Genomic DNA, 54,405 nt, shown 5'->3' with positions numbered 1-54,405 from the left:
AATATTCATTGAGGGATGTGATAAATGAGCGCGCCACTGACTATAGCCAGAACCACCGAGAAAACCCTGTGCCTGCTGCCCGGCATGGCTAACCGCCATGGGCTGATTACCGGCGCGACCGGTACCGGTAAGACCGTTACCCTGCAAAAACTGGCCGAATCCTTTTCGGAAATCGGCGTACCGGTCTTTATGGCCGATGTGAAGGGCGATCTGACCGGTATCGCCATGCCGGGCGAAGCGTCGGAAAAATTGCAGACGCGCCTGAACAGCATTGGCGTGACCGACTGGCAGCCTCACGGAAACCCCACGGTGCTGTGGGATATCTTTGGCGAGAAAGGACACCCGGTGCGGGCCACCGTCTCCGACCTGGGGCCGCTGCTGCTGGCCCGCCTGCTCAACCTGAACGAGGTGCAGAGCGGGGTACTGCAGATTATCTTCCGGGTGGCGGACGATCAGGGGCTGCTGCTGCTCGACTTTAAAGATCTGCGCGCCATTACCCAGTACATCGGCGATAACGCCAAATCATTCCAGAACCAGTATGGCAATATTAGCAGCGCCTCGGTCGGGGCAATTCAGCGCGGGCTGCTGGCGCTTGAGCAGGAAGGCGCCCCCTTCTTCTTCGGCGAACCCATGCTCGATATCCAGGACTGGATGCGTACCGATGAAAACGGCAAAGGGATCATCAATATTCTGGCGGCGGATAAGCTGTACCAGATGCCGAAGCTCTATGCCGCCAGCCTGCTGTGGATGCTCTCTGAACTTTATGAGCGTCTGCCGGAAGCGGGCGATCTGGAAAAACCCAAGCTGGTGTTCTTCTTCGATGAAGCGCACCTGCTGTTCGACGACGCTCCCCAGGTGCTGCTGGATAAGATCGAGCAGGTGGTACGCCTGATCCGCTCCAAAGGGGTGGGGATCTTCTTCGTGTCCCAGAATCCTTCCGATATTCCGGACAGCGTACTGGGCCAGCTCGGTAACCGCATTCAGCACGCGCTGCGCGCCTTTACCCCGAAAGATCAGAAGGCGGTAAAAACCGCGGCCCAGACCATGCGCGCCAACCCGGATTTTAATACCGAAGAGGCGATCCAGGCGCTGGGCACCGGCGAAGCGCTGATCTCATTCCTGGATGAGAAAGGCAGCCCGACGGTGGTGGAGCGCGCCATGGTCATCGCCCCTGCTTCACGAATGGGGCCGGTCAACGCAGGCGAGCGTAACGCTCTGATTAACAACTCCCCGCTGTACGGTAAGTACGACGAAGCCCAGGATCGCGAATCGGCGTACGAGATGCTGCAAAAAGGCGTGCAGGCCGCCACCGATAAAGAGCAGGCGCCGCCCGCCAAAGGCAAACAGGCCGATGTAGACGATGGGATCCTCGGCGGACTAAAGGAAATTCTGTTTGGCAGCACCGGCCCGCGCGGCGGCAAGAAAGATGGCATGGTGCAGACCGCGGCGAAAAGCGCGGCGCGCCAGATTACCCGCCAGATAGTGCGCGGCGTACTGGGCAGCCTGCTCGGCGGTCGTAAGCGCTAACCGCCATCCACGGCCCTCCGGCAGGGGGGCTAATCGCCCGCCTGTCAGAGCATCTGACCGACCCTCTCCTCCAGCTTGCACTGGTCGAGCGCAAACAGCCGGATGCCTTCCGCCAGCTTTTCCACCGCCATCGGGTCCTGATGATGCCGCCACAGGAATCCGGCCTGGGTCATGGGCGAAGGGCGGAGTTCGCTGGTGCCCCCCACCGTCAGCCGCTGCGCCAGCGGCGCATCGCACTCTGCCAGCGCCGCCAGCAGCGGCGGGGCAATGGTCAGGCGATCGCACCCCGCCAGCGCCTGAATCTGTTCAATGCGGCGGAAGCTCGCCCCCATTACCACGGTGGGGTAACCGTGCGCTTTGTAATAGCGGTAAATTTCGCGCACCGACTGCACGCCGGGATCGTTTTCCGCATCGTAGGGGGCATCAGGGTGATGGCTCTGATACCAGTCGAAGATGCGCCCGACAAAGGGCGAAATCAGAAATACCCCCGCCTCGGCACAGGCCCGCGCCTGCGCGAAGGAGAAAATCAGCGTCAGATTACAGTGGATCCCGCTGCGCTCCAGCTCTTCGGCGGCCCGTATTCCTTCCCATGTCGCCGCCAGCTTAATCAGGATACGCGAGGCGTCGATACCGTTTTGCTCATACAGGCGAATCAGCTTGCGAGCCCGGGAAACGCACATCCCGCGATCCCACGCAAAGCGGGCGTCCACTTCGGTCGAGATACGCCCGGGAACGTAGCGCAACACCTCGGTGCCGATATCCACCGCCACCTGATCACAGGCGTTGATCAACCGGGTTTCTTCATTGCCGCCCTGGCGTCGCGCTTTGTCCAGCGCACCGGCAATCAGGGCCTGGTATTGCGGGTGCTGCGCCGCCTTCAATATCAGCGACGGATTAGTGGTGGCATCCTGAGGGGCGAATTTTTTTATCGACTCGATATCACCAGTATCCGCCACCACTACCGTCATCGTTTTTAATGCTTCCAGCTGGTTCATCATTCTCTCCTTAAGCTCCACTCTTACCGTCATCTAACAGGTTTCACGTTTAGCGCAATGCCTGCCCTGTCGCCTCTCTCAAATTAGCGGGAATAAATATCAATCCCCTGACGCCGGATCATTTCTTAACGTCGGCCGACGGCGCCATTTGCGTAACCGGCGCTCTGGCCTTAAGCCGCTTATCGAACCAGGCGATCAGCACCGGCGCCGTCAGCATCGTGATAATACTGGCGGTGGCCAACTGGGCCGTGGCGGCATCCACGTATATGGCCAGCGAAGGATCCGCCTGGGCGACCATCGCCGGTGTCAGCGCAGAGCTGGCCGCGGTGGTGCCCAACGCAGCGCCGAGGGCGGTTTTGTTTCTTAAGAACAGGTTATAAAGAAAGTAAAAAATGATGCCGGTGACGGCAGAGATAACCCCCAGCAGGATGCCCGACAGACCGGCGCTGAATACGGTGCCGATACTGGAGTTCGCGCCGATAGCAAATGACATGATGATAATAATCAGCGGCTGCGCCGACGTGCACAACTGTTTGAAGCGTTCGTCGCAGTTGCCCCACAGCATGCCGATCAGTAGCGGGATCAGCATCGACAGCAGAGCGGCAAAAGGAATATTCGCCAGGCCGCTCACCCCCAGCACCACCATGGTGACGAAGGGGCCGTCTTTGATACAGAACACCGAGATGGCCCCGGCGTCGCTGGCATCGCCATAGGTGCTACATAAGGCGATATACAGCGAGCTGTTGGAGCTGGTCAGGCAGGCGACCAGAGCCAGCATCGAAATGCCCAGGAACCCCGGCGGGCCAAACAGCGAACCGGCCACCCATACCGCCAGCGCCCCGGCAATGCACTTCAACAGCAACAGCACCGCTCCTTTATATAAGGGCAACCCGGCCTGGCGAATATTAATTGAGGTACCGCAAACCAGCAGAAATATCCCCATCATAGCGCTGGACCCCACTTTAAATAATGCGGTAGTCGGGCCGCCAATAGTTAAAATCTGGGGAGCAAAAGTATTAATCAGAATAGCAGCAAGCAGCGGAATAATAATCAGCCCGCCGGGCACCTTATTCATCTTATCGAAGATTTTTATATTCATAGGGCAACTCACATATCAAATAATATGAATGATTCACGACGTACCGCGCGAAACCTGTTTCTCGTCGCCTGTATTTAGTGATGATTAACCTGCTGGGAAATACGCCCGATAATGGTGCTGATAATCTCTTCCGGCCCGGTCAGCCCTCCTTTGCCAACGCAGATTAGCCCGGCATATTCGCCGCCGACGATGCGCACCATATCGGTCTGGGGGATCACGTAGTCGATCATTTCAATACCGCTGGCGCCCAGCGCTTTTAAGATGCTGACCATGGTATCGCCGCCGGTCATATACAGGCCTTGTATCCCGCTGCCCGCGCAGTCCAGCATCTGTTTGACGATGCGCCCCATCCCCTGATTGATATTTCCGGCCGCCTGTCCCGGCGCCAGGTGCAAACGCTGCTCCTGCTCACACAGGTCCAGCAGCCTGCCTGTCAGCGCCGACTCAAAAACCAACAGCGCATCCTGGCGTTGGGCCACACAGTGCCGGGCCTGTTCAACCACCCGGTCGATTTCACTTTGCGCCGCATCCTGACCTTCGACCAGCAGCCCGGCATCCACCGGAATATGGCAAACCCGGCTGTCGTGCGCGATCAGATGCTGGAGCTGTTTTTGAGTCACTGGCGTGGCGCTTCCGGCCACCACCATTACCGATCCGCGCTGAGTATCGCGGGGCAGCGGCTGGGGCTGATGATATGGGGTTTCATCCATCAGATGCCGACAGGCCGCCAGACGTTCGGTAAACGGCCCGGGATCGACCGCCAGCACATTCCAGTTCAGCGCCACCACGGCGTGGGCGATGGCATCCACGTCATCCAGGGTGATGGCATCGACCACAATCACCCGCAAACCGGCCTGATAACAGTCCAGCAGCGCCTGCCGGAGCCATGCGCCGCGCTTCATCACCTGGGTCAGCGCGACGTGGCCGACCTGATGCCGGGTCTGCTCTGCCAGCAGGCCCGGAACCCAGGATTCGGTCACCGGCGTACGCACATCGCGGGCAACATCGGTACAGGAAAGCGCCACCGAGTCGATTATCGAATACCCCCCCACCACGATGCGCCGCGACTGCGGCATCGCCGGTACCACCACCGCCACCGCGTCGTGCGCTAACAATTCCAGCATCGCATCGATTTCATAGCCAATGCCGCCGCGCAGCGTGGTATCGATGCGCTTGGTGAAGTAGCGGGCGCCCCGCTGCTGGAGCTGTCGGACCGCGGTAGCAACGCGCTGCTGCGCCTGCGCTTTTGGTAACGCCCGGCTTTCGCTACTGACCACCATCGCCGGATAATCGACGGTATTGCGGGCAAAGCAGTCTGTGTCAAAAAAGGCGGCAGTTTTCATCCCGCTGTGCGCCAGCAGGACACCCACAGTGGTCGCCCCGGTCAGATCGTCGGCCACGATCCCCAATTTTTCTCCCCTGCCGAAAGGGGACGCGGTATGAATGGCGAAAATATCACTCTCTTCCTTGCTACCTTTACCCATTAACGAATGCTTTTCCATTGCGAATTCCCTTAGCCTGCCAACGGGCTTATTGATGTTTCATCTTCCAGTAGCGTGCGGCGACCATGGTGGACTCGCGCATGCTGACGGTGCCCGCCTTACCGGTTCCGGCAATATCAAACGCTGTTCCGTGGTCGACCGAGCTGCGTATAAACGGCAGGCCAAAGGTGATGGTGATTGAGCGTTCAAAATCGAGGGTCTTACAGGCGATATGGCCCTGGTCGTGGTAGAGCGACAAAATTGCGTCGTAATGCCCCAGCTTGCCCAGGTGGAACACCGAATCTGCCGGAACCGGCCCGATGGCGTTGATGCCAAGATCCCGGGCGGCCATGACCGCCGGAATCAGGTTATCGGCCTCCTCGTGCCCGAACAGGCCGTTATCAGAGCCGTGGGGATTCAGCGCCGCGACGGCGATACGCGGGTTCGGAATGTTCAGGGCGCCGAATTCATGATGAATTTGCTGTACGCAGGCCAGCACCCGCTCTTTGGTGGCATAGTCGCAGGCCGCTTTCAGCGCCATATGGCGGCTGACGAAGAACACCCGCAAATTGTGGACGTGGAACATGGTCAGGCCGTAATCGGAATGTGTTTCGGCCTGATAGATTTCGGTATGCCCCGGTAGCTTACAGCCCGCCAGTTTGATGGCCTCTTTATGGATCGGGGCGGTAGAGGCCACGTCGATAAGCCCGGCCATTCCCAGTTCAATAGACTTCATGACGTAGTCCAGCGACATCTGTCCGGCCAGCTTCTGCACCCTTCCCCATTCGATGCTGTCGCAGTCGTAATCCCCGGTTTCCAGTACGTCCAGGGTTCCCCAGCGAAATGCCGCCTGCTGCGGGTGGGTAATTTTATTAATGGGAAAATCGCAGCCCTGAATATTCATGGCCCGCTGAATAATCGGCAGCGAGCCAATCAGAAACGGACGACATTCTGCGTAGACGTCTTTGTCCATCAGGGTGGCAACGGTAATCTCCGGGCCAACGCCGGCAGGATCGCCAGCGGTGACGGCGACGACAGGCTTTTTCTCTATAGTCATCCTGGACCTCTTAATGGTTAATCTCAGACCCGCTCATAGATCAAAATGATCAGATGAACACATTCAAATCATATGAGCGAAAAAATAATGGATTCATATTCGATAATTAGTGATTAAACTCACATAAAAAGGCAGGTATTTTTATTTAATCGCGAAATGTGACATGAGCATAAGTTCATATTAATTTTAAATGTTCATTTAAGGGATTGCGATAACCTTCAGCGCAACAATATTTTTTATTTTATTTATCAGCCTGTTAATCAATATTTTCTTATCCACCGGCGGTTATCCCAACCTCATTCGATACACGTTCAGAAAATTTGAATTTTTTTGACAGTTTTCCTTGCTAACAATCGGGAATAGCCCGGCGTATTATCCTGTTCATCGAGGGGGGTTACCGATAACAATCGGAATTAACCCAAAAGAATCAACAAATTATCAAAATCATTTTTTTGTATTTCTCAGGTGAACAAAATGAAAAAATTCGAAGATGTTGCCGTTCTGATCGCACGTATTCTGATGCCGATTCTGTTTATCGTGGCCGGTTGGGGCAAAATCACTGCTTATTCCGGCACTCAGCAGTATATGGAGGCGATGGGCGTTCCCGGATTCCTGCTGCCGCTCACCATCCTGCTTGAATTTGGCGGCGGCCTGGCGATTCTGTTCGGCTTCCTGACTCGCACCACGGCGTTGATTACCGCTCTGTTTACGCTGATGACCGCTTTCCTGTTTCACAGCAACTTTGCCGATGGCGTTAACTCGCTCATGTTTATGAAGAACTTTACTATCGCGGGCGGCTATCTGTTGCTGGCGACCTTCGGCCCTGGCGCAATCAGCCTGGACCGGGCACTGAATAAAAACTGGTAAGTTTTCTATACTGAATGACGTCCGGCGGCAGTTTATTGCGCCGGACGTTTCGCGCTTTAGGAGGAATAATGGGACTGCTCGTTGACGGCGTCTGGCAGGACGCATGGTATGACACAAAATCCACCGGCGGACGCTTTCAGCGCTCCGCCGCCGCATTTCGCAACTGGGTCACGCCAGACGGCGCGCCCGGCCCTTCCGGCAGAGGCGGTTTCGCAGCCGAAAAAGAGCGCTACCATCTCTATGTTTCGCTGGCCTGCCCCTGGGCGCACCGCGCTCTGGTTATGCGTAAACTGAAAGGGCTGGAGCCGTTTATCAAGGTGTCGGTGGTGCATCCGCTAATGCTGGAAAACGGCTGGACCTTCGGGAATGACTTCCCCGACGCTACCGGCGATACGCTTAACGGCCACGATTTCCTGTATCAGCTCTATCTGCAGGCCGACCCTCATTACAGCGGACGGGTCACGGTACCGGTGCTGTGGGATAAAAAGCAGCAGACTATCGTCAGCAATGAGTCATCGGAAATTATCCGCATGTTCAATAGCGCCTTCGACGCTCTGGGCGCCCGGGCCGGTGACTATTACCCCGAAGCGCTACACGGCCAGATCGATGAACTGAACGACTGGATCTATAACAGCGTGAACAACGGCGTGTATAAAGCGGGCTTCGCCACTTCTCAACAGGCTTATGACGAAGCGGTCGGCCAGCTGTTTACCTCACTGGCGCGGCTGGAGCAGATTCTTGGCCAGCACCGCTATCTGACCGGCAATCAGCTTACCGAAGCCGATATCCGCCTGTGGACTACCCTGGTGCGATTTGATCCGGTGTATGTCACCCACTTTAAGTGCGATCGCCAGCGGATTAGCGACTACCTGAATCTGTACGGCTTCCTGCGCGATATCTATCAGTTGCCCGGCGTCGCAGAAACGGTCAATCTGGACCATATCCGCCACCACTACTTCTGCAGCCATAAAACCATTAACCCCACCGGTATTATTTCCATCGGGCCACAGCAGGATCTGAATGAACCTCACGGGCGCGACCAGCGCTTTCGTTGATACTTCCCCCGGCGGCACTGTGCCGCCGTATTATTATCAGCACCCGTTCCGTTGCTATAATCATTTCTCTATTTTTCCCTGATAAGGAATAAAAACATGGAATGGTATCTGAAAGTATTAAGGAATTACGTCGGATTTAAAGGCAGGGCGCGGCGCAAGGAATACTGGATGTTCGTGCTGATTAATATCGTTATTGCCATCGCACTCAGTATTCTGGACAGAATGCTGGGATGGGAGTTTGGTGAAAATAAAGAGAGCGGGGTACTGGCTTCCCTCTACTCGCTGTTCGTTCTGTTACCGAGCCTGGCGGTACTGTGCCGCCGCCTGCACGATACCGACCGCTCCGGCTGGTGGATTCTTCTGGGCCTGATTCCGATTATCGGCACGCTGGTGCTGCTGGTCTTCTGCTGCCTGCGCGGTACGCCGGGCGCTAATCGCTTCGGTCCCGATCCGCTGGAAGGCGAAGGGTCGGAACCGCCCTCTTCCATCGTTTCACGCTAGTCTTGCATCAAAAACGGCGGCACAGTGCCGCCGTTGTTATTTCGCGCTGAACAGCTTGGGAATTTCCCGCAGACACCAGGACTTGGCTTCCCCCATGCTGTCGCGCCGCCAGGCCATAATAATATCGACCTCAGCGGTGGATTCCGGGCTAACCACCCGCAGTCGCCCTTCGGCAATGTCCTGCGCCACCAGCGGCCAGGGCATGGTCGCCACCCCTAACCCGGCCAGCAGCGCCTGGCGTTTATTTTCCATAGAGCTGATGGTCAGACGCGGCTGTTTATCCAATAGCTGTACGGTTAATACCGGACGTTCACGGGCGGTATCCGCCACCGCCACGCCGCGATATTTCACCCGGGTCACTTCAGAGAGCGGCTCCGGCTCCTGATGGATGGGATGATCCGGCGCCGCCACATAGACGCTTTTCAGGGAATAGAGCTTGCGCGAATTGATCTCGGACGACGAACGGAAGTGCATATCCGGCGCAACCACAATATCGGCGCGCCCCTGCTCCAGCCGCTCCCAGGCGCCAGCCAGGACTTCGGTCAGGATCGACAGTTGGGTATCGGCCTTTGCCGCCAGCCGCTCCACCAGCGGGAAAAAGGTGGCGGTGGGCACCAGGGCCTCGGTCACAATGGTCAGGTGAGTTTCCCAGCCCCGGGCCAGCGCTTCGGCATCGGTGGTGAGCTTGTCCGCCGCTTCCAGCAACATGCGCCCGCGCTCCAGCAGCATGCGTCCCACATTGGTGAATTTAGTCCGGTGGCCGGAACGATCGAACAGCACCACATCCAGCTCTTCTTCCAGTTTCTGCATGGTGTAACTCAGGGCTGAAGGAACCCGCCCCAGTTCATCCGCCGCCGCGGCAAAGCTGCCGCGCCTGTCGATCGCGTCCATTACCCGCAACGCTTCCAGCGTAAGCGCCCTATCTTTGGCCATTTCCGGTCTCATTCAGGAAATTTGAACATACCGAGCAGATTAACTGGCTAACAATGAAGCGTCCAGATCCTTACCATGGGTTTAGTGTAAAAAGAGGTCAAGAAGTCTATGATTACCCCAAGAACAGCCGGACAGTGCGGTAAAGCTGACTATGGATGGTTACAGGCCCGCTACACGTTTTCGTTCGGTCACTATTTCGATCCCGAGCTGCTGGGCTATGCATCACTGCGGGTGCTAAACCAGGAAGTGCTTGCCCCCGATGCCGCTTTTCAGCCGCGTACCTATCCCAGGGTGGATATCCTGAATCTGGTGCTCGACGGCGAGGCGGAGTATCGCGACAGCGAGGGCAATCACGTTCAGGTGAGCGCGGGCGAAGCCCTGCTTATCTCTACCCAGCAGGGTATCAGCTACAGCGAACACAACCTGAGTAAAAACCACTCCCTGACCCGCATGCAGCTATGGCTGGACGCCTGCCCCGAGCGGGAAAATCCCCTGTGGCAGAAGGTGTCGCTCAACGGTCAGCGCAGCCAGCTGCTGGCATCGCCAGACGGCCAGAACGGTAGCCTGATGCTGCGCCAGCAGGTGTGGTTGCACCATGTGGAACTGGAGCAGGGCGAAAGCCAGGCCTTTCAGCTACACGGTCCGCGGGCTTATCTGCAATCGATTCACGGCACGCTGCATGCCGTCACGCCCCAGGAAGAAAAAAAGGCGCTCACCTGCGGCGATGGCGCCTTTATTCGCGATGAATCTCAGCTTACTCTGGTCGCCGATACCCGGCTGCGCGGTCTGCTGATCGACCTGCCAGTGTAAGGCGATTACTTGCTGTCCGGCTCGTTCTTGATGGTCACGGCCGGCAGCTCGCCAAAGTCGACCTTCGCCGTTTTCAACGACTCAACCACCTGTTTGGTGACATCGCTGGCGGGGTCGGCGGCCAGTACCGCGCCACCGTCAACGATCACGGTGTAGTTGTTCTTTTTGCGCACCTCTTCAACCGCCGTACGTACTTCCTTCAGCAGCGCCACGCGCGCCGCACGCTGCTCCAGGTTCCACTGCCGGTTAATGGTGACGGCATCCGAGCTTCTGGCCTGATCGGCTTTGGCTTTATCCATCCCTTCGTAGCTTTTATTCGCCTCCTGCTCCGCCTTCAGCAGCAGATTTTTCACGGTCTCAAGGCGCGTTTTCTCCTGCTCCGCCAGCGGCGAGTCGCTAATCGCCTGAGAGACATCGACCCAGGCCGCGCCTTTGCTCTGTTTGCTGGCGTTATCGCAACCCGCAGCGGCGATAACCAGTGAAGCCACGAGCGCCCCTTTCAGAAAAACATTCCATTTCATTCAACGATCCTCAATATGTTAGCGGAGTCGCGGCCAGTCCGGCCCCGTACTGCTTCATGTTAGTCGATTTCAGGGAGATGCAGAATAAAGTAACTTCTGAAAGACAGGGGAAGGGATACATGCGGCGCAAAGCAAAAACCCCGCTGCAGGCAGCGGGGTTTAATAATGAGTGAAGCTAACCGATAAGCCGGGTTCTGTCGTGGACAATCATTCCTCTAGGCCAGCAATCGCTCACTGGCTCAAGCAGCCTACCCGGGTTCAGTACGGGCCGTACCATGCGAACCCCTATTTGGCCTTGCTCCGGGTGGAGTTTACCGTGCCACGAACTGTTGCCAGCCGCGCGGTGCGCTCTTACCGCACCCTTTCACCCTTACCTGATCCCGCTTGCGCGGGCCATCGGCGGTTTGCTCTCTGTTGCACTGGTCGTAGGCTTGCGCCCCCCAGGCGTTACCTGGCACCCTGCCCTATGGAGCCCGGACTTTCCTCCCCTCCGCCCGTCTCCCCGAAAGGACGACGACGAAGCGGCGATTGTCTGGTTAGCTTCGGCGCGCAGTATAGAGGTTTTCCCGGGCGCTGTCACGCCGCGCCGGACATTCCGGCCCGAACCGTAGCCGCCACGTTACGCGCAGTACGGTAAATATTGTCGAAGGCGTTATCCAGCGCCTCTTCCAGCGTCACAATGCCATTCAGTACGCTAAAGACCGCATCGATACCGTGCCGATGCACTACCGCAACATCCGACGCCAGGCTACCGGCAATGCCGATTACCGGCTTATGGTACTTCGCGGCCACGTTGGCCACACCGACCGGCACCTTGCCCTGGACGCTCTGGCTGTCCATGCGCCCTTCGCCGGTCACCACCAGGGTGCAGTTATGGATGTGCTCTTCAAGATTCAGCGCGTCGGTGACAATCTCCACCCCGCTTTTCAGCTCCGCACCCAGGAATGCCAGCAGCGCCGCGCCCATACCGCCAGCGGCGCCCGCGCCTGGCGCCCGGGTCACATCAATATTCAGGGTCTGCTCAATCACCATCGCGTAGTGCGCCAGGTTTTCGTCGAGCAGGCGAATCATCTGCGCATCGGCGCCCTTCTGGGGCCCAAAGATACAGGATGCGCCATTCTCGCCGGTCAGCGGATTGGTAACGTCGCAGGCCACCAGGATCTCGCAGCGCTTCAGCCGCGAGTCCAGGCGCGTCAGATCGATGCGATTCAACGACGCCAGCGCGCCGCCGCCCGAACCAATCTCGCGGCCGTTGCCATCCAGCAGCCGGGCTCCCAGCGCCTGAACCATACCGGCCCCGCCGTCGTTAGTGGCGCTGCCGCCGATGCCGATAATAATCCGCCGGGCGCCGCTTTCCAGCGCCGCCAGAATCAGCTCGCCGGTACCGCGTGAAGTCGTCAGCCGCGGATCGCGCGCCGCCTGCGGCACCAGCGCCAGACCGCTGGCCTCCGCCATCTCAATAAAGGCGGTATGGCCGTCACCGGAAAGTCCCCAGCTAGCGGTCACCGGCTCGCTCAGCGGTCCGGTCACCCGTTCCTGCATCCAGCGCCCTTGCGTCGCGGCAATCATGGCCTCCACCGTTCCCTCGCCGCCGTCGGCGACCGGCACGCAGACATACTCCGCCTCGGGAAAGATCTCCCGAAATCCCTTTTCAATGGCCTGCGCCACCTGGGCTGCGGGAAGGCTCTCTTTATACGAGTCGGGTGCGATTACGATTTTCATAAACAGTCCATGACAGCGCCACGCGGGCGAGAAAAGCAGGGCGCCGGGCGCGCCCTTCTCATTCAGCCATTACTTACTGACTTCAACCTTTGCCAGGTTCTCATAGTAGCGAGCCAGCGCGCTGTGATCGGAGGTACCATGACCATCGGCACGCAGCGCCTGCATCATCTCCATTACCGCCGCAGTCAGCGGCAACTGAGCCCCCACGCCGTGGGAAGTATCCAGTGCGTTCGCCAGATCTTTGATATGCAGATCGATACGGAAACCCGGCTTGAAGTTACGCTCCAGCACCATCGGCGCTTTAGCATCCAGTACCGTACTGCCCGCCAGCCCGCCGCGAATCGCCTGATAGACCAGTTCGGGATTGACCCCGGCCTTGGTAGCCAATACCAGCGCTTCGGACATGGCGGCGATATTCAGCGCCACAATCACCTGATTAGCCAGTTTGGTCACGTTACCGGCGCCAATCTCCCCGGTATGCACCACCGAACCGGCCATCGCTTTCATCAGATCGTAATATTGATCGAATACCGCTTTATCGCCGCCCACCATCACTGAGAGGGTGCCATCAATCGCTTTCGGCTCGCCGCCGCTTACCGGCGCATCCAGCATGCTAACGCCTTTGGCCTGCAGCGCCGCGCTGATATCGCGGCTCGCCAGCGGCGCAATAGAGCTCATATCAATAAGAGTCAGCCCCGGATGCGCCCCTTCGATCAGACCGTTTTCCCCTAATGCCACTTCGGTGACCTGAGGCGAGTTCGGCAGCATGGTAATCACCACGTCACACTGAGCCGCCACCTCTTTAGGGGTCGCCGCGCTGCCTGCACCGATTTCAACCAGTTCCGCCGTAGACTCCCGGTTATGATCCAGCACCACCAGCGAATAACCCGCTTTGATCAGGTTTTTGCTCATCGGTTTGCCCATGATCCCCAGGCCAATGAAACCCACTTTTACTGTCATGACGTTGTTCTCCTGATAATTCGTTGTGTGATTACTTTTTAAAGCGGTCCGCCAGATTCTGGGTGGCGGCGCGGAAGACCCCAAGATCGCTGCCCACCGCCACAAAGGTGGCGCCCCACTCCAGGTAGCGTCGGGCGTCCGCCTCTACCGGCGCCAGAATGCCGGAAGGCTTGCCGTGCGCCCTGGCGCGCTCAAAGATATGGGTAATGACCCGCTGAACCTCCGGATGCCCCGGCTCGCCCAGATACCCCAGCGCAGCCGAAAGATCGCCGGGCCCCACGAAAATGCCGTCCACGCCGTCGGTGTCAGCAATGGCATCCAGGTTATCGACCCCCAACTGGCTTTCTATCTGCACCAGCACGCTGATGTTGTCGTTGATCTGGCGGAAGTAGTCCGGCGCCGTGCCGTAGCAGTTACTACGATGCGAAACCGACACGCCGCGAATCCCCTGAGGCGGATAGCGGGTGGACGCCACCGCCTGTCGCGCCTCTTCCGCGGTTTCGACAAAAGGGATCAGGAAGTTATAAAAACCGATGTCCAACAGCCGCTTGATAACCACCGGATCGTTGGTCGGCGCCCGTACAACCGGCGCGCTACCGCTACCCTGCAAGGCCATCAGTTGGGGAATAAAGGTGGTAATATCGTTTGGGGCATGTTCGCCGTCCAGCACGATCCAGTCGAAACCCGCCAGGCCCAGCACCTCGGTGCTGATGGGGTTCGCCAGCGCGCTCCAGCAGCCAATCTGAATCTGCTGTGCTGCCAGGGCAGCCTTAAAGGGGTTAGGAAAGATATTTTTATTCATTGGGTTAACCCTTGTCTGAGAGGTGAGTTCTGGCGCGCCGGGCGGCCCATTTACGGAGACTGAACTGTCATCCAGTATAAGCCGCTCTCCTCCGGGCGACATTGGGCGTATGCCCAGGAGATGATTTGGCGTTACGTTTTTTTATGGTCATCTGACTGACTCTGTGGGGGATTACCCACAGATTTAGATTTTGCAGCCCCTGTCTCCCGGGGCTTTGCCGCTCAGAGTGAGCTAAATCACATTTTCCCGTCTGGCATTACCGCATCCTTTTTAACCACATCCCCGGGGCAGCGCTGTGAAATTGGGCTGCCTGATATCTGTGAAATAACGAATAACACGCGTAAACAGAGCGCTGGAGACAGGTGAACAATGAGCAATCCGGAAATCGCACAACCCGTATCGCTGCCGTTTTACATCCGGGTTAACCCCCAGGATAACGTCGCCATCATCGTCAACGACGGCGGCCTGAAGGCCGGAACCCATTTTCCGGACGGTCTGACGCTAACCGAACACATTCCTCAGGGTCATAAGGTCGCCCTGACGGATATCGCCGACGGCGGCGCCATCGTGCGCTATGGCGAGATCATCGGCTATGCGCTGCGCGCCATTCCCCAGGGAAGCTGGATCGACGAATCGCTGGTCGCCCTGCCCGAAGCGCCGCCGCTGGAAAGCCTGCCCCTGGCAAACCGGGTACCGGAACCGCTGCCGCCCCTGGATGGCTACACTTTCGAAGGCTACCGCAATGCCGACGGCAGCGTAGGCACCAAAAATCTGCTGGGCATTACCACCAGCGTCCAGTGCGTTTCCGGCGTGGTGGACTATGTGGTGAAGATTATCGAGCGCGATCTGCTGCCTGAATATCCCAACGTCGATGGCGTGGTGGGGCTTAATCACCTCTACGGCTGCGGCGTGGCGATTAACGCGCCGGCTGCCGTCATCCCCATCCGTACCATCCATAATCTGGCCCTGAACCCGAACTTCGGCGGCGAAGTGATGGTGGTGGGGCTGGGTTGCGAAAAGCTCCAGCCGGAACGGCTGCTGCAGGGAACCGAAGATGTCACGCCCATTGCCGTAGACGCCGCAAGCGTGGTGCGGCTGCAGGATGAACATCACCAGGGTTTCCGCTCGATGGTGGACGATATCCTGGCGGTAGCCCGCCGCCATCTGGAAAAACTGAATCAGCGGACCCGCGAAACCTGCCCGGCATCTGAACTGGTGGTGGGAATGCAGTGCGGCGGCAGCGATGCGTTTTCTGGCGTCACCGCGAACCCGGCAGTGGGCTTTGCCTCGGACCTGCTGGTGCGCTGCGGCGCTACGGTGATGTTTTCCGAAGTCACCGAGGTACGCGACGCCATCCATCTGCTCACCCCGCGCGCCGCCGATGTGGAGGTAGGGAAAAGGCTGCTGGAAGAGATGGCCTGGTACGACGACTACCTGAATGCCGGACGCACCGACCGCAGCGCCAACCCGTCACCGGGCAACAAGAAAGGGGGGCTGGCGAACGTGGTGGAAAAGGCGCTGGGCTCCATCGCTAAATCGGGCCAGAGCGCCATCGCCGAAGTGCTGTCACCCGGCCAGCGCCCTACCCGCCGTGGCCTGATCTACGCCGCCACCCCGGCCAGCGACTTCGTCTGCGGCACCCAGCAGGTGGCATCCGGCATTACCTTACAGGTCTTCACCACCGGACGCGGCACTCCCTACGGTCTGGTGGCAGTACCGGTCATCAAGATGGCGACCCGCAGCGAGCTGGCCAGACGCTGGTATGACTTAATGGATATCAATGCCGGTACCATCGCCACCGGCGAGGAGAGCATCGAAGAGGTAGGCTGGCGCCTGTTTCACCTGATTCTTGACGTGGCGAGCGGCCGTAAAAAGACCTTTTCCGACCAGTGGGGGCTGCACAACCAGCTGGCGGTGTTCAACCCGGCGCCGGTGACCTGATATCGACGGCGGCAGCCCGTTTCTGCGGGCTGCCGTGGCTTACAGAATGCGCCAAAATCCGCCTTTTCTCGCACCTGCGCGCTGTAACTTCCCTTCGTGCTGCAGTTTTTGCAAATGACGCTCCACCGTTCTGGCACTGACCCCTAGCACTGCCGCCAGATTAGCAGCCGTTGAGCGCGGTTCCTGTTTCAACTGCTGGAGAATGCGGACTTCCATCGACGTCGGAAAATACGTTTTTTGTTCCGACATTTGTTCCGACATTTGTTCCGACACATTCGCCTTTTGCGCTATCCCTTCCTGCAGTGCCGAGCGGATATTCATCAGCATAAACTCAACAAATGCAGAGCAGTCACTGGCTTTATCACATTCTCTCAGTATCTGATAATAGCGCTGCTGTTGATGATGGATCAGGGTTTCCACTGGCAACCAGGATAGTTCAATACGCCATTGGCTCAGGATCAGCGTTTGCCACAGCCGCCCCATACGCCCATTACCATCCAGGAAAGGGTGAATAAATTCAAATTCATAATGAAATACAGAACTGGCAATCAGCGGATGCAGCTCCGTATTCCGAAGCCAGGAAAGAAGATCGTCCAGCAGACGCGAAAGCTGAGATGCAGGAGGAGCCATATGTACCAGTTGGCTGCCACGATATATACCTACATCGCCCTGCCTGACTTGCCCGGGGGAATCCACCAGGCCGGTCATCAGCAGGCGATGTGCGCTAAGAAGATCCTGAAGGCGCCAGGCCTTCCAGACGGGCATTTTGTCATAAGCCAGAATTGCATTCCGTACCTCCTGAATCTCTTTTTCAGGCGCCAGCACACGCTTCCCGTCCATAATCGCAGTCACCTGCCCGGTGGTTAACGAGTTATGCTCAATGGCCAGCGATGCCTGAATAGTACGGATTCGGTTCTCTTTACGCAGTAACGGCGACGCTCTTCCCGCCTGAGCCGCCCAAAAACCTAGCAGTTCACCTATCTCAACAACCAGATTGAGGACTGATGGCGTAATGGTTAAAGGCGGCTGATAGCGGCTCAATGGTTATTCTCCCTGCTGCTCCAGCGCGTATTTATACAGCGCGTTTTTCTTCACGCCGTGGATTTCGGCCGTTAGCTGGGCCGCCTTTTTCAGCGGTAGTTCGGCCTGCAACAGCGCCAGGGTGCGCAGGGCATCGGCGGGCAGCGCCTCTTCCTGCGCCTTATGGCCCTCGACGATCAGCACCATCTCGCCCTTGCGGCGATTTTCATCCTCTTTCACCCACGCCAGCAGCTCTGCCACCGGCGCGCCGTGAATGGTCTCCCAGGTTTTGGTCAGTTCGCGCGCCAGCACCACATAGCGCGTATCGCCCAATACGCTGCGGATATCTTCCAGGCTTTCCAGCAGTCGATGGGTGGATTCGTAGAAGATCAGAGTGCGCGGCTCGTTTTCCAGCGCCTGAAGCGCATCGCGGCGCCCTTTCGATTTCGCAGGCAGAAATCCCTCGTAACAGAAGCGATCGGAAGGCAGACCGGCGGCGCTCAGGGCGGTAATGGCCGCACAGGGGCCCGGCAGCGGCACCACTTTAATCCCCGCTTCCCGACAGGCACGCACCAGATGATAGCCGGGATCGTTAATCAGCGGCGTGCCGGCATCGGAAACCAGGGCAATGCTTTGCCCTTCCTGCAATCTGCTACGCAAAATTTCCGCTTTTTGCTGCTCATTGTGGTCATGTAGCGCGAACAGACGCGCATTAATCGCAAAATGCTGTAGCAACAGCCCGGTATGGCGGGTATCCTCCGCGGCAATGAGATCAACGGCCTGCAACACCTCCAGCGCACGCTGCGTGATGTCGCCCAGATTGCCGATGGGCGTAGGCACAATATAAAGCGTACCGCCAGAAATCGCCGTTGAATCGTGTTGTTTCATTGTTTCATCTCTATTGCCGAATTAATATTTGTGCACTGAGTAGAAAAGCACTGGATACAGTATGGTACCGTCTAAATTAGTTCGTTCGAAGGCCGGGCGCTGTCTGCCGGTCGTGCTGGCAGCCCTGTTTTTTGCCGGCTGCGGCACCCAGGCACCGGAAAAAAACACCGCCCTGCTTCAGGGCGACGCTAAGGCCAACTCTGCGTTCTACCTGCAACAAATGCAGCAGAATGCAGATAATAACAAGACGACATGGCAATTACTCGCCGTTCGTGCACTGCTGCAAGAAGGGAAAACCAGCCAGGCCACCGAGCTATGGAAGCAGGTACCCACTGAGCTGACCGACGCACAGCGTCAGGAATATACGTTGCTGAGCGCTCAGGTGAAGATTGCCGCTAAGGACTACAAGGGTGCGACCTCCGCGCTGGACCAGCTCGATGTTGAACAGCTTCCCGCTTCCCAGCAGGCGCGGTACTGGCAGGCCCGTATCGACGCAAGCCAGGGGCGGCCGTCCCTCGATCTGCTGCGCGCACTGGTAGCCCAGGAGCCCCTGCTGAAGGGCGACGCAAAGCAGAAGAACATCGACGCCACCTGGCAGGCCCTTTCCGCCATGACCCAGGAGCAGGCCAGAGCGCTGGTGATCAACGCCGATGAGAACACCTTACAGGGCTGGCTGGATCTGCAGCAGGTCTGGTTCACCAATCGCCGCGATCCGAAGATGATGCAGTCGGCTATCAAAGACTGGCAGACCCGTTACCCGCAGAACCCGGCTGCAACCCAGTTGCCGACGGCGCTGAGCAACGCCCAGAACTACAAACCGGCTTCCACCGATAAGATTGCGCTACTGCTGCCGTTAAACGGCCAGGCGGCGGTCTTTGGCCGCGCGATTCAGCAGGGCTTTGAGGCGGCGAAAAACGCGGGCGTCAGCCCGGCGCTGCCGCCCCAGTCCCAGCCAGCGCCTCAGGACGCTCCTGACGCCGCCCCCAATGCGGACCAGCCAGCGCAGGCTTCGGATGCCGACAACCAGCAGGAAGCAGCCAGTAACAACGACGTTGCCAGCCCCTCCTCGGCCCCGGTGGACGATCTGACCGGCGAACGCTCGCAAACCCCGCAGCCGCAGCTGGATTCCGCGCAGCAGACGGAGGAACAGGCCCCGCAGGCGCCGCAACAGCAGACCGACGCGGCCGCAGCTACGCCGCCGCAGGCAACCACCGCCCCGGCGCGCCCGCAGGCCAATATTCAGGTGTACGACACCTCCAGCCAGCCTATTGAGCAGATCCTGGCCCAGGCCCAGCGCGATGGCGCCTCGCTGGTGGTGGGACCGCTGCTGAAAAACAACGTCAATAAACTGGCGTCCAGCAACAGTCCGCTCAATATTCTGGCGCTGAACCAGCCGGAAAACGTCACCCCCACAGCGAACATCTGCTACTTTGCGCTGTCGCCAGAAGATGAAGCGCGCGATGCCGCCAATCACATCTGGCAGCAGGGCAAGCGCGCTCCTCTGCTGCTGGTGCCCTACAGCGCCCTGGGCGATCGGGTCTCTAAAGCCTTCGTCGATCAGTGGCAGAGCCTGGGCGGCGGTACCGTCCTGCAGCAGAAATTCGGCTCGGTCGGTGAGCTGCGCCAGAAAATCAACGGCGCCTCCGGCATTGCGCTGACCGGTACTCCGGTAAACGGTAGCCAACCGGCAGACAGCGTCACCAGCACGCCGTCGCCGGTAACGGATAGCGCAGCCGGTCAGAACAGCGGCGGCGTGGATTCCGCCTGGATTATGGCCAGCCGTAACGAGATTTCACTGATTAAGCCGCTTATCGCAATGCGTACCGGCAGCCACAGCGGCGTCCAGCTCTATGCCAGCTCGCGTAGCGCCCAGGCCGGTTCCGGGGCCGACTTCCGTCTGGAAATGGAAGGACTGCAGTTCAGCGAAATCCCCATGCTGGCTGGCGATAACCCCGGCCTGATGCAGCAGGCGTTAAGCGCTTCCAACGGCGACTACTCGCTGGCGCGCCTGTACGCTATGGGCGTGGACGCCTGGACCATCGCCAATAACTTCTCGCAGATGCGCCAGCAGCCCGGCTACCAGGTCAACGGGAATACCGGTACCCTGTCGGCCACGCCGGACTGCGTGATTGGCCGGAAAATGGTATGGCTCAGGTACCAGCAAGGCCGCATCGTTCCGGCGGGCTACTAAACCGCCAGCGGTTGGGCGCGAGCTATGAGGCCCGCGCCCGCCGCTGGCTGGAGCGCAAGGGACTGCGCTTCCTTGCCGCTAACGCGCATCTCCCCGGCGGTGAAATCGATCTGATCATGACTCAGGGCCACACCATCGTCTTTGTGGAAGTTCGCTACCGGCGCAATTCTCTTTACGGCGGCGCAGTCGCCAGCGTTACGCACGCCAAGCAGCAAAAACTGCTGCGTGCCGCCCGTTCGTGGCTTGCCCGCCACAATGGGAGTTTTGACACTGTGGATTGCCGTTTCGATGTGTTAGCCTTCACCGGCGATGAGGCTGAGTGGATCGTCGACGCTTTTACCCTTAACAGATAATTTGTATTTTATTTCAAAGGATTATCGTGCTAGAAAGAATCAAAGTCTGCTTTACGGAAAGCATTCAAACCCAGATAGCTGCGGCAGAAGCGCTTCCGGATGCCATTTCTCGTGCGGCGATGACGCTGGTTCAGTCTCTGCTTAACGGCAATAAGATCCTGTGCTGTGGTAATGGCGCCTCCGCCGCCAACGCCCAGCACTTTGCCGCCAGTATGATCAACCGTTTCGAAACCGAACGCCCCAGCCTGCCCGCCATTGCGCTCAATGCCGACAACGTGGTGCTAACGGCCATCAGCAACGATCGCCTGCAGGAAGAGATTTACGCCAAGCAGGTTCGGGCGCTGGGTCAGGCGGGAGACGTACTGCTGGCGATCTCGACGCGCGGCAACAGCCGGGATATTGTTAAAGCCGTCGAGGCGGCAGTGACGAGGGATATGACCATTGTCGCACTCACCGGATACGATGGCGGTGAACTGGCCGGTCTGCTGGGGCCTCAGGATGTGGAAATCCGCATTCCCTCCCAGCGCAGCGCACGCATTCAGGAGATGCATATGCTGACGGTTAACTGCCTGTGCGATCTGATAGATAACACCTTATTTCCCCTACCGGGATGATGAAAGGAGCACTCATGAAGGTATTAACGCCCCTGGCAGTTTTGATGGCTGCCCTGTTATTGCAAGGCTGTGTCGGCGCCGTTGTGGCCGGTAGCGCCGCCGTTGCCACCAAGACCGCCACCGACCCACGTACTATGGGTACCCAGGTGGATGACAGCACCCTGGAGCTGCGCGTGAATAATGCGCTCTCGAAAGATGAGCAGTTGAAGAAAGAGGCGCGCATCAGCGTCACCGCTTATCAGAGCCGCGTGCTGCTGACCGGCCAGGCCCCCAGCACCGAACTGGCCGCACAGGCTAAGCAGATTGCGCTGGGCGTTGATGGCGCCAGCGAAGTGTACAACGAAATCCGTCAGGGCCAGCCGGTTACCATGGGTACCGCCTCTTCGGATACCTGGATCACCACCAAAGTCCGTTCCCAGTTGCTGACCAGCGACCAGGTGAAATCTTCTAACGTTAAGGTCACCACCGAAAACGGCGAAGTCTTCCTGCTGGGCGTCGTCACCGAGGCTGAAGGTAAGGCCGCGGCAGATATCGCCAGCCGGGTCAGCGGCGTGAAGCACGTCACTACCGCTTTTAACTACATTAAATAGCGCCGGAACATAGCGCTAAAATAATGGCGGACAGCACTGGCTGGCCGCCATTATTTTTTTCACCGCCAATCAAATAACCAGGATAAAGACGCTATTTCCTGCCTGCTATCGTAAACTTATTTGTTTTTCCGGACGGCCTTTAAAAACCGCGACAAACGGTAAATCATTATTTTCGGATGCGGATGATGTAACAAAAAAGATATTACCCCGCCAGGCGGCGGGGTAATCATATTAGAAGGTCACGCCAGCAGATGCGTACAGACCGTCATACAGGGTGTGGCTCGGGCGGCCATGCTTGCCGTCGACGCCCGCGTAGCGGTAACCGGCCTTCAGAGTCACCAGAGAGATGGGGCTCCAGCTTACGCCTGCATTAGCTTCGGTGTAGTTTTTCACGCTGTTATTCAGCCCTTCCGGCGCCACGTAGCCTTCGCCGAACAGCGCGATGCTGTCGGTCAGGTTTACGCTAAGGCCGCCGCCGATCGGGAAGGCCACGCCGTTGTCGCCTTTCTTCGGCCCGATGTAGAGCGCTTTCGCCCCCACGTTCGCCATGACCGGACCCAGGCCCAGGTTATAGCCAATGCCCGCGCCGCCGACCTGGGTGCCGTCGTCAACGTTTTTCAGCCAGTTACCCTGCAGGTAGAGGCCGCTGGAACTTTTGCCCATTTCGGCTTCCAGGTTGGTCCAGTTTTTACCGCCTTCAAAGCTTACGCCCATTGCGAAGGTAGAGCCGGAAACTAACAGGGCAGACAGCGCCGCAATTTTAATTGCTTTCATAATAACCACTACTTAAAAAAGGTGAGACCACGATATCCTTAATTAATTATTAACTCCCGGCAGACATTAACATCCCGTTATCAATCTGAGTTCAGAACATCTTCATCCATAAAATGACATCCTGACGTAAACCCTTTGCCTCAGGATATACCGAAAGCGCCCGCCGATTATAAAGGTTGTGCCGGGCACCTCAATACATTCAGGCAGGATATTGAACTGCGGTTAAGAAACTAAAGATTATTCCGATTCGTACGTGCGAGAAATGGCCCGCAGCTTCCCGGAATGCAGAATCTGGACGCCCTGATAAGCGCTAAAGGCGGTGTCGCGCAGCGCCGTTGCCACATCACGCGCCTTAATAGCATGCCAGCGGCCAGGCAGCAGGCGAAAAAGCGGCGCGAACAGCGACTCATTCAGGCGCCGTTTTTCCCGATGACCCAGCAGCATAGAAGGACGAGCGATGGTCAACCGCGGCCAGTCCTGGGCAATCAATGCCTGCTCCATCTCCCCTTTCACCCGGTTATAGAAAAAAAGCGAGTGCGCGCTGGCGCCCATACTGCTGACGACCAGCATCTGAGTCGCTCCCAGCCTGCGCCCCACCAGCGCGCTGTCCACCACCAGGGTGTAATCCGCCAGCACAAAGGCGTTTTTACTGCCAGCTTCGCTACGGGTGGTTCCCAGGCAGCAGAAAACAGTGTCCACTGGATCGCTCAATGCAGCCATAGCATCACTAAGCTGAGGATCGCAGGGGTTAAACACCTTCGGCGATTCGGGCAGCGGACGGCGGGTCGGCGCCGCGATATGTTCCACCCGCTCATCCTCAATCAGTAATTGCAGCAGTTCCCGGCCCACCAGCCCGGTGGCTCCGACGATCATAACCCGGCTCATCTGTTGCCTCCTTAACCCGATCCCCGCCTGACGGATCAGTCGGGATGACGCAGCCAGCTCAGCTTTTTACCGAAGCCGAGCGTATTGTCGGTAAACTTTAGTTCATCCAGACGGATCTCCCAGACCGGCGCCGACATCGCCCGCGCCACCGGAAAGCGGCGGCAGTAGAGTGCGCGCCTTTCTTCCGCCTCATCGCCTTCCAGTAAACGCAGCTCGCCGCGATACTGCACGCCGCGAATCAGCGCCACGGTCTTCGGCTGGCCGTTAACCGTTCCCGCCACCCTGGCCAGCCCGTTGGCCATCTGCCCATGTCGGGTATCAGTATCGCTCAGCAGATAGAAGGCGACGCGCCCGGCATCGAACACATAAAAAGCATTAGCGCACCAGATATCTTCTTCCCGGGTGAGGCAATACGTCACGACATGCTGTTTTTTCAGCCAGCGGCTGATGGTTGTCAGGGCATCCATGGCAAACTCCAAATCTTTTTTTGAGGGTAGCTGATAACCGCGCCGTGTCGCCAGTACACAGACGTGCTAAGGTGCGTTAACCGCCCGAAATACGTAAAAATGATGTCTGACTGGTCACTCTATATCATCCGAACCGCCCATAATCACCTCTATACCGGTATTACTACCGATGTGACGCGCCGCCTGCACCAGCATCAGACAGGGAAGGGGGCAAAGGCGCTACGCGGCAAAGGGGAGCTGCGGCTGGTTTTCAGCCGTCAGTTGGGAGATCGTTCGCTGGCGCTGCGTATGGAATACCGCATCAAGCAACTTTCCCGGGCGCAGAAAGAGAAGCTTATCGGCAACAGCAGCGATTTCGAGTCGCTGCTGGCCGCGCTTAAAAGCGATTGAAGTGGTCGGAATACTCCACCTGGCCACCAACGCCTTCCAGCGCATCATCCGCCAGGCGATGCACCTGGAACGCCTTTTCGGTGTCCGGCCAGCGGCAGCGCAGACCATAATTCGCGGCGGTTTCAAAGCCCAGATGCCCGTAGAATGCCGGTTCGCCAAGCGCCACTACGGCGGCATAACCAAACTCATTGAGTGAATCCAGCCCCTCAAAGATCAGCTGGCGGGCGATCCCCTGGCCGCGCCAGTCTTCATCCACCGCCAGCGGCGCCAGACCGACCCACTGTAGCTCTTCGCCCTCGACGCTCACCGGACTGAAGGCCACATAGCCCACCACTTGTCCATCGTCATCCGTTGCCACCAGGCCCAAGGTCAGTTGCCCGTCCTCGCGCAGCGCGTGCACCAGACTTGCCTCGCCGCCGCCGTCAAAGTTACGGCGCAGCAGGGCATCAATACCCGGCGCATCAATAGGGATCTCGACTCGAATCAGCATGCTTCACCTACCGAAGTTTCTTTCGCAGGCGGCGCCGTTTTCAGCCCCGCCTCTACAAAGTCAGCCAGCTGTGTCAACAGAACGCGCAGCGTTTTCGGCATGGCGTCCAGCTCGATGGCATCCATCAGGTTTTTAACATACAGCCCCAGCTCCGTGTCCCCTTCGATCACCAGGCGACGCTGGAAAAAGAGCGTATCCGGATCCTGCTTACGGGCGGCGATCAGCAGAAGATCGTTAGCGTCGGCGCTAAAGCTGACGTCCGCCTGCCCCTGCTCGCGCACCACCAGCTTACCGTCCTGAACCGAAGTGAGCCAGCGCAGGCCGATATCGCGTACGTTGATACTCAACCAGCGCTCCTCGAGGAAATCAAGTTCGCCCTCTTCCAGCGCCTGACGGAACTGCCAGCCCAGCAGCTGTTCCAGCAGCTGGCGCTTGAGCGCAAAGGGGGTCAGCACAATCGGGGTCCTGACCAGAGACGGGCCAAGCTGTACCAGACGGGAACGCAGTTTCTCCAACACGGGCTTTACTCCTTGCGAAATAGTGAGCCGCTATTGTGCCACACTGGCGCACGCGGATAGCGGCCCAAATCAACAATTCTACGGCTGACGGCGCAGCGCGCTACCCCATCATTACGCGATTAGCTGCCTCAAATCAAAAAGTGATACAGACAGGTTAACTAAAATCGCTGTTCGTTAACCACGCCCGTCAGGCCACGGCGTGAGCTACCTACCCACTATTCAGGATACGCTATGGAATTGCTTTGCCCGGCCGGGAACCTTCCGGCGCTGAAGGCGGCTATCGAAAACGGCGCCGATGCGGTTTACATCGGCCTGAAAGACGACACCAATGCCCGCCACTTTGCCGGCCTCAACTTTACCGAAAAACGGTTGCAGGAAGCGGCCAATTTCGTCCATCAAAAAGGGCGTAAGCTGCATATCGCCATTAATACCTTCGCCCATCCGGATGGTTTTTCCCGCTGGGAGCGTGCCGTGGATATGGCGGCGCAGCTGGGGGCCGATGCCCTGATTCTGGCGGATCTTGCCATGCTGGAATATGCCGCAAAGCACTATCCCAACGTGGAACGCCACGTCTCGGTGCAGGCATCCGCCACCAATGAAGAGGCGATCCGCTTCTATAAAAACCATTTCGATGTCTCCCGCGTGGTACTACCTCGGGTGCTCTCCATCCACCAGGTGAAGCAGCTGGCGCGCGTAACGCCGGTGCCGCTGGAGGTCTTCGCCTTCGGCAGCCTGTGCATTATGGCCGAAGGACGCTGCTATCTCTCTTCTTACCTGACCGGCGAATCGCCCAATACCGTTGGCGCCTGCTCTCCCGCCCGTTTCGTGCGCTGGCAGCAGACCAGCCAGGGTCTGGAATCGCGCCTGAACGAGGTGCTGATCGACCGCTACCAGGATGGCGAGAATGCCGGGTATCCCACGCTGTGTAAGGGTCGCTACCTGGTGGACGGTCAGCGCTACCACGCGCTGGAAGAGCCCACCAGCCTCAATACGCTGGAACTGCTGCCGACGCTGCTTGCAGCCGGTATCGCCTCGGTGAAAATCGAGGGGCGCCAGCGTAGCCCGGCCTACGTCAGTCAGGTGGCGAAAGTATGGCGCCAGGCTATCGATCGCTGCATGGCGAACCCCGAAGGCTTCACGGCTCAGCCGGAATGGATGGAGGCGCTGGGCGCCATGGCCGAAGGCACCCAGACCACCCTTGGGGCTTACCACCGCAAGTGGCAGTAAGACAAGATTCGATACGCCACCGCAAGTGGCGACAGGAGATGAGATGAAATACTCCCTTGGACCGGTACTCTGGTACTGGCCAACTGCGCGGCTGGAAAGCTTTTATACCTCTGCCGCGAACAGCAGTGCCGATATTGTTTACCTGGGCGAGAGCGTTTGCAGCAAACGACGCGCCACTAAAGCCGGTGAATGGCTGGCGATGGCGAAAGGCCTGGCCGCCGCGGGTAAACAGGTGGTGCTCTCCACCATGGCGCTGGTGCAGGCGCCTTCCGAGCTCAACGAACTGAAGCGCTACGTGGAAAACGGCGACTTTATGATCGAAGCCAGCGATCTGGCCGCCGTGAACATGGCCGCCGAGCGCCGCCTGCCTTTCGTAGCCGGTCACGCCCTGAACTGCTATAACGCCGTGACCCTGCGCCTGCTACAGATGCAGGGCATGGTGCGCTGGTGCATGCCGGTCGAGCTTTCCCGGGACTGGCTGGAAAACCTGCTGAACCAGTGTGAAGACCTTGGGATCCGCAACCGCTTTGAAGTGGAAGTACTGAGCTACGGCCATCTGCCGCTGGCTTATTCCGCCCGCTGCTTTACCGCCCGTTCGGAAGACCGGCCCAAAGACGAATGCGAGACCTGCTGTATTAACTACCCGAACGGTCGCGATATGCTGTCTCAGGAGCAGCAGAAGGTCTTTACCCTGAACGGTATTCAGACCATGAGCGGCTATGTCTATAACCTTGGTAACGAGCTGGCGTCGATGAAGGGGATGGTGGATATCGTTCGCCTGTCGCCGGAAGACGAGTCCACGCTGGAGATGCTAAACCGCTTCCGGGATAACGAAGCGGGGAAAGCGCCGCTCAGGCTGGCGCCCAACGGCGACTGCAACGGCTACTGGCGCCGGGTATCCGGGCTGGAGCTGGTGCTGGATTAAGCTCCTCACCCTGGCTGAACGTCACTGGTTTACAGCCTCAATCTCAGGCGGTCTCTATGACCGCTTTATTATGCATTGGTCACAATAGCGTCAATCGCTGCCAGAATTTCGCTTCTGGAATCAGCCAGATTAACCACAAAATCGCGTTGCTCGATCTTTCTGGCCTCCAGAAAGGTCATGGCGGGCATAAAAACGTAATGCTCAGTGCCGTTCACCATGACCCCAGGCGTGACCCGCCGCTGTGTCAGGGTCAGCGCATCTGCCGCCACCAGCGGGACAATAACCCGGGTCGCCAGGGTATCGAAATAGTCATTTTGCAGGATCAGATAATAAGGCCAGAATTCGTTGGATCGCATTGACGGATTACGATAAACATCAAACTGTCTGGCCATGGTGTCGCTCCTTTACGCCATTAAATACCGCCAAAAAAGTCGTCGTCGCCAGGCGTTCCCGCTTTTGCCATAAAGGCATTCATCGCCTGGATATCCTGCTTCTCTTTGCCCATCTGCCGCTGTTTCTCTTCTATCGCCTGAGCCAGCAACTGGTCAAGGGTGGCAGACAAATTGATATCCAGACAGCGAGCCTTCTCGACAAGTGATGCCGTCAGATAAACGTTGGTGCTCCGCTTATGGCTACGACGAAGTGGAATAATCGAACTCATAACCGCCCTCCTCTGTGCATAGGTATGCGCAGAATTATGCGCCAAAAAGAACAAAAATCAACCAGAGCATTGCGAGCAAAAACGCAAACCGGCATCTTCAACCGCTCGCATTGCCAATCCCATGACAAACATTTTCATGGCACCATCACGGGTCAGATTCTGGTAAATCAGCCAGAATAAAATGAGACTCCGGACCTTCAATCTGATGTGAGCCACTATGTCTAAATTAAAATACGTCCCCCTGTCAGTACTCGATCTCGCCCCCATTCCCCAGGATGCCAACGCTCGCGAGGCATTCCAGCGCTCGCTGGAGCTGGCTCAGCTGACTGAAAAGCAGGGCTATCACCGCTACTGGCTGGCGGAGCACCACAATATGAGCGGTATCGCCAGCGCCGCGACGTCAGTGCTGATTGGCTGGCTGGCGGCGAATACCCAAACGCTGCACCTGGGATCCGGCGGCGTGATGCTGCCGAACCACGCACCGCTGGTGATTGCCGAGCAGTTCGGCACTCTGGAGGCGCTGTTCCCCGGTCGTATCGATCTGGGGCTGGGGCGCGCGCCGGGCAGCGATCAGCGCACCATGATGGCCCTGCGCCGTCATATGAGCCATCAGGACGTGGATAACTTCCCGCGCGATGTGGCGGAGCTGGTCGCCTGGTTCGATGCCGACGAAAGCGCGCCCGAACCGCCGGTACGCCCGGTTCCCGGCTACGGCGCGGGTATTCCAGTGTGGCTGCTGGGCTCCAGCCTGTACAGCGCCCAGCTGGCGGCGCAGATGGGCCTGCCCTTTGCGTTTGCCTCGCACTTCGCGCCAGCGATGATGCTCCAGGCGCTGCAGCTGTACCGCGAGCAGTTCCGCCCCTCGGCGCGGCTGGAAAAACCCTATGCGATGGTCTGTATCAATATCATCGCCGCCGATAGCAACCGCGACGCCGAATATCTGTTTACCTCCATGCAGCAGTCGTTCGTGACACTGCGCCGCGGTAATCCCGGCCAGCTGCCGCCGCCTATCGACAATATGGACAGCTTCTGGAGCCCGGCGGAGCAGTACGGCGTGGAACAGGCGCTAAGCGTGTCGCTGGTGGGAGATAAAGCGAAGGTGCGCCACGGGCTGGAAACGGTACTGCGGGAAACCCAGGCGGACGAGATCATGGTTAACGGCCAGATCTTCGACAACCAGGCGCGCCTGCACTCCTACTCTCTGGCTATGCAGGCTTATAACGGACTGATGGGGCGTTAAAAGCGACTCAGCGAGTCCATAGCCAGCGCCTTAAATTCGGCGAAGTCCCGGCTTTCACAGAGCCGGGGCGTGGCGCGCTCGCGCAGAAAGGTGACGAACAGATCGTAAATAGCCATCGCCTCTTCATATTCGCTTTTACTGATGGCCAGCAGGAAGATGACGCTGGCCACTTCATCGCCCCACTGAATCCCCTGAGGCGCCAGCACGGTATAGACCACCGTGCGCTTCGCCAGTAGTCCCAGCGAGTGAGGAAGCGCAATGCCCTCTCCCAACATAGTGCTGACGATGGCTTCCCGCTCCACCACCGACGGCAGGAAGTCGTGCTCCACATAGCCCTCCTGTTCCAGTTGGGCGCACAGCTCGTCGAACAACGCCTGCTGGCTCATCGGCTGGTCGATAATCCGGAAGTGCTGAGGGTCAAAATATTTCTCCAGCAGCCAGGGGCGGGTCCTGTCCACCAGCACCAGTTTGCCGATCTGATCCAGTTGATAGTCGGTAGGGAACGGCGACATCACCACTACCGGCTTATCCTTTTCGCTAATCCGCGCCGTGGAGATTACAAAATCCTCGCCAATGCTGGCCTGCTGCTCGTATTCCCGCAGCGAAATAATGCGAGCGACCTCCATCTGCGGATATTTGCGCAGCAGCATCGCCTGAATCATCCGCACCGTAGAGTTGCCGGTATCACACACCAGCAGCACCCGGGGCTGACGCTGATAGCCGATATTGTAGTGACGCTCCAGCCCTACCCCGATATGCAGTACCAGAAATCCCACCTCGTTTTCGCTGATGGTGTAAGGCGTATGCTTGCCCCAACTGGAGACCGCCGCCAGGGTCATATCCCATGCCAGCGGATAGTGCTGCTTAATATTGTTAAGCAGCGGGTTGGGCAGGTTAATCTGGTAGCGCACCCGAGTGATCATGGTTTTGATATGGGTCAGCAGGTCGGCACGCAGCTGCTCGTCGGTCAGCAGGTTGTAGTTAAAGTGGCTGTTGATATAGCGCAGGATGTAGCTGACCAGGGTTTCGGCATCGTCGGCGCTGATGGCGCTGGGCGCCACATCCTGGACCTGTCGCGCGGCGATATGCACCCGCAGCCAGGCCTCTTCCGAGGAAGAGAGGGGCTTGTCGGTGAGCTTCTGTAACGCCATGGCGATATGGTGTGCGGCCTGACAAACGTTGTCGTCCACATCCTCTGCCGTAAATCCGGAAAGCGGATAGCCTTCGCCGATACGGCGCATCGCTACCGCGCAGTAAAGGCAGATAAACTGCTGGCCTTCGTCGGTCATCCGTATCCCACACTGGCTGAAGCTTTCCTGCACCAGAGGCGCCATCTGCACCAGCGCGCCAGCGGTCAGGGACTCTTCGGTCAGCAGCGGGTTGTCGTTATCTTCCTGCCAGATTTTCCATAGCAGATCGGTCAGACAGGCGCGCATCGCCATCTCGTTGCCGAACAGCTTCATACCGTGGCGCGGCCGGGTCTCTATCGTCAGGTTGTAGCGGCTAAACCACTCCCGCACTTCAGCCATGTCGCTTTGCAGGGTGGCGCGGCTAACGAACCACTCTTCCGCCAGATCTTCAAGCTTTAGCGAGAAGGCCGAATTCAGAAAGCGAACCAGCAGATAGTGAACCCGCTCCTGACCGCTACGGGGAATGCGTAACTGGCGCGCGGGGGCCTCACACAGCCGGGCATAGCGCTGGGGATCGTCCACTTTCAGTTGATAACCGGCGCCGCGGTTCAGAACAAATTGCGCGCCGTGACTCTGCAACAGCGCATTCAGCGCCGTGATATCGGCGCGAACGGTACGGGTGGAAACCGAAAGGCGCCGCGCCAGCTCATCCTGTGGCAGGGTTTCGTTTTGCAACATTTCAAAAAGTTGAGCCAGACGGGGATTCGGGAATCGCACTTCAGTTTCCTCACTCGTTGTCCAGGCGCCCTGGCCCGGGTTACTGCTTACCGGCTAGTTGCCGGGGTATAACGCGCTCTCTATGGCCGGGAAGGTTACCGGTTTACCACCTTATTGGGTACCGGAAGGCCCTGGTTTCTCCTTAAATTAAGTGATATCTAATTGCCCTCTCCTTGCGAAGAGGGCAGGGACAACTTAACCAACCAGTTTTTTCGTCATCGCCAGCAGTTGACGCACGTCTTCCGGACGGGTGTCGCCGCTCGCCTTATCGATAATCGAGCTGTAAACGTGGGGGATAATCTTACTCACCCCGGCATCCAGCGCGATCTGCAGGATCTCTTCAAAGTTTTCCAGATCGATACCGCCGGTCGGCTCCAGCCAGAAGTCGTGCTGCGCGCAGGCTTTGGCCACCGCCGTGAACTCATCGCGGCACTTCAGCCCGCCCATCGGGAAGTACTTAATGGAGCTGCCGCCCATATCCTTAAGCAGCGCAATCGCCGTTTCGACCGGCACAATGCCGTCCGGCGCCCCGGCGCTCAGCGGCCCGGTGGAGATCTTCACCATACCCACAGTTCCGGTGGGCGACACCAGGCCGTTGACCACGGTGTCGTTCTGCCCCAGCAGCGCCCGGCTCGGACCCACGCCGGTAAAGACCTGGTTCACGTGCTGCGGCTGCACTTCACGCGAGATAGCGCTCACCATCGCCGACTGATTCGGATCGCCCGCACCCAGACCGACGGACAGCGCATTATCAATCAGTTTCGCATACTCGCGCATATCCGCCACCGCGCTCGCTACGTCCGGATAGTTTTTGGACAGCACGCCCACCAGCACATGGCCTTCCGCCGCTTCGTAGATCGCCTGGGCGTTGGCTTTGGATCCCGCCAGTACGTTCAGACAGACGCGGTCGCGGTAAAAGTTGGGGGTCAGTTTCATGCCTGTTTCTCCTTCAGTAGCTCGCTGATGCGGCGATAAATAATATCCAGTTGCTGTGCGGTCACGCTGCGCACGTCGGCTTCGATAATGCCTTCATTGGCCTTGTAGCCGCGGAAATAAATGGCGTATTCGCCCTGCTTCAGCGCCTGCACCAGGTCGCCGGTGGCGATACCGGTGGTCGCTTCATCAAACTTGATTTCAGCACGGGCGATATCGCGCCCTGCGGCATCCCAGACCACCCTTGCGCTCACGCCGTTCAGGGTGTTCAGGGCATCGATAAAGGGGGTCATCTTCGCGACCATTTCGGCCCCGCTCTCTTTGGCGGCTGTCAGGTAGTGTTCAATGGCGCAGGCCAGGCCGAGGATCCCCTCTTTGCCTACCTTCATGGCGCGACCAATACCGCCCGCCTGGCGCTTCACCCACTCCACGTACTTGTGACGACCAATAACCAGCCCGCTGGTCGGCCCTTCGATAGCTTTGGCGCCGCTGTAGATCACCAGATCGGCCCCAGCCTGATAGTAACGCTGCAGATCCTCTTCCGCTGCGGCATCGACAATCAGCGGCAGGTTATGCGCGCGCGCGACTTCCGCGGCCTGAGCCACGTTCAGCATACTCTTCTGTACGCAGTGGTGAGACTTAATGTAGAGGATCGCGGCGGTACGCGGCGTGATCGCCGCCGCCAGTTGCGCCGCGGAGCATTCGTTGGCGTAGCCTGCTTCCACCATCCTGCCGCCGCCCAGCGCCACCATGGTGCCTACCGGCGCGCCGAAGTTTACGTTGTGGCCTTTCGGTAGAACGATTTCGTTATTTTCCACCGGCGTGACGTGCAGATTTTCCAGCAGCCAGTCGCTGTCTTTCACCAGCACCGCCGCCACCGACTGGGCGATCCCCGCCGAAGCGCAGGAGACCACGGTCGCCGCTTCCACATCCAGCAGCCGGGCGATGTACTCGCCGGTTTTATTCACCAGATCCTTCATTTCGAAGTAGTGGTTCATGCCGGTATTCACCGCCTCGACCACTTCCGGACGCGGCGTGGAAACGCCAAGGATGGTCATCCGCCCGGAGGCGTTAATCACCTGCTTCAGGTGGTACTTCTCATAAATCGAAGACATGTTCTGCTTTTCCTTGTTCGGTGGTGAACCACTGACCGGCGCGCAGGGCGGCCAGCGGGACAATCTGCTGTTCCGCCTGCAGGCTGTCGTTTTCGGCATCGACAAACAGCGTCGACTGACGGCGCAGCGCGAAGAGGGTCAGGTCAGCGTCGGCACCCGGCGTCAGTCGCCCTTTCCGGCTCAGGCGCAGCCCTTCGGCGGCCTTCACGGTGACACAGTCGATCACTTCGGGAAGCGTCATGCCAATGGCGAGGAATTTCGACATCACCGACGCCAGGCTGTGTACCGGGCCGCTGATGCGGTTTTTACAGTAGATATCGGAACTGATAGTGTGCGGCAGGATCCCCAGCGAGATCGCCTGCTGGGCCACCGCGAAGCTGAAGCTTGCGGTACCGTGGCCCACATCCATCCGCACGCCGCGATCAATGGCGCGGCTCACGGCGGCGCGTAACTCGCCTTCCGGCGTCAGAATGCGGTTCGGTTTGCCGTTATAGCAGTGGGTGATGATATCGCCGCTGCCCAGCAGTTCGGCAATTTCATCCAGATCCGGCGGATTGTTGCCGACGTGGACCATCAGCGGCAGACCGCCGTTGGCCTTCTGAATCTCTTTAGCGCGCACCAGCGGCTTAATGCCGTTTTCGCCCACGACGCTGCTGCTCATGCGCGCTTTAATGCCGACAATAAAGTCGGGGTGGCGGCGAATCGCTGCACCTGCCACATCGGCGTCGATGTTCTCCATGCGCGCCAGTTCGTTCTGAGCGATAAGCCCAACCCGGGAGATATTCAGCAGCGCATACACTTCCGTGGTAGCCGCCCGGGTGAGTTGGTAGAAATCATCCACGTCGTCAGCCCCGGTGCTACCGGCATCCACCACCGTGGTGACACCGGTGGCGATCCCGACGCTGTCCGGCTCGTCGTGATAAATCGGGGATTTGGGGTAGCAGTGAACGTGGGAGTCAATCCAGCCCGCGCTGACGTAGCCCTTGCCGTCCAGGTTGAACTCTTCACGCGCCGGGCCGGATACGTCCCCCAGAGCGGCGATCTTCCCGTCCTGGATGGCGATATCGACGATACGCTCATCCGCCAGACGAGCCTGACGCAGGATCAAATCAAACATGGGTCTCTCCTCAATAAAACCGGGCGCTTAAGCGCCCGTAAAACGTTAGATGGCGACCGGGAAGAAGTAGCCGAACAGCATGGCGCCCAGGATGGCACCGCCGGTGATCGGCTTCTGCCAGATATAGAATCCCAGCGCGCCGAGCAGCGAGCCCACGCCAATCGGAATGGAAGCGCCCATTGCGCTCAGGATAATCAGGGGCCCCAGGAAGCGGCCGGAGGCGTTACCCGCGCCCATCATGACGTCGGCACCGTAGGTGGTGTTGCCCTGATTCACGGTAAACTTACGCGCCAGGATAATCACATAACCCACCGCCAGACCAAGCACCAGGCCAGTCGCCAGCGAGGCGGCAAAGTTCGCTACCGGAAAGATGAAACCTGAACCCAGCAGCAGTGCCGGAACGCCCAGCCCAATGCCGGTCTGAATCGCTCCGCCGATATCCAGAATCCCAACCAGAGAGCCTTCAATAATACGGGCGAACAGGAAGCTGGCGCCAAAGGCCGCTACCGCGCCGTAGACGCCGGTATCCATACCTGCCTTCAGCATGGCCACGAAGGCCACTTCGTTAAAGGCGCCAATGCCGTGCAGGTAGTACATATGGGTCCCGGCGAAGACGCCGGAGGACAGCAGGCCAACGAAGATCGGGAACGACCAGTCGGCATACCAGAAACCTTTATTCTGTTCCATTTGCGCGCTCCTTATTTGCCGCTCATCGAGTTATGGATCAGTTCGAGCCAGTTCGGCACGCCCAGGTGGAAGGATTCCAGCAGTTTCATATCGAAGCCGCGGAAGAAGGCACTCATCACGAACAGCACGATAATGGCGCTCATCATCACTTTGGTAACGCGGTTCCAGCCGCTCTCTTCCACGCCTTTACCGATCAGAATACCCAGCACCAGACCCGGTACGGCGTTACCCATAATCAACTGCGCCAGACCGCCAAAAATGGTGGCCCAGAACCCCGAGCGCTTACCGGCATCGATGGCCGCCAGCCAGAAGATCACCGGCATCACGATGTTAACCAGCAGGTTAGCCGCCGGTACCAACACCTTCACGGCCGTGACCTGAAGCGCTTCCGGTACCGACGATGCAGTCAGGTTAAGGAAGGCCACCACCACCATACCGATGATGCCGCCAGCAATGGCCATCTTCTTCGGATCGTGCAGTGTTTCCGCGACGTTGCGGTTTTTGATCATCAGCACCGCTGCCGCCCAGTTAGGGATAATGCGGTGGTCAACGTCCTGGGTGAAGGCGCCCGCAGCCACTGACGATGCCCAGGCGTTAAAGAAGAAGCCCAGGCCAAATGAGAAGTGAGAAGCCGGGTCTCCCTCACAGGAGTTAAGCTCCCCCAACGTACGAAACGCCCCCATCCCCTGGGTGGTGGGCGCATGAAACATTCGTGCCGCTCCGGCGCCCACACCCACGCCGACCAGCGCGCCGATGATGAGCGATTTTATTAATATAATTAAGAACATCACTCTGCCCTTTTCTTGTGATTACTTAGGTGTTCGCGACAAAATCCACTTTGTCGAGATTGATTGCCGTCACCGTCACAGTGACATCCAGTTCAACGCTGAAAGTCCGTCTCTCCCGGCGCAGAAAGATAAATAAAAACGCCTCTTTGCGTACCGCGACCTGCGCCTGAATCACCTCAATATCCTGGGGTTCAATACGCAGTAAAACCTGGGGAGTCGATTTCATCACTGCGCCCTGAACCTTGCTCAGGGCGTCGGCAAAGGCCTTCGCTTTCGCGTCGCCTTTGCCGGTGACTCTCACCGTGGTGGTGAAGTGCTCTTTCATAATCAGGCGCCGTATTTCTTCTGCCAGGCCTGCACCAGGCGTTCGCCCAGCTCTTCTTTATCCATAAAGCCGAAGCCCAGCACGTTGCAGCCTTCGTTAATGGCCGTCACGCCTTCGTCGATAGAACGCATGCCATATTTCGCTTTATAGCCGTACTTGTTCTGAGCGGTAATCGCGCCCGCGCCGCCGCTGCCGCAGAAAGAGATACCAAAGGTGGCCTCTTCCGCTTTCATCACGTCGCCCAGCTTCATATCCGCCGCCACGCCCGGAACCACTACCGCGCGACCACCGGCTTTTTCCACACCTTCAGCCACTTTCTGACCTTTACCCAGACGATCGCCAATCACTACCGTAATCTGTGCCATGTTGTTACTCCTGATCCGTTAATCGTTATCTTTTGCTACTTCGAAATGCACCGACAGCAGCCAGGCCTCTTCGACCGGCAGATTGCCGAACTTCGCAACCGCTTGTTCCGCAAGCCGCATAGAGTCCTGTGAAATCTCTTCAAACAGGCTGGCATCCACTTCCGGCAGCGGCTCACCGGTCACGGACCGGAATGCCATTGCCCTGACGTGCGAGTCGAGCATCTGCTCCTGCACGGCGTTCGGGACTATCTCCTGCGTCTTCAGCAGCGCCTTAATCCAGGCCAGCATCTCTTCCCCAAGGCGGGCGACCTGCTCATTCTGGCTGCTGGTTTCATTAACCATTACCGCTCCGTTTTCCACGCTAGATACCTTATTAATTGGGATGGCTTTAACCTATAGGCAGGGGCGCAGGGTTTGTAGCGAGTTGTTTTCCACTTCAAAGTGGAAATGGCACAGCCATGAGTGATCGGTTCCACATATTTCCACGACATCAGGACTAATCCGACTTTTTGTGTGACAGACATCACACTTAACAACCCTGTTTCGGTAAAAGCGGCACGCAAACCTGATGATCTGTTTTGAGATGTGGCGCACTATTTCCTTCTGATATTTAAAAAACTTATCGCGATGCAAATTGATAACGAAATCACCTTCCGCAAGCTGCTGGTCTTTCTGACCTTTATGGAGAAAGGCAATATCGCTCGCACCGCAGAGGCCCTGGGGTTAAGCAGCGTCAGCGTGCACCGGGCGCTGCATTCGCTGGAAGAGGAGGTACGCTGCCCGCTGTTCGCCCATCAGGGGCGTAATCTGGTGCCCCAGCCCGCGGCCCTGGTGCTGCAGCAGTACTGTCAGCAGGCGGTCACGGCGGTGGATCGCGGTCTGGAAGAGGCCCGGCGAGCGGCGGGGATAGGCCAGGGGCGACTGCGTATCGGCACTCTCTATTCGCTGACTCTGGAAACCGTGCCGCGACTGATTATGGGCATGAAGCTGCGCCGCCCCCAGTTGGAGCTGGATCTCACCATGGGATCGAATGCCACCCTGCTCGGCATGCTGAACGACGGCTCGCTGGACGCCATCCTGATCTCGATTTCCGAAAGCGAGATCGACCGTACCCGGCTGGAGGTGCTGCCGCTGTTTGAGGACGATATCTGCCTGGCCGCCCCGGCCAGCGCCGAACTCAGCCAGGAAGGTCCGGCGGATCTGCGTGACTACCGGGAAGAGAAGTTCGTCTCGCTGGCGGAAGGGTTCGCCACCTATGCTGGTTTTCAGGAGGCCTTCCACGTGGCCGGTTTCGAGCCGGAGATCGTCATGCGGGTGAACGATATCTTTTCGATGCTAAGCCTGGTGCAGGCCGGGGTGGGATTTACCCTGATGCCGGGCAGAATGAAGAAGGTGTATGAACAGGACGTGCAGTTGCTAAAACTGGCGGAGCCTTATCAGATGCGCCAGTTGATTGCGCTGGTCTTTGCCCGCAACCGCGAACATGACCCCAACCTGCTGGCGCTGGCCGCCGAAGGGCGCATGTACGCGCTGGGGCACCCGCCCGCCGCCGATGAGCGCGTGGTGTTATCCTGAAGCTGCGGGCAGGGCGATATAACAGGCCCGCATGGCATTATCTATCCCCCGCCCCTGTAGCTGCCCCTGAGCCACCAGCCAGCGCAGCCGCGAATAGAGAAATTCGCTATTCACTGGTTCAGGCCATGCGCCCTGCACATCGCCAATGATACGCAGGGCGGGACGCCACTCCGGCGCGCTTCGCTTAAGCAAAAGAGCATCGAAGATATCGGGCCCGGGAAACTCAAACGCCGGCTGGCAGCGCGGGCGATATCGCCTTAACAACGCGCGATGTGCGGCAAGTCTGTCAAACTCATCCGCCAGGCTATCGCGCATTTCCGTGGAGATCGTACGCGCCTCGTCAATATAAGCCGCCAGCTGCGGCGGCGGACAGCTCGCTACAGCGCGATGGCCGGGAACATCAATAGCAAACAGCGGTATATCATGCCCTGCACGGCTAAGCTGATGGCACACCAGGCGTAAAAAAACGGCATCGCACGTATTATCGGCCCCCCAAACCAGCAGGCGCGACGAATGATGATCGTGGAGCGATTGCAGAAATCGTTGCCAACAGGCGTGCGCCGCCGATACCGACCAGGGCTCCCCCGCCCGATCGTAATAACCCGCCCAGAATGGCGCCCGCCCGGGCAAGTCGTCCAGTGGACCAATACTGAGATCGTCATCCGGCGTTGCGACCTGACCTGATATCTGGCGCTGTTGAATCAACAGCGCCAGAATCGCCTCAGCGCTGGCGCTGGCTGTAACGTGGAGTTCTGACACGCTTTCCTCCGGCAGAATAACTCGCCCTCAGTATAGCCTGTCGGTTAATACTCTCTGGCCCTGGCCAGCTTCGCCATATGGACCGCGACCTCGCAGCCGCTGCGTTCCAGCGAGATAGCCTCTTCCCGGGTCACCGCCTGGCGGGTCAGGCAGGTCAGAATGCCGCCGGGGGGCATTTCGATCGCCAGGCCAACCTCCCGTTCTTCTGCCGCGATCATCGCCTCCTGCCAGCGCACGGTGCGCGCCATATTCAGGGCCAGATCCTCCGCGATTCGCTCCGGCTGCCACAGCACCCGGGCGGTGCTGCCGCTTAAGTAGGCGCAGCGCGGCCGCGTCAGAGTGACACCGGCAAAGGCCGCCTGGAGCTGGCGGGCCGGTTCATCCAGCAGTGCACAGTGGGAAGGTACACTGACCGCCAGCCGTTTAGCGCGGCTGGCGCCTTTTTTCAGCGCCCGTTGAGCCACCTGCGCCATGCTGTCGTCGCGCCCGGCAATCACAATCTGGGTTTCGGCGTTCAGGTTAGCGATATAGACGTCGCTGTCGGCCACCAGCGCCTCGACCTGTGGCAAAGTCAGCCCCATAATCGCGGTCAGCCCATAGCCCTGCGGATACGCCTGTTCCATCAGATCTCCACGCAGCGCCACCAGTCGGAGCGCGTCGGCGAACGGCAAAACTCCGGCCATCACCGCCGCCGGAAAGGCGCCAATGGACAGGCCGCTGACCATGTCCGGCGTCACGTCGCGCCGTATCAGCTCCCGGGCCCAGGCCGTGCCTGCAATCAACAAACAGAGCTGAACCGCCCGGGTATGGCGTAGCGCCTGGGGGCTGTCCAGGGTGTCGACCTCATCGCCGAGCACCGCACGGGCTTGCTCCAGCGTGGTATCTCCGGCCGGGAGTTCATGCAGCATACCGGGATGCTGGGTTCCCTGGCCGGGAAAGGTAAAGAGTATTTTCATCACCGCTCCTGTTGCCACGGGTCGCTGACTATCCGCGGCCCGGTTTCAGTCTTCAGTAGCGCGCGTCCATCGCGCAGCCACTCCGCCAGCGCAAAGCCCCCAAACGGGGTCTCCACCTGGGTATCCGCCCGGCACGGCAGGCGGGAAACCCGATCCTGCCAGGCATTTAGCGCCTGACGATCGAGGGGATCGGGCGCGCGAATCAGCAGATCGAGATCGCTGTCGGCATGCAGGGTCGGGATCCCGGTCGCCAGGGCATAGCCAACGCTGCCGCCAATCCCCCAGACCCACGGCCACGCCTGCTGTGCCACAGCAACAGCCGCCTGAACCGGCGGCTGGGAAACAAAAGGCGAGTACAACAGCGCATGAATATCCACCAGATCCTCGGGTGACAGAGTGCGGACAACGCGCGGCAGCGCCACCCATCCGGCGGCGCGCTGTTCGCGCCGTAACCCCCGAACCCCTACCGGAATCAGCCCCTGTGGGTGACTGTCGCGGCGCACCACCACCGGCAGCGCCGGGCGCCACTGGCGGGTAGCCCAGGGGGCATCAACACCCTGTAGCGCATCGACATCATCAAGCCAGAGCAGGTCATGGGGACGGGGGTGCATCATGAGTTACATTCCTGAAGTCAGTGAGATAAACAGCGGTAGCGTCAGGATACAGAGTACCGAGCTAATCAGCAGCACCGCTTCCGCATCCGGCGACTGTACGCCAAAGCGGTTACCGAACACCACGCCGAAGAAGCCCGCGGAAAGCGCCACCATCAGGACAGCGGTAATGGCGACCTGGCCATGCAGCCCCAGTACCAGCACCACGCCCCAGGCGATCATCGGCTGAATCAGCATGGTCATTACGCTGCCAATGATAACTGAAGCATTAATTTTCAGACGGCGGGCCGACAGAATCACCCCGGTCAGGAACAGCGCGGCAGCGGTGGCCGCAAGTCCCAACGGTTTAATCGCCGCCAGCAGAAGATCCGGCATTTTGATACCGATAGCGGAAAGAATCACCCCCAGCAGCGGGCCCATGACGATCGGTTTTTTGATAGAGCGCCACATCAGCACCGGCAGCATAGTCAGGGTAGAGCCGCTGTTACCGCCAGCCGCGCGGGCTTTTTCACGCTCCAGCACCAGCAGGCAGAACGGCGTCATCAGTACCGAACCGCAGGCAATAGAGACCGCGACGGACAGCGAAGTGGACGGGCCTTCCCCCAGTACGCTGCCAAGAATCGGCAGGCCAAGAGCCGCATAGTTAGGCAGCGCCACGGTCAGGGTCAGTACCGCCGCATCCTGGGGCGATTTTTTGAAGACTTTCACCGCCAGGAAGTAGATCACCGCCCAGGTTATCCACATTGCCAGCGTCAGTACCACCACCAGTGGTGACTGCTGAACGATACCGGACCAGGGGGTCTGCACCGTCGCGCTAAACAGCGCGGCGGGCAGGGCAAAATCCATGACGAAAATATTGAGCAGGGAAACGTTCTGGTTATCGACCATCTTTGCCTTACCGGCCCAGAAGCCGAGCAGCATGATCACAAAGATGGGCGCGAGCGCGTGGACAATCACGTATGTCATAGTAGTCACCTTAAAAAAGAGAAAATCGGAGCAGCACCAGCGCGATGGTTATTATTTTTTTCAAGCACAGGGCCAGTGGGCGGAATCGCCCTCACTGACCCTGACCGGCAGGTTTTATTGTCGGCTTACCAGTTTGCGCGCATCCGTTCGCGAACCAGCGCTGAGCTACGACGATTCTCCGCGCCCAGGCGGCTTTTCAGGGTGGGATCCTGACGAGCCTCTTCAACGGCCTTTTCCAGCGCGCGATTGACCAGGGTCAGATCGTCGGCCTGCGGCGCGTCCGGGTTGCTGATATCCAACAGGGAGGAAAGCAGGCCCAGGGTTTTGTAGTTTTCGATGTCGTAGGCCATCGGCGGAATGGTCGAGGCCAGTTTTTCCAGGTCGGCCACGCTACGCAGCGTGATACGTGCCGCAGACTCTTTCCCCATGGCGTGAATCATCACCCCGGCATCATTAAAAGCTATCAGACGGTTAGCCTGGTAACCGTGCGCCAGGAAGGCGCCGGACATCGCTTTACCGACGATAAGCCCAATCACCGGATGCCCCGCCAGTCGCGCATTGGCGTACGCCGCTGCGGCACCGGCCAGCGCCTGGTGAATACCGAAAGCCTCTTCGCGACGACCATAGGCCTGGCTGGGCACATCGATAACCGCAATGATGGGACGTTTGATGGCTTTGCTGGCATCCTGCGCAATGGTTTCGCTAATCACTTTCGCCAGGGTCCAGCCTTCCAGCAGGCCCACTTCGCCGCGTGCGGCGCGCGGAAAATGGTTACCGGCATCCGGCACCACGGCGATAAACCTTGCGGCTTCGCCTGCCAGGGTGCCGTCCACCGCCTGTACCGACGGGCACAGACCGGCGACCGCTGTTGCATCCGGCGCCAGTTTATTCAGCCATAGGGCGCCGCGGCTCTGTGTCTGGCTCATGATTTCACCTCCCCAAAAAGCTGTTTAATTTGGTCGCTGTCGGCCTGCTGACGCGTATCAAAGGCGGTCAGACGGTCGAGATACCACTGATAGTTGTCGGTGCGTACTTTTTCCGGCACGCCTTTATCGATGGCTGCCTGCACCGCCTGCTTCACGGCGTTAATACCGTCCGGCACCAGCGCATCCACCAGCCCGCTGTGGTAACGCACTTCACCGCCGGTCATGCTCCAGATAAAGGGGCGATCCCGGGAGTCGTACTCTTCAATGCCCGCTTCCTGCTCGATAACCTGCGGGCCGTTCAGCCCCAGACGCGCTTCGCGGGTCACAATCAGGTGGCTGCACAGGGCCGCGGCAATGGACATCCCGCCGAAGCAGCCCACGGTGCCGGTCACAATACCGATCACCGGCACGTAGCGACGCAGGTCAACAATGGCCGCGTGGATATCGGCGATAGCCGCCAGGCCCAGGTTCGCTTCCTGCAGGCGCACGCCGCCGGTTTCCAGGCTCAGTACCGCCTGAGTCGGGATGCCGTTACGGTTATCCTCAGCGGCCAGTTCCAGCGCCGCCGCCATTTTGGCGCCGGACACTTCCCCCATACTGCCGCCCTGGAAAGCCCCTTCAATCGCCACCACTACGCTGGGTTTGCCATTGATGGTGCCTTTGGCCACCACCATGCCGTCATCGGCCTGGGGAACGATGCCCTGGGGCCCCAGCCACGGCGAAATAATGCCGTCGAAGGGATCGAGGAGTTCACGATAGCTGCCGTCATCCAGCAGATTGCGGGCGCGTTCGCGCGCTCTCAGTTCGATAAAGCTGCGGTCATTACGCATGGCTCACCCCCTCAAAAACCTGTTCGATACGGATACGCGCCACGCCCGGCGTCGCGCCGAAGTCATGAATCACCATCTGGCCCGCAGGCAGGCTGCTGACCAGCGCCAGGCGGTCAAACAGCGCCTGCCAGCGCGCCTGGCTGTTATCGACGGAGGTGGTGATATCAACCTGAAGCTGATTGCCCGCGCCTGCGGTATACAGCACTTCCATATCGCCGGAGCCCACCACGCCAGCCAGCGCTTTGCCGCTGGCGGTGCGGGTTGCCGGAAATGACAATGTAATCTGTTCCATAACACCCTCTTAATTCGGTATTCCCCTTGGGGAGTTAATCTGGCTGCGCAATTCGGTCGAGTAGTAACGTGGCGGCCAGCAGGTCGGCGGCACCGCCCGGCGAGGCGTTAAGCGCCAGCATCTGGCTATCCAGCCTGGCAAGGGCCGCCCTGCCCTGTTCGCCCCCGCATCCCCCCGCCAGTAGCACCGCTCTGGCGCCGTTCTGCATCGCTTCCAGCCCCGGTAGTCCGGCGCGGGAAAGTACGCAGGTGTCGCTGAGCGAGGTCATAATGGCCATCAGCGCGTCAAGCTGCGCTTCGCTTTGCGATGCGCCCTGACGGCGGCTGCGCAGAAGCTGCGGCAGAGCCAGTTTCATGACGTGGGGGAAACCCTGCTGCGCCTCTTCCCGCGCTCCGGGAACCCGGTAGCGGCGGGTGGCGCGCAGCCCTTTACTAAACACTTTCGGCGCGGCATGGTCCGGTAACCTGGCGATGGCCGCCGCCGTTTCGGTAATGTCCCGGGGCGAGCCACTGCCGCCCAGCATCGCAGCGGCGCTCACTATCAGGCCCAGCGCCCAGATGGCGCCGCGGTGGGTATTCACCCCATCGGTTGCCGCCATCATCTGGCTTTCGCCTTCACGCCCCAGCCGCCCGACGGTCTGGCGTAGCGCGATATCCGCAGGCCGCTGCCAGCACTGGAGCGCCAGCGCCTGGAAGGTCGGTGTCAGGCTGTGAGCCGAACGCTCCATCAAAGCGAGCGTCAGGTCGTGATGGGCCCCGTTGCCCCGGCTATCCACCAGACCGGGCTTCGGGCTCAGGCGCGCTTCGTCGATAAGACTTTGCGTGGCAAACCAGGCCAGCTGGCGGGCGCGCTCCTCACTGCCTGTCTGTGGGTAGAGTTTCATTACCAGCTCCGGAATTTCGCCGGTGGGTTATAGAGGCCGTCGGACCATTCCACCAGGTCAGCGACGCTGCCTGCGGCCAGCAGTGAGCGGCTGGCATCGGTGCGACGAATCCCCATATCTTCCGGGTAGACCACTTTGCCGCTGCGGCGCAGTTCGGCCACGCGTTTGGCGTCTGCGCCAAGGCCGATATCGGTGATACCCGCCACCGCCGCCACCATGGCGCGGCGCTCTTCCAGACTTTCCGCCCGGTAGAGGTAGGCGATACCCTCTTCGGTCAGCACGTGGGTGACGTCATCGCCATAAATCATGACCGGCGCCAGCGGCATACCGGAGGCTTTCGCCACATCGACGGCATCGAGTTTTTCCACGAAGGTGGGTTTCACGCCAGCCTGGAAGGTTTCCACCATCTGCACCACCAGCTTGCGCCCGCGCTGCATTGGGTCCGGCTCGGTAATCATGTTGAGCCATGCCGGGGTGGCGTGACGGCGACCGTGAGGGTCATGGCCCATGTTCGGCGCGCCGCCGAAGCCGGAAAGACGACCGCGGGTCACGGTTGAGGAGTTCGCCAGACCATCCACCTGCAGAGTGGAGCCAATGAACATATCTACCGCGTACTGACCGGCCATCTGGCAGAAGGCGCGGTTAGAGCGCATAGATCCGTCGGCGCCGGTGAAGAAGACATCGGGGCGCGCCCGGATATACTCTTCCATCCCCAGTTCGCCGCCGAAGCAGTGCACGCTTTCCACCCAACCGCTTTCAATGGCGGGGATCAGCGTTGGATGCGGGTTCAGGGTCCAGTGCTTACAGATTTTGCCTTTCAGGCCTAACTGTTCGCCGTAAGTCGGCAGCAGCAGCTCGATGGCAGCGGTGTTAAAGCCGATGCCGTGGTTCAGGGACTGCACCTGGTGTTCGGCGTAGATCCCTTTGATGGCCATCATCGCCATCAGGATATGTTCCTGCTTAATCAGGCGCGGGTCGCGGGTGAACAGCGGTTCAATAAAGAACGGCTTATCCGCCACCACCACGTAGTCAATCCAGGAGCCCGGAATATCCACGCGCGGCAGGTCGGTCTCATCATCCACCAGCTCGTTAACCTGGGCGATAACGATGCCGTCATGGAACGAGGCGGCTTCAATCAGCGCCGGGGTATCTTCGGTGCTCGGCCCGGTGTAGAGATTACCTTTGCGGTCGGCCTTATAACCGGCCACCAGCGCAATATTCGGCGCCAGGTCTACATAAAGACGGGAATAGAGTTCGATATAGGTGTGGATGGCGCCGATTTCCATCGCGCCATCTTCCAGCAACTGGGAAATACGCAGGCTCTGAGTGCCGGAAAACGCGAAGTCGAGCTTGCGGGCAATGCCTTTCTCAAACAGGTCCAGATGCTCGCTGCGGCCGACGCTCGGCATGATCATATGCAGATCGTGCACTTTCTGCGGATTGACTTGTGCAAGCGTGCGGGAGAGGAAATCGGCCTGCTTCTGGTTGTTACCTTCCAGTACCACCCGGTCACCGGGCGCAATCAGTTTTTCCAGAATATCGGCGAGGTGTTCGGTGGGGAGCACCTTGCCCTGCACCGGGACGGACGCCATACGCCGCTGTTTCTCTGTGCGGCGCGTGTTCCAGACCCGCGCTGGGGTTTGCCCTGACAACATTGTTAACCTCCTGATTCAGCGAATCTTTATGATTTGCTTAACGTTGGTTAAAGTGTGCGCCGTGCGACCCGATCCATCAATTAACCATGGCGGCTAACCATTAGCCTGATAGTAATAATGGCGATTGATTTTTGCGATCCCGATCGCAGGAAGAGATCGTTCAGCCTGGGTGAACGGTGCGATAAGTGTGAATAGACACTGTAGTCAATAGCCGCTTTAATAAGCCTCTTTTTTCACCACGGAGGCGGGCCATGTTTAAAGGGAAGACGATGGTCAGGGCGATAATCTGGCTGCTATTGTCGCTGATCTCCTGCGGCGGGCTGGTTAACTACGCGCTACAGCAGCAGTATGAAAAGCAGAGCGAGCAGTTCCGTATTTTGTATCGCGATGTGTCGGTTAAGCTGGCCCAGAATGACGTGATCCTGTCGCTGCTTTCGGCCCATGGCGCCTTTGAGCTGGTTCAGCAGCGTTTCCCTCAGGTCATACGCTGGGAACCCCGCCCGACGGTTCGCCCCGCCGGTTCGCTGGTAAGCGCGGGCAATGGCCAGTACTGGCTCAGCGGCCAGCACTACTCCCTGCTTATCGACCTGAACCCGCTACTGGATACCCTACTTCATCGCCACCGCTTTCAGGCCTTCAGCATCAACTGGCAGCAGCAGGCGCTGATTACCCGTGGCGATGCCGGGGCGCAGTTCCACTGGCGCTGGGATAAAAAACTGGCCAGCCCTTCACAGCCTTTTGTACTGTCCGCTGGTAACGATCCCGACTGGCGCAGTATGCCGTGGCTGGTGATGCTGGCGACTCTGCTGTTCTGGGCGGCGGCGATTTACTTTAGCAGTCAGTACCGGCGCCAGAAGCGCCAGCGCGAGCTGGCAGATCTGCGCGCCCGTTTTTCGGAGCTGACGCGCCTGAACGCGCTGGGCGAGATCGCCGCCGGACTGGCCCACGAGCTGAACCAACCGCTGACTGCGACTCTGAGCTATAACCAGGCGGCACTGCGCCTGATTAACCAGCAGCAGCCGCAAAACGCCGCCCCGCTCCTGGACGCCGCCGTGGTACAAATTAAACGGGTAGCCGAACTGATCCAGGTTTTCCGCCAGCGCCTGGGCAGCGAGCAGGTACCGCCGCAGCCGGTAAATCTGGCCCGCATCTGGCGCCATACCGCTCAGCTACTGGAAACCGAACTGCGTCAAGGCAGGGTTAAACCGATCGCCCGGATCCCAGATGATTTGCCGGCTGTCGTCGCCGTTCCGCTGTATATCGAGCAGATCCTGCATAATCTGCTCAGTAACGCCATTCAGGCCCAGCAGGGAATGACCACGGGCGAGGCCTGGGTAGCCATTGCCGCCCGGCAGGAACGCGATGGCGTCGCCATTGAGGTGAGCGATGGCGGGCCGGGGCTGTCGGAACAGGCGCTGGAGCAGGTGTTTATGCCCTTTTTCACCACCCGCGAGCAGGGGCTCGGTCTGGGTATGGCGTTAACCGAAACCCTGGTACAGCGGTTGAACGGCACTATTAGCGTGCGCAATATCACCGGCCAGGGCGCCTGCTTTACGGTATGGCTGCCCCTTAAAACCACGGAGGCCTGATGCAACAGCGTATATATCTGATTGATGATGATGAGGCGATTCGCTGCTCCCTGAGCGCACTGCTGGCAACGGTGGGCTGGCAGACCGAAACCTTCGCCAGCGTGCAGCAGTTTCAGGCCGCAGTCACGGATCTGCCCGCGCTTTCCGGCTGTCTGCTGCTGGATATCCGCATGCCGGGCAAAACCGGTATGACGCTGCTGGAGGAGTGGCGCGGCCAGGGGCTGACCATTCCGGTGATCATCATGACCGGCCACGGCAATATCGACCTGTGCCGCCGGGCCTTTAAGAACGGCGCCTTTGAATTTCTGACCAAGCCTATCGATGCCGACACGCTGTTCGACACCGTAGGGGCGGCCATGGAGCAGCGCCGCCAGAGCCTGCAACAGCAGCAAAAAACCGCCGAACTGCAAACCCGGCTCGCCACGCTATCGGCCCGGGAACAGGAGGTCATCGCCCTGATTGTGGAAGGCAAAGCGAATAAGGAGATCGCCCGGGAGCTGGAACTTTCTCCCCGCACCGTGGAGGCCCACCGGGCCAACGCCTTTGCCCGGCTGGGGGTCAATTCGCTGGCGAAGCTGATTCGCCTGTATGGCGGGCTGACCCCGCCCGAAGAGGGCGGCACCAGGTAAAATTACCCAGTCTCCCTGGTATTCAACCGAATAGTGCTGACTCGCGCCCCCGTTTAGGCTGTTCCTGACGACAACAGATCAATAAGGAGTCAGGATCGTGATGAAATCTCTGGTGTTCACCGGCGCGCTGGTCGCAAGCCTTGCCGCTGCCCCCGCTTTTGCCGCTAACGTGCTGAGCGAAAAGAATCTCTCCCTTGAACTGGCCGACCAACTGGCCGCTGCGGCCATTCAGTCCTGCAGCGCGCAGAACTATAACGTGGCGGTCACCGTAGTGGATAACGCGGGCGTTATCAGAACCGTTAAACGGATGGATAACGCCGGGCCCCACACCATCGACGGCAGCAGGATGAAGGCCTTTACCGCCCTGACCACCCGTAATGCCACCAGCGCGGTAATGAAAAACGCCCAGCAAAACGCGGGCGCCGCCAATCTGAAAGATATTCCCGGCTTCCTGCTGCTGGGCGGCGGCCTGCCGGTGAAAGTGGGCCAGCAGACGATTGGCGCCATCGGCGTGGCTGGCGCACCCGGCGGTCATCTGGACGAGCAGTGCGCCCAGCAGGCGCTGGACGCGGTTCAGAAGCAGATTAATGCGGGTTAATCCCCACGGAACAGGGAACTCTGATGAAAATCAATGCGTTTGCTTCTGTTCTGTTGCTGACAGCCCTGCCGCTTAGCGTTTTTGCCAGCGAAGGCTATTACGGCACGGCCCGGCTGTTTCATGCCGATCAACCGGCCCGCGAGATGGATTCCAGCAGCCGCCCCGGCGTTGGCCAGTTCGTCAGCGGCCATGAGCGGGAACGGTTCTACAATGGCGCCTTCGCCGTAGGGTATCAGTTCGGCAACGGATGGCGTACCGAAGGGGAATATGTACTGCGTAAGGAGTCAGAGTACACCAGCGGCTCCACCGCCTTTCCGGACAGCTTTAACCACATGAAGACCGACGTCAGCCGCCTGATGCTGAACGTATATCGCGACTATCAGCTCGGTTACGGTTTTGCGCTGTACGGCACCGCGGGTATCGGGATCGCCCGGGTAAAGGTCGACGGCTGGCAGGGTAACCCTTCGCGCGACTACGCGGATTCGACCCAGGATAATTTCGCCTGGTCGCTGGGCGCAGGCGTCAGCTACAGCCCCATTGAGCGTCTGACCCTGGATCTGGGCTACCGCTATATCGATATGGGTAAGGTGGAAAGCGGCTATAACCGATTCACCAACGCCCGCGGCCTGAAGGACGAACAGATGAAGGCGCGGCTGGTTTCCAGCGAAGTGGTGCTGGGCGCGCGCTATTTGTTCTGACCCTCCGCGCTTTCTCTTACGCGCCATTCCGGCTACCTTTGATAGCAAAACCCCCAACCAAAGGTAGCCACAACATGACCGATCCACAGCGACCTCCCCTGCCCCCTTTTACCTCTGAAACCGCCATCACTAAAGTTCGACTGGCCGAAGATGCCTGGAATACCCGGGACCCTGACCGGGTCGCGCTGGCCTATACGACAGATACCATCTGGCGCAACCGTAATGAATTTATCGATGGTCGCCAGCAGGTGATAGATTTTCTGACCCGTAAGTGGCAGAAAGAGCGGGAATACCGTCTGATTAAAGAACTATGGGCCTTTGGGGAAGAGCGTATCGCGGTTCGCTTTGCCTATGAATGGCATGACGAGCACAGCAACTGGTTTCGTTCCTACGGCAATGAGAACTGGGCGTTCGATGAAAACGGCCTGATGCGCCAGCGCCATGCCAGCATCAACGATCTGGCGATTAACGAGGCCGAACGGCTGTTCCGCTGGCCTCTGGGGCGTCGGCCGGACGATCATCCGGGGCTGAGCGAGTTGGGGTTGTAGGGTTAGCGCGACTCCAGTTGCACCAACAGCTGATACAGCGGCTCCAGGCGCCGGAAGCCATCGCGAAGCAGTCCTGGCAACCGGTCGGAAAACAGCGGCGCCATATCGTAACGCTGGTCTATTAGCGCAAAGGTTTTACGGTTGGCCCATTCCGCCAGCTCCGGAGCCTGATTTTTTACCAGCGGCCGCTTGTAGGATTCCCCTTCCAAATCGAAATGTTTGCGGATCTTGCCGGCCATTTGCAGGAAACTGCGCGGGTTGTCGGCGATATGCTCGCGCAGGCGATTCATGGTTTCGCGCGAGGCGCTGTAATAGCCCATGCCGAAACGCCAGTTGTCGCTGGCGAATTCGAAAAAGAAAACCGGCGAATCGGTCCACACCTTGCGCGGGCGTTTGAAGACAATCCAGACGTTGCTGCGATAAGGGGATTTATCCAGCGAGAAGCGGGTATCGCGATGGATGCGCGAAATGGTTTTGGTCACCGAAGGGCGCACTTCGAATTGATCGTCAATAGCCAGCATATCGGCGGCCAGGTCGTCCACCAGGTCGCGCAGCGGAGCAATAATCTGCCGGTCATAGACCTCGCGGTTTTCGCTAAACCATTCCTTATTATTGTTGTGGCTGAGCTGTTGCAGAAAGTTCAGACCACCCTGAGTCAATCCCCTGAAATTACCCACATTCTCCTCCTGGATTATTCGAGTCTGGCAGATCAGCGAAACTTCTTGTGATAAGTATTACGGGTCTGCTTAAACTCTTCAGCCGCCGCCCGAGCTTCCGGCAGTTTGCCTGCGTCCGCCAACTTCAGGGCGCCGTCTATCTGGCCGACCAGCAGCGTCAGTCCCTTATGATATTCCTGGATTTCAGGGCTATCCGGCGCTTTGCCTTCCAGCTTCGGCGGCGTGGCTTTCATGGCATCCATCGCCGCTGCACGCATGGTGGTCAGCTCGGTTTTCATCTCGCTAAGGGAGTCGGTTTTCAGCACCGCTTTATAGCTGTCGTTCAGGATATCCATATCCTCTTCCAGATCCCGCGCCAGTACGCTGGCGCTGGTGGCCAGCAGTACGCAGGCGGTCAACAGAGCGATGACAGGTTTTCGCATTGCTTGCTTCCTCTTCGGTTTTTTTATTTATAAAAAAGGCCGCACAGGCGGCCTTTAGGGAGTGGGAGCTTACTGCCCGGCGATTTTCATCTCCGGCAGCAGCACCGAACCACACTGAATATTGCTACGGGTTTCGATATCGTCGCCGGTGGTGACGATATTGCGCCACATATCCTTCAGGTTACCGGCAATGGTGATTTCACTCACCGGATACTGAATTTCACCGTTTTCCACCCAGAAACCGGCGGCGCCGCGGGAATAGTCGCCGGTAATGGCGCTCACGCCCTGGCCCATCAGTTCGGTCACCACCAGCCCGGTGCCCATCTCTTTGAGCATACCGTCAAAATCCAGGCCGTGGCCCGCAATGCGCCAGTTATGGATCCCCCCGGCGTGGCCGGTGCTGTGCAGCCCCAGCTTACGGGCGGAGTAACTGGTCAGCAGCCACTGCTGCAACACGCCGTCTTTCACGATATCGCGCTGTCTGGTCGCCACTCCTTCGCTATCGAAAGGTGTGGAAGCCAGCCCCTTAAGCAGATGGGGATGCTCTTCAATGGTGAGCCAGTCCGGCAGAATTTGCTGGCCCAGCGCATCCAGCAGGAAGGTTGATTTACGGTAAACCGCGCCGCCGCTAATGGCCCCGACCAGGTGACCGAACAGACCCGTCGCCACTTCCGGCGCAAAGATCACCGGCGCTTTCATAGTAGAGAGTTTACGCGGTGCCAGGCGCGCCAGGGTACGACGTGCGCACTCTTCACCCACCCACTCCGGGCTCTTCAGGGCATCCAGCTCGCGGGAGATGGAATACGCGTAATCGCGTTCCATGCTGCCATTCTCTTCGCCAATCACGCAACTGGACAGCGAATGGCGCGACGAGCAGTAGCTCTGCAACATGCCGTGGCTGTTGCCGAACACCTTAATGCCGTAGTGGCTGTTAAAGCTGCCGCCTTCAGTATTGGTAATACGTTTATCCACTTTCAGGGCCGAATTCTCGGCGCGCGCCGCCAGCTCGATAGCCTGCTCGGGGTCGATCTCTGCCGGGTGGAACAGGTCAAGATCCGGCGCTTCAAAGGCCAGCAAATCCTTTTCCGCCACGCCCGCACAGGGGTCCGGAGAGGTATAGCGGGCGATATCGATAGCCGCCTGCACGGTCCTGTCGATAGCCTCCGGGCTCAGATCCGTGGACGAAGCGCTGCCTTTACGGTTCTGGTGATAGACGGTAATGCCCAGCGCGCCATCGCTGTTGAACTCAACGTTCTCCACCTCACCGTAGCGGGTGCTGACGCTAATACCAGTGGTTTTGGTCACTGCCACTTCCGCGCCGTCCGTACGCTGTGCCGCCAGCTCCAGCGCCTGCGTCACGGCCTGTTCCAGTGCTTTACGTTGTTGCGCTACCTGAGTGATTACTTTCATCGCCAATGCCATAATGTAAGGTGTGGGTCAGAGTCACGCCGACGGCGTGCCTAACCACAGGAAAATTAAAGACGTCTTTTTTGAGTCTAACAGAGAACTCTTTGCTAGTATTAGCCTCTTTTTTTGAGGAGCCTGAGATGACGAAACAGCATGAAGAAGAGTGGCTCGACGATGTGCCCGGCGACGAGAATGACGATGACGACGAGATAATCTGGGTCAGCAAAAGCGAAATTAAGCGCGACGCCGAAGAGCTGAAACGTCTGGGCGCCGAGATGGTCGACCTGGGGAAAAACGCCCTGGATAAGATCCCACTGGACGATGAGTTGCGCGACGCCATTGAACTGGCCCAGCGGATTAAGAAAGAGGGCCGCCGCCGCCAGCTACAGCTGATAGGTAAGATGCTGCGCAGCCGCGATGTGGACCCCATCCGTCAGGCGCTGGATAAACTGAAAAACCGCCATAACCAGCAGGTGGCGCTGTTCCACAAGCTGGAAGCGTTGCGCGACAGGCTGGTGGATGAAGGCGACGAGGCCATGACCGAGGTGCTGAATCTGTGGCCCCAGGCGGACCGTCAACAGTTGCGTACGCTTATCCGCAACGCGAAGAAAGAGAAAGCGGCCAACAAGCCGCCGAAGGCGTCTCGCCAGATTTTCCAGTATCTGCGGGAACTGGCCGAAGAGCAGTAACGACGGACTCCCCTCCCCCACAGGGGAGAGGAGATCGGGCGGGATTACGCCTGCTGCGCTTTGGCGTCCAGGGCATCCAGCAGCTTCTGATGGATGCCGCCAAAACCGCCGTTGCTCATCACCAGAATGTAATCGCCCGGCTGGGCGCTTTTCACCACCATCTCCACCAACGCATCAACGTCAGCGCTCCAGTGCGCAGGCTGGATGCAGGCATCCGCCACTTCGGAAACCTGCCACGGGATGTGGTGCGGCTGATACAGAAAGACTTCGTCGGCACGGCCCAGTGAAGGGGCCAGATCGTCCTTGCTCACGCCCATCTTCATGGTATTGGATCGCGGCTCCAGCACCGCCAGGATGCGTGCGGTACCGCCCACCTTGCCACGCAGCGCCGCCAGGGTAGCCAGAATGGCCGTCGGATGATGGGCGAAGTCGTCATAAACCGTGACGCCATTCGCTTCACCGCGTACTTCCAGGCGACGACGGGCGTTAATAAAGCTGCCCAGGGCGCGGCCGGCTTCATCCGGCGCGACGCCCACGTGACGCGCCGCGGCAATCGCCATCAGGCCGTTATGCATATTATGCTCGCCCACCAGCTGCCAGTTCACTTCGCCGACGCGCTCGCCGTCCAGCCACACTTCCCAGTGGGAAGCATCCTGGCTCACCTTCTTCGCCTGCCAGTGGCCCTGTTCGCCCACCTGCTCCTGTTCGCTCCAGCAGCCCATACCCAGTACCTGTTTCAGGTTGGCGTCGCTTTCCGGCCAGATAATCCGTCCCTGTCCCGGTACAATACGCACCAGATGATGGAACTGCTTCTGGATGGCCCGCAGATCGTCGAAGATATCGGCGTGATCGAACTCAAGGTTATTAAGAATCAGCGTGCGCGGACAGTAGTGGACAAACTTGGAACGCTTGTCGAAGAATGCGCAGTCATATTCATCCGCTTCAATCACAAAG

60 protein-coding genes, 1 other RNA gene and 1 pseudogene (1 of these 62 only partly in view) are annotated in these 54,405 nt (G+C 58.9%); 21 read left to right on the top strand and 41 right to left on the bottom strand.

Annotated elements, in window-relative coordinates; genetic code table 11:
- Window positions 1–24: 24 nt before the first annotated feature.
- A complete protein-coding gene (locus SCU88_RS02940) occupies window positions 25–1,527 on the top strand; it encodes a helicase HerA-like domain-containing protein (protein WP_175341520.1) in 1,503 nt (500 codons plus the stop codon).
- A gap of 44 nt (window positions 1,528–1,571) precedes the next feature.
- Here SCU88_RS02940 and tal read toward each other — a convergent pair whose 3' ends face one another.
- The 4 genes and pseudogenes from tal to pdxA all read right to left on the bottom strand — a co-directional run bounded on the left by tal (window position 1,572) and on the right by pdxA (window position 6,159).
- Window positions 1,572–2,522, bottom strand: coding sequence for a transaldolase (gene tal / locus SCU88_RS02935; RefSeq protein WP_431810146.1), 951 nt, complete (start codon window positions 2,520–2,522; stop codon window positions 1,572–1,574).
- 118 nt (window positions 2,523–2,640) lie between these two features.
- Entirely contained in the window at window positions 2,641–3,621 is a 981-nt protein-coding gene (locus SCU88_RS02930; protein ID WP_175341522.1) for a 2-keto-3-deoxygluconate permease, read from the bottom strand.
- Between the two features lie 74 nt (window positions 3,622–3,695).
- A pseudogene (locus tag SCU88_RS02925) lies at window positions 3,696–5,051 on the bottom strand (four-carbon acid sugar kinase family protein); the annotation flags it as partial.
- Between the two features lie 100 nt (window positions 5,052–5,151).
- A complete protein-coding gene (pdxA, locus tag SCU88_RS02920) occupies window positions 5,152–6,159 on the bottom strand; it encodes a 4-hydroxythreonine-4-phosphate dehydrogenase PdxA (protein WP_175341523.1) in 1,008 nt (335 codons plus the stop codon).
- A 474-nt stretch (window positions 6,160–6,633) separates the two neighbouring features.
- Between pdxA and SCU88_RS02915 the strand changes: the two genes are divergently transcribed.
- The 3 genes from SCU88_RS02915 to SCU88_RS02905 all read left to right on the top strand — a co-directional run bounded on the left by SCU88_RS02915 (window position 6,634) and on the right by SCU88_RS02905 (window position 8,582).
- Window positions 6,634–7,026 (top strand): DoxX family protein, encoded by a 393-nt coding sequence (locus tag SCU88_RS02915; protein ID WP_138095555.1) that lies wholly within the window; start codon window positions 6,634–6,636, stop codon window positions 7,024–7,026.
- Window positions 7,027–7,094: 68 nt separating this feature from the next.
- Window positions 7,095–8,081: a glutathione S-transferase C-terminal domain-containing protein gene (locus tag SCU88_RS02910; RefSeq protein WP_175341524.1), complete on the top strand. Its 987-nt coding sequence runs from the start codon at window positions 7,095–7,097 to the stop codon at window positions 8,079–8,081.
- A gap of 96 nt (window positions 8,082–8,177) precedes the next feature.
- On the top strand, window positions 8,178–8,582 hold the full coding sequence (locus SCU88_RS02905; RefSeq protein WP_175341525.1) for a DUF805 domain-containing protein: 405 nt from the start codon (window positions 8,178–8,180) through the stop codon (window positions 8,580–8,582).
- A gap of 36 nt (window positions 8,583–8,618) precedes the next feature.
- On the opposite strand, the gene SCU88_RS02900 is transcribed toward SCU88_RS02905, so the two are convergent.
- Window positions 8,619–9,515 (bottom strand): LysR family transcriptional regulator, encoded by an 897-nt coding sequence (locus tag SCU88_RS02900; protein WP_138095552.1) that lies wholly within the window; start codon window positions 9,513–9,515, stop codon window positions 8,619–8,621.
- Window positions 9,516–9,623: 108 nt separating this feature from the next.
- On the opposite strand from SCU88_RS02900, the gene SCU88_RS02895 reads away from it, so the two are divergent.
- The gene (locus SCU88_RS02895) at window positions 9,624–10,325 is read left to right on the top strand and encodes a pirin family protein (RefSeq protein ID WP_175341526.1); all 702 of its coding nucleotides are present in this window, start codon (window positions 9,624–9,626) and stop codon (window positions 10,323–10,325) included.
- 5 nt (window positions 10,326–10,330) lie between these two features.
- Here the strand turns inward: SCU88_RS02895 and SCU88_RS02890 are convergent, their stop codons facing one another.
- From SCU88_RS02890 to garL, 5 genes are all read right to left on the bottom strand, one after another.
- Window positions 10,331–10,846 carry an OmpH family outer membrane protein gene (locus SCU88_RS02890; protein ID WP_175341527.1) on the bottom strand — a complete coding sequence of 172 codons (516 nt, stop codon included), beginning with the start codon at window positions 10,844–10,846 and terminating at the stop codon, window positions 10,331–10,333.
- 167 nt (window positions 10,847–11,013) lie between these two features.
- Window positions 11,014–11,390: RNase P RNA component class A (gene rnpB / locus SCU88_RS02885), an RNA gene on the bottom strand.
- 32 nt (window positions 11,391–11,422) lie between these two features.
- Entirely contained in the window at window positions 11,423–12,568 is a 1,146-nt protein-coding gene (locus SCU88_RS02880; RefSeq protein ID WP_175341528.1) for a glycerate kinase, read from the bottom strand.
- Between the two features lie 69 nt (window positions 12,569–12,637).
- Window positions 12,638–13,528, bottom strand: a complete 891-nt coding sequence (garR, locus tag SCU88_RS02875; protein WP_431810081.1) for a 2-hydroxy-3-oxopropionate reductase — start codon at window positions 13,526–13,528, stop codon at window positions 12,638–12,640.
- Between the two features lie 31 nt (window positions 13,529–13,559).
- Window positions 13,560–14,330 carry a 2-dehydro-3-deoxyglucarate aldolase gene (garL, locus tag SCU88_RS02870; RefSeq protein WP_138095547.1) on the bottom strand — a complete coding sequence of 257 codons (771 nt, stop codon included), beginning with the start codon at window positions 14,328–14,330 and terminating at the stop codon, window positions 13,560–13,562.
- Window positions 14,331–14,699: 369 nt separating this feature from the next.
- Here garL and garD point away from each other — a divergent pair, with 369 nt between their 5' ends.
- Complete coding sequence (garD, locus tag SCU88_RS02865; protein WP_138095546.1) at window positions 14,700–16,271, top strand: galactarate dehydratase; 1,572 nt, start codon at window positions 14,700–14,702, stop codon at window positions 16,269–16,271.
- Window positions 16,272–16,310: 39 nt separating this feature from the next.
- On the opposite strand, the gene SCU88_RS02860 is transcribed toward garD, so the two are convergent.
- Window positions 16,311–17,312, bottom strand: coding sequence for a Fic family protein (locus SCU88_RS02860; protein WP_175341529.1), 1,002 nt, complete (start codon window positions 17,310–17,312; stop codon window positions 16,311–16,313).
- 3 nt (window positions 17,313–17,315) lie between these two features.
- Complete coding sequence (gene rsmI, locus SCU88_RS02855) at window positions 17,316–18,179, bottom strand: 16S rRNA (cytidine(1402)-2'-O)-methyltransferase (protein WP_175341530.1); 864 nt, start codon at window positions 18,177–18,179, stop codon at window positions 17,316–17,318.
- Between the two features lie 61 nt (window positions 18,180–18,240).
- Between rsmI and SCU88_RS02850 the strand changes: the two genes are divergently transcribed.
- Genes SCU88_RS02850 through dolP form a run of 4 tightly spaced genes read left to right on the top strand, consistent with a single transcriptional unit; the run spans window position 18,241 to window position 21,927 of the window.
- A complete protein-coding gene (locus SCU88_RS02850; RefSeq protein WP_175341531.1) occupies window positions 18,241–20,370 on the top strand; it encodes a penicillin-binding protein activator in 2,130 nt (709 codons plus the stop codon).
- The gene (locus tag SCU88_RS02845) at window positions 20,325–20,723 is read left to right on the top strand and encodes a YraN family protein (RefSeq protein WP_138095542.1); all 399 of its coding nucleotides are present in this window, start codon (window positions 20,325–20,327) and stop codon (window positions 20,721–20,723) included. Before SCU88_RS02850 ends, SCU88_RS02845 begins: the two co-directional genes overlap by 46 nt.
- Window positions 20,724–20,749: 26 nt before the next feature.
- A complete protein-coding gene (diaA, locus tag SCU88_RS02840; protein WP_138095541.1) occupies window positions 20,750–21,337 on the top strand; it encodes a DnaA initiator-associating protein DiaA in 588 nt (195 codons plus the stop codon).
- A 14-nt stretch (window positions 21,338–21,351) separates the two neighbouring features.
- Window positions 21,352–21,927: a division/outer membrane stress-associated lipid-binding lipoprotein gene (dolP, locus tag SCU88_RS02835; RefSeq protein WP_138095540.1), complete on the top strand. Its 576-nt coding sequence runs from the start codon at window positions 21,352–21,354 to the stop codon at window positions 21,925–21,927.
- Between the two features lie 231 nt (window positions 21,928–22,158).
- Here dolP and SCU88_RS02830 read toward each other — a convergent pair whose 3' ends face one another.
- From SCU88_RS02830 to SCU88_RS02820, 3 genes are all read right to left on the bottom strand, one after another.
- Window positions 22,159–22,701: a YfaZ family outer membrane protein gene (locus SCU88_RS02830; RefSeq protein ID WP_138095539.1), complete on the bottom strand. Its 543-nt coding sequence runs from the start codon at window positions 22,699–22,701 to the stop codon at window positions 22,159–22,161.
- Between the two features lie 237 nt (window positions 22,702–22,938).
- Window positions 22,939–23,586: an NAD-dependent epimerase/dehydratase family protein gene (locus SCU88_RS02825; RefSeq protein WP_175341532.1), complete on the bottom strand. Its 648-nt coding sequence runs from the start codon at window positions 23,584–23,586 to the stop codon at window positions 22,939–22,941.
- A gap of 35 nt (window positions 23,587–23,621) precedes the next feature.
- On the bottom strand, window positions 23,622–24,053 hold the full coding sequence (locus SCU88_RS02820; protein WP_138095537.1) for a YhbP family protein: 432 nt from the start codon (window positions 24,051–24,053) through the stop codon (window positions 23,622–23,624).
- A 102-nt stretch (window positions 24,054–24,155) separates the two neighbouring features.
- Between SCU88_RS02820 and SCU88_RS02815 the strand changes: the two genes are divergently transcribed.
- On the top strand, window positions 24,156–24,443 hold the full coding sequence (locus tag SCU88_RS02815; RefSeq protein WP_138099136.1) for a GIY-YIG nuclease family protein: 288 nt from the start codon (window positions 24,156–24,158) through the stop codon (window positions 24,441–24,443).
- Here the strand turns inward: SCU88_RS02815 and SCU88_RS02810 are convergent.
- A complete protein-coding gene (locus SCU88_RS02810) occupies window positions 24,430–24,933 on the bottom strand; it encodes a GNAT family N-acetyltransferase (RefSeq protein WP_175341533.1) in 504 nt (167 codons plus the stop codon). The two genes, SCU88_RS02815 and SCU88_RS02810, sit on opposite strands and share 14 nt — an antisense overlap.
- Window positions 24,927–25,451, bottom strand: a complete 525-nt coding sequence (gene ubiT / locus SCU88_RS02805) for a ubiquinone anaerobic biosynthesis accessory factor UbiT (RefSeq protein WP_138095535.1) — start codon at window positions 25,449–25,451, stop codon at window positions 24,927–24,929. Before ubiT ends, SCU88_RS02810 begins: the two co-directional genes overlap by 7 nt.
- Before the next feature lie 231 nt (window positions 25,452–25,682).
- Between ubiT and ubiU the strand changes: the two genes are divergently transcribed.
- Window positions 25,683–26,678: a ubiquinone anaerobic biosynthesis protein UbiU gene (gene ubiU, locus SCU88_RS02800; RefSeq protein WP_138095534.1), complete on the top strand. Its 996-nt coding sequence runs from the start codon at window positions 25,683–25,685 to the stop codon at window positions 26,676–26,678.
- A gap of 43 nt (window positions 26,679–26,721) precedes the next feature.
- Complete coding sequence (locus SCU88_RS02795) at window positions 26,722–27,603, top strand: U32 family peptidase (RefSeq protein ID WP_175341534.1); 882 nt, start codon at window positions 26,722–26,724, stop codon at window positions 27,601–27,603.
- A gap of 68 nt (window positions 27,604–27,671) precedes the next feature.
- Here the strand turns inward: SCU88_RS02795 and SCU88_RS02790 are convergent, their stop codons facing one another.
- Both SCU88_RS02790 and SCU88_RS02785 read right to left on the bottom strand, forming a co-directional pair.
- Window positions 27,672–27,995 carry a CcdB family protein gene (locus SCU88_RS02790; protein WP_138095532.1) on the bottom strand — a complete coding sequence of 108 codons (324 nt, stop codon included), beginning with the start codon at window positions 27,993–27,995 and terminating at the stop codon, window positions 27,672–27,674.
- A gap of 20 nt (window positions 27,996–28,015) precedes the next feature.
- Window positions 28,016–28,264: a type II toxin-antitoxin system CcdA family antitoxin gene (locus SCU88_RS02785; RefSeq protein WP_175341535.1), complete on the bottom strand. Its 249-nt coding sequence runs from the start codon at window positions 28,262–28,264 to the stop codon at window positions 28,016–28,018.
- Window positions 28,265–28,481: 217 nt separating this feature from the next.
- Between SCU88_RS02785 and SCU88_RS02780 the strand changes: the two genes are divergently transcribed.
- Window positions 28,482–29,504: a luciferase-like monooxygenase gene (locus SCU88_RS02780; RefSeq protein ID WP_175341536.1), complete on the top strand. Its 1,023-nt coding sequence runs from the start codon at window positions 28,482–28,484 to the stop codon at window positions 29,502–29,504.
- On the opposite strand, the gene SCU88_RS02775 is transcribed toward SCU88_RS02780, so the two are convergent.
- The 9 genes from SCU88_RS02775 to SCU88_RS02735 all read right to left on the bottom strand — a co-directional run bounded on the left by SCU88_RS02775 (window position 29,501) and on the right by SCU88_RS02735 (window position 37,101).
- The gene (locus tag SCU88_RS02775; protein ID WP_175341537.1) at window positions 29,501–31,411 is read right to left on the bottom strand and encodes a PRD domain-containing protein; all 1,911 of its coding nucleotides are present in this window, start codon (window positions 31,409–31,411) and stop codon (window positions 29,501–29,503) included. The two genes, SCU88_RS02780 and SCU88_RS02775, sit on opposite strands and share 4 nt — an antisense overlap.
- Before the next feature lie 195 nt (window positions 31,412–31,606).
- Entirely contained in the window at window positions 31,607–32,347 is a 741-nt protein-coding gene (gene dagF, locus SCU88_RS02770) for a 2-dehydro-3-deoxy-phosphogluconate aldolase (RefSeq protein WP_138095528.1), read from the bottom strand.
- Window positions 32,344–33,459, bottom strand: a complete 1,116-nt coding sequence (locus tag SCU88_RS02765) for a DgaE family pyridoxal phosphate-dependent ammonia lyase (protein ID WP_175341538.1) — start codon at window positions 33,457–33,459, stop codon at window positions 32,344–32,346. The genes dagF and SCU88_RS02765 overlap by 4 nt, the downstream gene beginning before the upstream one ends.
- The gene (locus SCU88_RS02760; RefSeq protein WP_138095526.1) at window positions 33,443–34,576 is read right to left on the bottom strand and encodes an amidohydrolase/deacetylase family metallohydrolase; all 1,134 of its coding nucleotides are present in this window, start codon (window positions 34,574–34,576) and stop codon (window positions 33,443–33,445) included. The genes SCU88_RS02765 and SCU88_RS02760 overlap by 17 nt, the downstream gene beginning before the upstream one ends.
- A 45-nt stretch (window positions 34,577–34,621) precedes the next feature.
- Window positions 34,622–35,263 carry a DUF4310 family protein gene (locus tag SCU88_RS02755; protein WP_138095525.1) on the bottom strand — a complete coding sequence of 214 codons (642 nt, stop codon included), beginning with the start codon at window positions 35,261–35,263 and terminating at the stop codon, window positions 34,622–34,624.
- Window positions 35,264–35,274: 11 nt separating this feature from the next.
- Complete coding sequence (locus SCU88_RS02750; protein WP_175341539.1) at window positions 35,275–36,051, bottom strand: DUF4311 domain-containing protein; 777 nt, start codon at window positions 36,049–36,051, stop codon at window positions 35,275–35,277.
- A 25-nt stretch (window positions 36,052–36,076) separates the two neighbouring features.
- Window positions 36,077–36,376, bottom strand: a complete 300-nt coding sequence (locus SCU88_RS02745; RefSeq protein WP_138095523.1) for a DUF4312 family protein — start codon at window positions 36,374–36,376, stop codon at window positions 36,077–36,079.
- A gap of 2 nt (window positions 36,377–36,378) precedes the next feature.
- Entirely contained in the window at window positions 36,379–36,741 is a 363-nt protein-coding gene (locus tag SCU88_RS02740) for an SFCGS family glycine-rich protein (RefSeq protein ID WP_138095522.1), read from the bottom strand.
- Between the two features lie 18 nt (window positions 36,742–36,759).
- Window positions 36,760–37,101: a glycine dehydrogenase gene (locus SCU88_RS02735; RefSeq protein WP_138095521.1), complete on the bottom strand. Its 342-nt coding sequence runs from the start codon at window positions 37,099–37,101 to the stop codon at window positions 36,760–36,762.
- 267 nt (window positions 37,102–37,368) lie between these two features.
- Between SCU88_RS02735 and SCU88_RS02730 the strand changes: the two genes are divergently transcribed.
- Window positions 37,369–38,316, top strand: coding sequence for a LysR family transcriptional regulator (locus SCU88_RS02730; RefSeq protein ID WP_138095520.1), 948 nt, complete (start codon window positions 37,369–37,371; stop codon window positions 38,314–38,316).
- On the opposite strand, the gene SCU88_RS02725 is transcribed toward SCU88_RS02730, so the two are convergent.
- From SCU88_RS02725 to mdcA, 9 genes are all read right to left on the bottom strand, one after another.
- Complete coding sequence (locus tag SCU88_RS02725) at window positions 38,308–39,075, bottom strand: DUF3658 domain-containing protein (protein WP_175341540.1); 768 nt, start codon at window positions 39,073–39,075, stop codon at window positions 38,308–38,310. The genes SCU88_RS02730 and SCU88_RS02725 overlap by 9 nt on opposite strands.
- Window positions 39,076–39,119: 44 nt before the next feature.
- Complete coding sequence (gene mdcH / locus SCU88_RS02720; protein ID WP_175341541.1) at window positions 39,120–40,031, bottom strand: malonate decarboxylase subunit epsilon; 912 nt, start codon at window positions 40,029–40,031, stop codon at window positions 39,120–39,122.
- Window positions 40,031–40,645: a malonate decarboxylase holo-ACP synthase gene (locus SCU88_RS02715; RefSeq protein WP_175341542.1), complete on the bottom strand. Its 615-nt coding sequence runs from the start codon at window positions 40,643–40,645 to the stop codon at window positions 40,031–40,033. Before SCU88_RS02715 ends, mdcH begins: the two co-directional genes overlap by 1 nt.
- A gap of 3 nt (window positions 40,646–40,648) precedes the next feature.
- Window positions 40,649–41,608, bottom strand: a complete 960-nt coding sequence (locus SCU88_RS02710) for an AEC family transporter (RefSeq protein WP_138095516.1) — start codon at window positions 41,606–41,608, stop codon at window positions 40,649–40,651.
- A gap of 125 nt (window positions 41,609–41,733) precedes the next feature.
- The gene (gene mdcE, locus SCU88_RS02705) at window positions 41,734–42,534 is read right to left on the bottom strand and encodes a biotin-independent malonate decarboxylase subunit gamma (protein WP_138095515.1); all 801 of its coding nucleotides are present in this window, start codon (window positions 42,532–42,534) and stop codon (window positions 41,734–41,736) included.
- On the bottom strand, window positions 42,531–43,364 hold the full coding sequence (locus SCU88_RS02700; protein ID WP_138095514.1) for a biotin-independent malonate decarboxylase subunit beta: 834 nt from the start codon (window positions 43,362–43,364) through the stop codon (window positions 42,531–42,533). Before SCU88_RS02700 ends, mdcE begins: the two co-directional genes overlap by 4 nt.
- Window positions 43,357–43,656 carry a malonate decarboxylase acyl carrier protein gene (gene mdcC, locus SCU88_RS02695; RefSeq protein WP_175341543.1) on the bottom strand — a complete coding sequence of 100 codons (300 nt, stop codon included), beginning with the start codon at window positions 43,654–43,656 and terminating at the stop codon, window positions 43,357–43,359. Before mdcC ends, SCU88_RS02700 begins: the two co-directional genes overlap by 8 nt.
- A gap of 34 nt (window positions 43,657–43,690) precedes the next feature.
- Window positions 43,691–44,539 carry a triphosphoribosyl-dephospho-CoA synthase gene (locus SCU88_RS02690; RefSeq protein WP_138095512.1) on the bottom strand — a complete coding sequence of 283 codons (849 nt, stop codon included), beginning with the start codon at window positions 44,537–44,539 and terminating at the stop codon, window positions 43,691–43,693.
- Window positions 44,539–46,194 (bottom strand): malonate decarboxylase subunit alpha, encoded by a 1,656-nt coding sequence (gene mdcA, locus SCU88_RS02685; RefSeq protein WP_138095511.1) that lies wholly within the window; start codon window positions 46,192–46,194, stop codon window positions 44,539–44,541. Before mdcA ends, SCU88_RS02690 begins: the two co-directional genes overlap by 1 nt.
- Before the next feature lie 251 nt (window positions 46,195–46,445).
- On the opposite strand from mdcA, the gene SCU88_RS02680 reads away from it, so the two are divergent.
- The 5 genes from SCU88_RS02680 (at window position 46,446) to SCU88_RS02660 (ending at window position 50,256) form a co-directional block, all read left to right on the top strand.
- The gene (locus SCU88_RS02680) at window positions 46,446–47,783 is read left to right on the top strand and encodes a sensor histidine kinase (protein ID WP_241666580.1); all 1,338 of its coding nucleotides are present in this window, start codon (window positions 46,446–46,448) and stop codon (window positions 47,781–47,783) included.
- Window positions 47,783–48,412 (top strand): response regulator transcription factor, encoded by a 630-nt coding sequence (locus tag SCU88_RS02675; protein WP_138095510.1) that lies wholly within the window; start codon window positions 47,783–47,785, stop codon window positions 48,410–48,412. Before SCU88_RS02680 ends, SCU88_RS02675 begins: the two co-directional genes overlap by 1 nt.
- A gap of 100 nt (window positions 48,413–48,512) precedes the next feature.
- Window positions 48,513–49,010 carry a GlcG/HbpS family heme-binding protein gene (locus SCU88_RS02670; protein ID WP_138099134.1) on the top strand — a complete coding sequence of 166 codons (498 nt, stop codon included), beginning with the start codon at window positions 48,513–48,515 and terminating at the stop codon, window positions 49,008–49,010.
- 23 nt (window positions 49,011–49,033) lie between these two features.
- The gene (locus tag SCU88_RS02665) at window positions 49,034–49,708 is read left to right on the top strand and encodes an outer membrane beta-barrel protein (protein WP_175341544.1); all 675 of its coding nucleotides are present in this window, start codon (window positions 49,034–49,036) and stop codon (window positions 49,706–49,708) included.
- 74 nt (window positions 49,709–49,782) lie between these two features.
- On the top strand, window positions 49,783–50,256 hold the full coding sequence (locus tag SCU88_RS02660) for a DUF1348 family protein (RefSeq protein WP_175341545.1): 474 nt from the start codon (window positions 49,783–49,785) through the stop codon (window positions 50,254–50,256).
- A gap of 2 nt (window positions 50,257–50,258) precedes the next feature.
- Here the strand turns inward: SCU88_RS02660 and SCU88_RS02655 are convergent, their stop codons facing one another.
- The 3 genes from SCU88_RS02655 to pmbA all read right to left on the bottom strand — a co-directional run bounded on the left by SCU88_RS02655 (window position 50,259) and on the right by pmbA (window position 52,777).
- Entirely contained in the window at window positions 50,259–50,933 is a 675-nt protein-coding gene (locus SCU88_RS02655) for a DUF2461 domain-containing protein (RefSeq protein WP_138095507.1), read from the bottom strand.
- Between the two features lie 32 nt (window positions 50,934–50,965).
- Window positions 50,966–51,355, bottom strand: a complete 390-nt coding sequence (cybC, locus tag SCU88_RS02650; RefSeq protein ID WP_175341546.1) for a cytochrome b562 — start codon at window positions 51,353–51,355, stop codon at window positions 50,966–50,968.
- Between the two features lie 69 nt (window positions 51,356–51,424).
- The gene (gene pmbA, locus SCU88_RS02645; RefSeq protein ID WP_175341547.1) at window positions 51,425–52,777 is read right to left on the bottom strand and encodes a metalloprotease PmbA; all 1,353 of its coding nucleotides are present in this window, start codon (window positions 52,775–52,777) and stop codon (window positions 51,425–51,427) included.
- Window positions 52,778–52,902: 125 nt separating this feature from the next.
- Here pmbA and yjgA point away from each other — a divergent pair, with 125 nt between their 5' ends.
- On the top strand, window positions 52,903–53,451 hold the full coding sequence (gene yjgA, locus SCU88_RS02640; RefSeq protein WP_175341548.1) for a ribosome biogenesis factor YjgA: 549 nt from the start codon (window positions 52,903–52,905) through the stop codon (window positions 53,449–53,451).
- Between the two features lie 44 nt (window positions 53,452–53,495).
- Here the strand turns inward: yjgA and mpl are convergent, their stop codons facing one another.
- On the bottom strand, window positions 53,496–54,405 hold the 3' portion of the coding sequence (gene mpl / locus SCU88_RS02635) for a UDP-N-acetylmuramate:L-alanyl-gamma-D-glutamyl-meso-diaminopimelate ligase (protein WP_138095503.1). The gene runs 461 nt beyond the window's last position; 910 of the gene's 1,371 nt are visible here — the last part of the coding sequence; its start codon lies beyond the right edge, outside the window; it ends in the stop codon at window positions 53,496–53,498.

Source organism: Jejuibacter sp. L23, assembly GCF_050815825.1.
Lineage (GTDB): Bacteria > Pseudomonadota > Gammaproteobacteria > Enterobacterales > Enterobacteriaceae > Jejubacter > Jejubacter calystegiae.
Note: the sequence above shows the minus strand (reverse complement) of the source record. Positions and strands in the feature narration are given on the sequence as shown.

Excerpts from the sequence above, each read along its gene's own strand:
- SCU88_RS02680 (WP_241666580.1), top strand. The coding sequence starts at position 46,446 with ATGTTTAAAGGGAAGACGATGGTCAGGGCGATAATCTGGCTGCTATTG.
- SCU88_RS02700 (WP_138095514.1), bottom strand. The coding sequence starts at position 43,364 with ATGCGTAATGACCGCAGCTTTATCGAACTGAGAGCGCGCGAACGCGCC.
- SCU88_RS02810 (WP_175341533.1), bottom strand. The coding sequence starts at position 24,933 with ATGCTGATTCGAGTCGAGATCCCTATTGATGCGCCGGGTATTGATGCC.
- SCU88_RS02790 (WP_138095532.1), bottom strand. The coding sequence starts at position 27,995 with ATGGCCAGACAGTTTGATGTTTATCGTAATCCGTCAATGCGATCCAAC.
- SCU88_RS02905 (WP_175341525.1), top strand. The coding sequence starts at position 8,178 with ATGGAATGGTATCTGAAAGTATTAAGGAATTACGTCGGATTTAAAGGC.
- SCU88_RS02660 (WP_175341545.1), top strand. The coding sequence starts at position 49,783 with ATGACCGATCCACAGCGACCTCCCCTGCCCCCTTTTACCTCTGAAACC.
- SCU88_RS02795 (WP_175341534.1), top strand. The coding sequence starts at position 26,722 with ATGAAATACTCCCTTGGACCGGTACTCTGGTACTGGCCAACTGCGCGG.
- dolP (WP_138095540.1), top strand. The coding sequence starts at position 21,352 with ATGAAGGTATTAACGCCCCTGGCAGTTTTGATGGCTGCCCTGTTATTG.
- SCU88_RS02760 (WP_138095526.1), bottom strand. The coding sequence starts at position 34,576 with ATGTTTGATTTGATCCTGCGTCAGGCTCGTCTGGCGGATGAGCGTATC.
- SCU88_RS02930 (WP_175341522.1), bottom strand. The coding sequence starts at position 3,621 with ATGAATATAAAAATCTTCGATAAGATGAATAAGGTGCCCGGCGGGCTG.
- mdcA (WP_138095511.1), bottom strand. The coding sequence starts at position 46,194 with ATGTTGTCAGGGCAAACCCCAGCGCGGGTCTGGAACACGCGCCGCACA.
- SCU88_RS02730 (WP_138095520.1), top strand. The coding sequence starts at position 37,369 with ATGCAAATTGATAACGAAATCACCTTCCGCAAGCTGCTGGTCTTTCTG.
- SCU88_RS02820 (WP_138095537.1), bottom strand. The coding sequence starts at position 24,053 with ATGGATGCCCTGACAACCATCAGCCGCTGGCTGAAAAAACAGCATGTC.
- mdcE (WP_138095515.1), bottom strand. The coding sequence starts at position 42,534 with ATGAGCCAGACACAGAGCCGCGGCGCCCTATGGCTGAATAAACTGGCG.
- garL (WP_138095547.1), bottom strand. The coding sequence starts at position 14,330 with ATGAATAAAAATATCTTTCCTAACCCCTTTAAGGCTGCCCTGGCAGCA.
- rsmI (WP_175341530.1), bottom strand. The coding sequence starts at position 18,179 with ATGAAACAACACGATTCAACGGCGATTTCTGGCGGTACGCTTTATATT.
- SCU88_RS02715 (WP_175341542.1), bottom strand. The coding sequence starts at position 40,645 with ATGATGCACCCCCGTCCCCATGACCTGCTCTGGCTTGATGATGTCGAT.
- SCU88_RS02665 (WP_175341544.1), top strand. The coding sequence starts at position 49,034 with ATGAAAATCAATGCGTTTGCTTCTGTTCTGTTGCTGACAGCCCTGCCG.
- SCU88_RS02850 (WP_175341531.1), top strand. The coding sequence starts at position 18,241 with ATGGTACCGTCTAAATTAGTTCGTTCGAAGGCCGGGCGCTGTCTGCCG.
- SCU88_RS02710 (WP_138095516.1), bottom strand. The coding sequence starts at position 41,608 with ATGACATACGTGATTGTCCACGCGCTCGCGCCCATCTTTGTGATCATG.
- SCU88_RS02755 (WP_138095525.1), bottom strand. The coding sequence starts at position 35,263 with ATGGAACAGAATAAAGGTTTCTGGTATGCCGACTGGTCGTTCCCGATC.
- SCU88_RS02910 (WP_175341524.1), top strand. The coding sequence starts at position 7,095 with ATGGGACTGCTCGTTGACGGCGTCTGGCAGGACGCATGGTATGACACA.
- garR (WP_431810081.1), bottom strand. The coding sequence starts at position 13,528 with ATGACAGTAAAAGTGGGTTTCATTGGCCTGGGGATCATGGGCAAACCG.
- SCU88_RS02785 (WP_175341535.1), bottom strand. The coding sequence starts at position 28,264 with ATGAGTTCGATTATTCCACTTCGTCGTAGCCATAAGCGGAGCACCAAC.
- SCU88_RS02940 (WP_175341520.1), top strand. The coding sequence starts at position 25 with ATGAGCGCGCCACTGACTATAGCCAGAACCACCGAGAAAACCCTGTGC.
- dagF (WP_138095528.1), bottom strand. The coding sequence starts at position 32,347 with ATGAAACTGACCCCCAACTTTTACCGCGACCGCGTCTGTCTGAACGTA.
- SCU88_RS02750 (WP_175341539.1), bottom strand. The coding sequence starts at position 36,051 with ATGTTCTTAATTATATTAATAAAATCGCTCATCATCGGCGCGCTGGTC.
- SCU88_RS02815 (WP_138099136.1), top strand. The coding sequence starts at position 24,156 with ATGTCTGACTGGTCACTCTATATCATCCGAACCGCCCATAATCACCTC.
- mdcH (WP_175341541.1), bottom strand. The coding sequence starts at position 40,031 with ATGAAAATACTCTTTACCTTTCCCGGCCAGGGAACCCAGCATCCCGGT.
- SCU88_RS02690 (WP_138095512.1), bottom strand. The coding sequence starts at position 44,539 with ATGAAACTCTACCCACAGACAGGCAGTGAGGAGCGCGCCCGCCAGCTG.
- pmbA (WP_175341547.1), bottom strand. The coding sequence starts at position 52,777 with ATGGCATTGGCGATGAAAGTAATCACTCAGGTAGCGCAACAACGTAAA.
- SCU88_RS02765 (WP_175341538.1), bottom strand. The coding sequence starts at position 33,459 with ATGTCTTCGATTTATGAGAAGTACCACCTGAAGCAGGTGATTAACGCC.
- SCU88_RS02740 (WP_138095522.1), bottom strand. The coding sequence starts at position 36,741 with ATGGCACAGATTACGGTAGTGATTGGCGATCGTCTGGGTAAAGGTCAG.
- SCU88_RS02890 (WP_175341527.1), bottom strand. The coding sequence starts at position 10,846 with ATGAAATGGAATGTTTTTCTGAAAGGGGCGCTCGTGGCTTCACTGGTT.
- SCU88_RS02745 (WP_138095523.1), bottom strand. The coding sequence starts at position 36,376 with ATGAAAGAGCACTTCACCACCACGGTGAGAGTCACCGGCAAAGGCGAC.
- SCU88_RS02880 (WP_175341528.1), bottom strand. The coding sequence starts at position 12,568 with ATGAAAATCGTAATCGCACCCGACTCGTATAAAGAGAGCCTTCCCGCA.
- SCU88_RS02900 (WP_138095552.1), bottom strand. The coding sequence starts at position 9,515 with ATGGCCAAAGATAGGGCGCTTACGCTGGAAGCGTTGCGGGTAATGGAC.
- ubiU (WP_138095534.1), top strand. The coding sequence starts at position 25,683 with ATGGAATTGCTTTGCCCGGCCGGGAACCTTCCGGCGCTGAAGGCGGCT.
- SCU88_RS02915 (WP_138095555.1), top strand. The coding sequence starts at position 6,634 with ATGAAAAAATTCGAAGATGTTGCCGTTCTGATCGCACGTATTCTGATG.
- pdxA (WP_175341523.1), bottom strand. The coding sequence starts at position 6,159 with ATGACTATAGAGAAAAAGCCTGTCGTCGCCGTCACCGCTGGCGATCCT.
- yjgA (WP_175341548.1), top strand. The coding sequence starts at position 52,903 with ATGACGAAACAGCATGAAGAAGAGTGGCTCGACGATGTGCCCGGCGAC.
- SCU88_RS02845 (WP_138095542.1), top strand. The coding sequence starts at position 20,325 with ATGGCTCAGGTACCAGCAAGGCCGCATCGTTCCGGCGGGCTACTAAAC.
- SCU88_RS02675 (WP_138095510.1), top strand. The coding sequence starts at position 47,783 with ATGCAACAGCGTATATATCTGATTGATGATGATGAGGCGATTCGCTGC.
- SCU88_RS02670 (WP_138099134.1), top strand. The coding sequence starts at position 48,513 with ATGAAATCTCTGGTGTTCACCGGCGCGCTGGTCGCAAGCCTTGCCGCT.
- SCU88_RS02825 (WP_175341532.1), bottom strand. The coding sequence starts at position 23,586 with ATGAGCCGGGTTATGATCGTCGGAGCCACCGGGCTGGTGGGCCGGGAA.
- mdcC (WP_175341543.1), bottom strand. The coding sequence starts at position 43,656 with ATGGAACAGATTACATTGTCATTTCCGGCAACCCGCACCGCCAGCGGC.
- cybC (WP_175341546.1), bottom strand. The coding sequence starts at position 51,355 with ATGCGAAAACCTGTCATCGCTCTGTTGACCGCCTGCGTACTGCTGGCC.
- SCU88_RS02830 (WP_138095539.1), bottom strand. The coding sequence starts at position 22,701 with ATGAAAGCAATTAAAATTGCGGCGCTGTCTGCCCTGTTAGTTTCCGGC.
- SCU88_RS02780 (WP_175341536.1), top strand. The coding sequence starts at position 28,482 with ATGTCTAAATTAAAATACGTCCCCCTGTCAGTACTCGATCTCGCCCCC.
- tal (WP_431810146.1), bottom strand. The coding sequence starts at position 2,522 with ATGAACCAGCTGGAAGCATTAAAAACGATGACGGTAGTGGTGGCGGAT.
- SCU88_RS02895 (WP_175341526.1), top strand. The coding sequence starts at position 9,624 with ATGATTACCCCAAGAACAGCCGGACAGTGCGGTAAAGCTGACTATGGA.
- garD (WP_138095546.1), top strand. The coding sequence starts at position 14,700 with ATGAGCAATCCGGAAATCGCACAACCCGTATCGCTGCCGTTTTACATC.